Annotated in this window: 56 protein-coding genes and 1 riboswitch (1 of these 57 running past the window's edge); of the genes, 25 read left to right on the forward strand and 31 right to left on the reverse strand. The window is 67.3% G+C overall.

Annotation, left to right across the window (positions count from 1 at the left end; genetic code table 11):
• Positions 1-1,347: ATP-dependent helicase (locus ABDV69_RS05860; RefSeq protein WP_343572465.1), on the reverse strand; the 1,347-nt coding region annotated here is incomplete at its 3' end.
• 82 nt (positions 1,348-1,429) lie between these two features.
• Here ABDV69_RS05860 and ABDV69_RS05865 point away from each other — a divergent pair.
• Positions 1,430-1,687, forward strand: coding sequence for a mycoredoxin (locus ABDV69_RS05865; RefSeq protein WP_343572467.1), 258 nt, complete (start codon positions 1,430-1,432; stop codon positions 1,685-1,687).
• 110 nt (positions 1,688-1,797) lie between these two features.
• Here the strand turns inward: ABDV69_RS05865 and nudC are convergent, their stop codons facing one another.
• Entirely contained in the window at positions 1,798-2,721 is a 924-nt protein-coding gene (nudC, locus tag ABDV69_RS05870; RefSeq protein ID WP_343572468.1) for an NAD(+) diphosphatase, read from the reverse strand.
• Between the two features lie 58 nt (positions 2,722-2,779).
• The gene (locus ABDV69_RS05875) at positions 2,780-3,847 is read right to left on the reverse strand and encodes a potassium channel family protein (protein ID WP_343572469.1); all 1,068 of its coding nucleotides are present in this window, start codon (positions 3,845-3,847) and stop codon (positions 2,780-2,782) included.
• A gap of 39 nt (positions 3,848-3,886) precedes the next feature.
• Here ABDV69_RS05875 and ABDV69_RS05880 point away from each other — a divergent pair, with 39 nt between their 5' ends.
• The gene (locus tag ABDV69_RS05880) at positions 3,887-4,282 is read left to right on the forward strand and encodes a hypothetical protein (RefSeq protein WP_343572470.1); all 396 of its coding nucleotides are present in this window, start codon (positions 3,887-3,889) and stop codon (positions 4,280-4,282) included.
• Here ABDV69_RS05880 and ABDV69_RS05885 read toward each other — a convergent pair.
• Together ABDV69_RS05885 and ABDV69_RS05890 are read right to left on the reverse strand one after the other, a co-directional pair.
• Positions 4,260-7,640 (reverse strand): UvrD-helicase domain-containing protein, encoded by a 3,381-nt coding sequence (locus ABDV69_RS05885; RefSeq protein WP_343572471.1) that lies wholly within the window; start codon positions 7,638-7,640, stop codon positions 4,260-4,262. The two genes, ABDV69_RS05880 and ABDV69_RS05885, sit on opposite strands and share 23 nt — an antisense overlap.
• The gene (locus ABDV69_RS05890; RefSeq protein WP_343572472.1) at positions 7,637-10,753 is read right to left on the reverse strand and encodes an ATP-dependent DNA helicase; all 3,117 of its coding nucleotides are present in this window, start codon (positions 10,751-10,753) and stop codon (positions 7,637-7,639) included. Before ABDV69_RS05890 ends, ABDV69_RS05885 begins: the two co-directional genes overlap by 4 nt.
• Before the next feature lie 64 nt (positions 10,754-10,817).
• Here ABDV69_RS05890 and ABDV69_RS05895 point away from each other — a divergent pair, with 64 nt between their 5' ends.
• Complete coding sequence (locus tag ABDV69_RS05895) at positions 10,818-11,597, forward strand: alpha/beta hydrolase (protein ID WP_343572473.1); 780 nt, start codon at positions 10,818-10,820, stop codon at positions 11,595-11,597.
• A 2-nt stretch (positions 11,598-11,599) separates the two neighbouring features.
• On the forward strand, positions 11,600-11,902 hold the full coding sequence (locus tag ABDV69_RS05900) for an MGMT family protein (protein ID WP_343572474.1): 303 nt from the start codon (positions 11,600-11,602) through the stop codon (positions 11,900-11,902).
• Between the two features lie 14 nt (positions 11,903-11,916).
• Here ABDV69_RS05900 and ABDV69_RS05905 read toward each other — a convergent pair whose 3' ends face one another.
• The 3 genes from ABDV69_RS05905 to ABDV69_RS05915 form a co-directional block, all read right to left on the reverse strand.
• Entirely contained in the window at positions 11,917-12,771 is an 855-nt protein-coding gene (locus ABDV69_RS05905) for a TIGR02569 family protein (protein ID WP_343572476.1), read from the reverse strand.
• A 93-nt stretch (positions 12,772-12,864) separates the two neighbouring features.
• Positions 12,865-14,022, reverse strand: coding sequence for an adenylyltransferase/sulfurtransferase MoeZ (moeZ, locus tag ABDV69_RS05910; protein ID WP_343572477.1), 1,158 nt, complete (start codon positions 14,020-14,022; stop codon positions 12,865-12,867).
• An 11-nt stretch (positions 14,023-14,033) separates the two neighbouring features.
• Positions 14,034-15,068: a DUF3152 domain-containing protein gene (locus ABDV69_RS05915; RefSeq protein ID WP_343572479.1), complete on the reverse strand. Its 1,035-nt coding sequence runs from the start codon at positions 15,066-15,068 to the stop codon at positions 14,034-14,036.
• Positions 15,069-15,252: 184 nt separating this feature from the next.
• Here ABDV69_RS05915 and ABDV69_RS05920 point away from each other — a divergent pair, with 184 nt between their 5' ends.
• Positions 15,253-15,909, forward strand: coding sequence for a TetR/AcrR family transcriptional regulator (locus tag ABDV69_RS05920; protein WP_343572481.1), 657 nt, complete (start codon positions 15,253-15,255; stop codon positions 15,907-15,909).
• Here ABDV69_RS05920 and ABDV69_RS05925 read toward each other — a convergent pair.
• Entirely contained in the window at positions 15,896-16,147 is a 252-nt protein-coding gene (locus ABDV69_RS05925; protein WP_343572482.1) for a DUF3107 domain-containing protein, read from the reverse strand. The two genes, ABDV69_RS05920 and ABDV69_RS05925, sit on opposite strands and share 14 nt — an antisense overlap.
• A gap of 191 nt (positions 16,148-16,338) precedes the next feature.
• Between ABDV69_RS05925 and ABDV69_RS05930 the strand changes: the two genes are divergently transcribed.
• Positions 16,339-16,980: an MmpS family transport accessory protein gene (locus ABDV69_RS05930; protein ID WP_343572484.1), complete on the forward strand. Its 642-nt coding sequence runs from the start codon at positions 16,339-16,341 to the stop codon at positions 16,978-16,980.
• A 12-nt stretch (positions 16,981-16,992) separates the two neighbouring features.
• Here the strand turns inward: ABDV69_RS05930 and ABDV69_RS05935 are convergent, their stop codons facing one another.
• Complete coding sequence (locus tag ABDV69_RS05935; protein ID WP_343572486.1) at positions 16,993-17,688, reverse strand: ferritin-like fold-containing protein; 696 nt, start codon at positions 17,686-17,688, stop codon at positions 16,993-16,995.
• Between the two features lie 312 nt (positions 17,689-18,000).
• Between ABDV69_RS05935 and ABDV69_RS05940 the strand changes: the two genes are divergently transcribed.
• Together ABDV69_RS05940 and ABDV69_RS05945 are read left to right on the forward strand one after the other, a co-directional pair.
• Positions 18,001-19,533, forward strand: coding sequence for a DEAD/DEAH box helicase (locus ABDV69_RS05940; protein ID WP_343572489.1), 1,533 nt, complete (start codon positions 18,001-18,003; stop codon positions 19,531-19,533).
• Positions 19,534-19,552: 19 nt separating this feature from the next.
• Entirely contained in the window at positions 19,553-20,767 is a 1,215-nt protein-coding gene (locus ABDV69_RS05945) for a hypothetical protein (protein ID WP_343572492.1), read from the forward strand.
• Position 20,768: 1 nt separating this feature from the next.
• On the opposite strand, the gene ABDV69_RS05950 is transcribed toward ABDV69_RS05945, so the two are convergent.
• Positions 20,769-21,569 carry an AAA family ATPase gene (locus ABDV69_RS05950; protein WP_343572495.1) on the reverse strand — a complete coding sequence of 267 codons (801 nt, stop codon included), beginning with the start codon at positions 21,567-21,569 and terminating at the stop codon, positions 20,769-20,771.
• A 126-nt stretch (positions 21,570-21,695) separates the two neighbouring features.
• Here ABDV69_RS05950 and ABDV69_RS05955 point away from each other — a divergent pair, with 126 nt between their 5' ends.
• Genes ABDV69_RS05955 through ABDV69_RS05965 form a run of 3 tightly spaced genes read left to right on the forward strand, consistent with a single transcriptional unit; the run spans position 21,696 to position 23,858 of the window.
• Positions 21,696-22,295 carry an acid phosphatase gene (locus tag ABDV69_RS05955; protein WP_343572496.1) on the forward strand — a complete coding sequence of 200 codons (600 nt, stop codon included), beginning with the start codon at positions 21,696-21,698 and terminating at the stop codon, positions 22,293-22,295.
• Entirely contained in the window at positions 22,285-23,382 is a 1,098-nt protein-coding gene (locus ABDV69_RS05960) for an isochorismate synthase (RefSeq protein WP_343572497.1), read from the forward strand. The genes ABDV69_RS05955 and ABDV69_RS05960 overlap by 11 nt, the downstream gene beginning before the upstream one ends.
• Entirely contained in the window at positions 23,379-23,858 is a 480-nt protein-coding gene (locus tag ABDV69_RS05965; RefSeq protein WP_343572498.1) for a GNAT family N-acetyltransferase, read from the forward strand. Before ABDV69_RS05960 ends, ABDV69_RS05965 begins: the two co-directional genes overlap by 4 nt.
• A gap of 53 nt (positions 23,859-23,911) precedes the next feature.
• Here ABDV69_RS05965 and ABDV69_RS05970 read toward each other — a convergent pair whose 3' ends face one another.
• Positions 23,912-24,304 (reverse strand): hypothetical protein, encoded by a 393-nt coding sequence (locus ABDV69_RS05970; RefSeq protein WP_343572500.1) that lies wholly within the window; start codon positions 24,302-24,304, stop codon positions 23,912-23,914.
• Positions 24,305-24,363: 59 nt separating this feature from the next.
• Between ABDV69_RS05970 and ABDV69_RS05975 the strand changes: the two genes are divergently transcribed.
• Together ABDV69_RS05975 and whiB1 are read left to right on the forward strand one after the other, a co-directional pair.
• A complete protein-coding gene (locus tag ABDV69_RS05975) occupies positions 24,364-25,329 on the forward strand; it encodes a diacylglycerol kinase family protein (protein ID WP_343572501.1) in 966 nt (321 codons plus the stop codon).
• A 259-nt stretch (positions 25,330-25,588) separates the two neighbouring features.
• Positions 25,589-25,843: a transcriptional regulator WhiB1 gene (gene whiB1, locus ABDV69_RS05980; protein ID WP_343572503.1), complete on the forward strand. Its 255-nt coding sequence runs from the start codon at positions 25,589-25,591 to the stop codon at positions 25,841-25,843.
• Positions 25,844-25,904: 61 nt separating this feature from the next.
• Here whiB1 and ABDV69_RS05985 read toward each other — a convergent pair whose 3' ends face one another.
• Both ABDV69_RS05985 and ABDV69_RS05990 read right to left on the reverse strand, forming a co-directional pair.
• A complete protein-coding gene (locus tag ABDV69_RS05985; RefSeq protein WP_343572506.1) occupies positions 25,905-27,419 on the reverse strand; it encodes a histidine kinase N-terminal domain-containing protein in 1,515 nt (504 codons plus the stop codon).
• Between the two features lie 29 nt (positions 27,420-27,448).
• Positions 27,449-27,664, reverse strand: a complete 216-nt coding sequence (locus ABDV69_RS05990; protein ID WP_006245864.1) for a biotin/lipoyl-binding carrier protein — start codon at positions 27,662-27,664, stop codon at positions 27,449-27,451.
• A gap of 402 nt (positions 27,665-28,066) precedes the next feature.
• On the opposite strand from ABDV69_RS05990, the gene ABDV69_RS05995 reads away from it, so the two are divergent.
• Positions 28,067-28,645: a hypothetical protein gene (locus ABDV69_RS05995; RefSeq protein WP_343572509.1), complete on the forward strand. Its 579-nt coding sequence runs from the start codon at positions 28,067-28,069 to the stop codon at positions 28,643-28,645.
• A 220-nt stretch (positions 28,646-28,865) separates the two neighbouring features.
• Here ABDV69_RS05995 and rsrA read toward each other — a convergent pair whose 3' ends face one another.
• On the reverse strand, positions 28,866-29,141 hold the full coding sequence (gene rsrA, locus ABDV69_RS06000; protein WP_343572511.1) for a mycothiol system anti-sigma-R factor: 276 nt from the start codon (positions 29,139-29,141) through the stop codon (positions 28,866-28,868).
• Entirely contained in the window at positions 29,138-29,926 is a 789-nt protein-coding gene (locus ABDV69_RS06005; protein WP_343572512.1) for a sigma-70 family RNA polymerase sigma factor, read from the reverse strand. The genes rsrA and ABDV69_RS06005 overlap by 4 nt, the downstream gene beginning before the upstream one ends.
• Before the next feature lie 132 nt (positions 29,927-30,058).
• On the opposite strand from ABDV69_RS06005, the gene ABDV69_RS06010 reads away from it, so the two are divergent.
• Positions 30,059-30,907 carry an NAD(P)-dependent oxidoreductase gene (locus ABDV69_RS06010; protein WP_343572513.1) on the forward strand — a complete coding sequence of 283 codons (849 nt, stop codon included), beginning with the start codon at positions 30,059-30,061 and terminating at the stop codon, positions 30,905-30,907.
• Positions 30,908-30,911: 4 nt separating this feature from the next.
• Positions 30,912-31,394, forward strand: coding sequence for an aminoacyl-tRNA deacylase (locus ABDV69_RS06015; protein WP_343572515.1), 483 nt, complete (start codon positions 30,912-30,914; stop codon positions 31,392-31,394).
• Here the strand turns inward: ABDV69_RS06015 and ABDV69_RS06020 are convergent.
• Both ABDV69_RS06020 and ABDV69_RS06025 read right to left on the reverse strand, forming a co-directional pair.
• The gene (locus ABDV69_RS06020) at positions 31,385-32,224 is read right to left on the reverse strand and encodes an enoyl-CoA hydratase/isomerase family protein (RefSeq protein ID WP_343572518.1); all 840 of its coding nucleotides are present in this window, start codon (positions 32,222-32,224) and stop codon (positions 31,385-31,387) included. The genes ABDV69_RS06015 and ABDV69_RS06020 overlap by 10 nt on opposite strands.
• A complete protein-coding gene (locus tag ABDV69_RS06025) occupies positions 32,217-32,810 on the reverse strand; it encodes a TetR/AcrR family transcriptional regulator (RefSeq protein WP_343572521.1) in 594 nt (197 codons plus the stop codon). The genes ABDV69_RS06020 and ABDV69_RS06025 overlap by 8 nt, the downstream gene beginning before the upstream one ends.
• A gap of 84 nt (positions 32,811-32,894) precedes the next feature.
• Here ABDV69_RS06025 and ABDV69_RS06030 point away from each other — a divergent pair, with 84 nt between their 5' ends.
• A complete protein-coding gene (locus ABDV69_RS06030) occupies positions 32,895-34,313 on the forward strand; it encodes an NAD(P)/FAD-dependent oxidoreductase (RefSeq protein ID WP_343572523.1) in 1,419 nt (472 codons plus the stop codon).
• A gap of 39 nt (positions 34,314-34,352) precedes the next feature.
• On the opposite strand, the gene ABDV69_RS06035 is transcribed toward ABDV69_RS06030, so the two are convergent.
• Positions 34,353-35,216: a 3-hydroxyacyl-CoA dehydrogenase family protein gene (locus tag ABDV69_RS06035; protein WP_343572526.1), complete on the reverse strand. Its 864-nt coding sequence runs from the start codon at positions 35,214-35,216 to the stop codon at positions 34,353-34,355.
• 9 nt (positions 35,217-35,225) lie between these two features.
• Positions 35,226-35,990 (reverse strand): SOS response-associated peptidase, encoded by a 765-nt coding sequence (locus ABDV69_RS06040; protein WP_343572528.1) that lies wholly within the window; start codon positions 35,988-35,990, stop codon positions 35,226-35,228.
• A 93-nt stretch (positions 35,991-36,083) separates the two neighbouring features.
• Here ABDV69_RS06040 and aroA point away from each other — a divergent pair, with 93 nt between their 5' ends.
• Positions 36,084-37,352 carry a 3-phosphoshikimate 1-carboxyvinyltransferase gene (aroA, locus tag ABDV69_RS06045; protein ID WP_343572529.1) on the forward strand — a complete coding sequence of 423 codons (1,269 nt, stop codon included), beginning with the start codon at positions 36,084-36,086 and terminating at the stop codon, positions 37,350-37,352.
• Between the two features lies 1 nt (position 37,353).
• A complete protein-coding gene (gene rsgA, locus ABDV69_RS06050; protein ID WP_343572531.1) occupies positions 37,354-38,334 on the forward strand; it encodes a ribosome small subunit-dependent GTPase A in 981 nt (326 codons plus the stop codon).
• 3 nt (positions 38,335-38,337) lie between these two features.
• Here the strand turns inward: rsgA and ABDV69_RS06055 are convergent, their stop codons facing one another.
• A complete protein-coding gene (locus ABDV69_RS06055; protein ID WP_343572533.1) occupies positions 38,338-38,874 on the reverse strand; it encodes an SRPBCC family protein in 537 nt (178 codons plus the stop codon).
• On the opposite strand from ABDV69_RS06055, the gene ABDV69_RS06060 reads away from it, so the two are divergent.
• From ABDV69_RS06060 to ABDV69_RS06080, 5 genes are all read left to right on the forward strand, one after another.
• Positions 38,873-39,898 carry an LLM class flavin-dependent oxidoreductase gene (locus ABDV69_RS06060; protein ID WP_343572534.1) on the forward strand — a complete coding sequence of 342 codons (1,026 nt, stop codon included), beginning with the start codon at positions 38,873-38,875 and terminating at the stop codon, positions 39,896-39,898. The genes ABDV69_RS06055 and ABDV69_RS06060 overlap by 2 nt on opposite strands.
• A gap of 445 nt (positions 39,899-40,343) precedes the next feature.
• Positions 40,344-41,609, forward strand: a complete 1,266-nt coding sequence (gene eno / locus ABDV69_RS06065; RefSeq protein WP_343572537.1) for a phosphopyruvate hydratase — start codon at positions 40,344-40,346, stop codon at positions 41,607-41,609.
• A gap of 160 nt (positions 41,610-41,769) precedes the next feature.
• Positions 41,770-41,851: riboswitch (Fluoride riboswitch) on the forward strand.
• A gap of 344 nt (positions 41,852-42,195) precedes the next feature.
• Positions 42,196-42,516 (forward strand): hypothetical protein, encoded by a 321-nt coding sequence (locus ABDV69_RS06070; RefSeq protein WP_343572538.1) that lies wholly within the window; start codon positions 42,196-42,198, stop codon positions 42,514-42,516.
• A gap of 117 nt (positions 42,517-42,633) precedes the next feature.
• Entirely contained in the window at positions 42,634-42,999 is a 366-nt protein-coding gene (locus ABDV69_RS06075; protein WP_343572540.1) for a histidine phosphatase family protein, read from the forward strand.
• A 101-nt stretch (positions 43,000-43,100) separates the two neighbouring features.
• On the forward strand, positions 43,101-44,792 hold the full coding sequence (locus ABDV69_RS06080) for a Na+/H+ antiporter (protein ID WP_343572542.1): 1,692 nt from the start codon (positions 43,101-43,103) through the stop codon (positions 44,790-44,792).
• Positions 44,793-45,043: 251 nt separating this feature from the next.
• On the opposite strand, the gene ABDV69_RS06085 is transcribed toward ABDV69_RS06080, so the two are convergent.
• The 5 genes from ABDV69_RS06085 to ABDV69_RS06105 form a co-directional block, all read right to left on the reverse strand.
• The gene (locus ABDV69_RS06085; RefSeq protein ID WP_343572544.1) at positions 45,044-46,327 is read right to left on the reverse strand and encodes a fatty acid desaturase; all 1,284 of its coding nucleotides are present in this window, start codon (positions 46,325-46,327) and stop codon (positions 45,044-45,046) included.
• 84 nt (positions 46,328-46,411) lie between these two features.
• Positions 46,412-47,563, reverse strand: coding sequence for a ferredoxin reductase (locus tag ABDV69_RS06090; protein WP_343572547.1), 1,152 nt, complete (start codon positions 47,561-47,563; stop codon positions 46,412-46,414).
• A gap of 96 nt (positions 47,564-47,659) precedes the next feature.
• Positions 47,660-48,175, reverse strand: a complete 516-nt coding sequence (locus ABDV69_RS06095) for a hypothetical protein (RefSeq protein WP_343572627.1) — start codon at positions 48,173-48,175, stop codon at positions 47,660-47,662.
• 16 nt (positions 48,176-48,191) lie between these two features.
• Positions 48,192-49,022, reverse strand: a complete 831-nt coding sequence (gene ppk2 / locus ABDV69_RS06100) for a polyphosphate kinase 2 (RefSeq protein ID WP_343572550.1) — start codon at positions 49,020-49,022, stop codon at positions 48,192-48,194.
• Positions 49,023-49,034: 12 nt separating this feature from the next.
• Positions 49,035-50,435 carry a wax ester/triacylglycerol synthase family O-acyltransferase gene (locus ABDV69_RS06105; RefSeq protein WP_343572553.1) on the reverse strand — a complete coding sequence of 467 codons (1,401 nt, stop codon included), beginning with the start codon at positions 50,433-50,435 and terminating at the stop codon, positions 49,035-49,037.
• Positions 50,436-50,659: 224 nt separating this feature from the next.
• On the opposite strand from ABDV69_RS06105, the gene ABDV69_RS06110 reads away from it, so the two are divergent.
• Positions 50,660-51,127, forward strand: a complete 468-nt coding sequence (locus ABDV69_RS06110; protein ID WP_343572555.1) for an Rv3235 family protein — start codon at positions 50,660-50,662, stop codon at positions 51,125-51,127.
• Here the strand turns inward: ABDV69_RS06110 and secA are convergent.
• From secA to ABDV69_RS06135, 5 genes are all read right to left on the reverse strand, one after another.
• Positions 51,124-53,937 (reverse strand): preprotein translocase subunit SecA, encoded by a 2,814-nt coding sequence (gene secA / locus ABDV69_RS06115; protein WP_343572556.1) that lies wholly within the window; start codon positions 53,935-53,937, stop codon positions 51,124-51,126. The two genes, ABDV69_RS06110 and secA, sit on opposite strands and share 4 nt — an antisense overlap.
• A gap of 107 nt (positions 53,938-54,044) precedes the next feature.
• Positions 54,045-54,734, reverse strand: coding sequence for a ribosome-associated translation inhibitor RaiA (gene raiA, locus ABDV69_RS06120; protein WP_343572557.1), 690 nt, complete (start codon positions 54,732-54,734; stop codon positions 54,045-54,047).
• Between the two features lie 262 nt (positions 54,735-54,996).
• Positions 54,997-55,635 carry a ComF family protein gene (locus ABDV69_RS06125; RefSeq protein WP_343572559.1) on the reverse strand — a complete coding sequence of 213 codons (639 nt, stop codon included), beginning with the start codon at positions 55,633-55,635 and terminating at the stop codon, positions 54,997-54,999.
• A 93-nt stretch (positions 55,636-55,728) separates the two neighbouring features.
• Positions 55,729-56,112, reverse strand: a complete 384-nt coding sequence (locus tag ABDV69_RS06130) for a type II toxin-antitoxin system VapC family toxin (protein WP_343572561.1) — start codon at positions 56,110-56,112, stop codon at positions 55,729-55,731.
• Positions 56,109-56,180: the end of an antitoxin gene (locus ABDV69_RS06135; RefSeq protein WP_343572563.1), read on the reverse strand. Its footprint extends 150 nt past the window's final position; 72 of the gene's 222 nt are visible here — the last part of the coding sequence; its start codon lies beyond the right edge, outside the window; it ends in the stop codon at positions 56,109-56,111. Before ABDV69_RS06135 ends, ABDV69_RS06130 begins: the two co-directional genes overlap by 4 nt.

Raw genomic sequence — 56,180 nt, forward strand, 5'->3', positions numbered from 1 at the left:
GCGCACCACCTCGGGTAGCGGCGATTGCAAGCGCGGCGAAGCCGGGCGCAGCAGGTCGCCGCCGTCGGGCCCCGGCGCCTCGACGTCGCTGTTTGCCGCCCGCTTCAGCGCCAGCAAAGCCTGCCGGATTTCCTGACGGCTGAAAAAGCCCTCACCGCCGCGCACCTGGTACGCGATGCCCGCCTCGGTCAGCGCTTCCTCGTAGACCTCGGACTGAGCGTTGATTCGGTAGAGCACGGCGATCTCCGACGGCGGTGTGCCGGCATCGACGAGCCGCGAGATCGACTTGGCCACCGCGGTGGCCTCGGCGACCTCGTCGGGGTATTCGCGGAACGTCGGCTCCGGCCCGGGGTCACGCTGACCCACCAGGTGCAGCTTGCTGCCGGCCACCCGGCCGCGGGCGGCGGCGATCACCCGGTTGGCCAGCGACACCACCTGTGGGGTGGACCGGTAGTCGCGCTCCAGGCGCACCACGGTGGCGTCCGGGAAGCGCCGGGAAAAGTCCAGCAGGTAGCGCGGCGAAGCCCCGGTGAACGAGTAGATGGTCTGGTTGGCGTCACCGACGACAGTGAGGTCGTCGCGGTCGCCGAGCCACGCCGACAGCACCCGCTGCTGTAATGGGGTGACGTCCTGGTATTCGTCAACGACGAAGCAGCGGTAGCGGTTTCGGAACTCGTCGGCCACCGCGGCGTCATTCTCGATCGCGGCGGCGGTGTGCAGCAGCAGGTCGTCGAAGTCGAGCAACGCGACGCCTTGGGCGTTGTTGCCGCGGGCCTTCAGCGATTCGTAGGCGGTGTAGACCGCGGCGACCTTGGCGGCGTCCAGCGGAACATCGCGGGACGCCGCGGCCACCGCCTCGGGATACTGCTCCGGGGAGATCAGCGACGCCTTGGCCCACTCGATCTCGCCCGCGACGTCGCGGACGTCGTCGGTGCTCAGCTTCAAACCGGCGCTGGTCGCCCCGCGCGCCACCACCGCGAACTTGGTGTCCAGCAGTTGCCAGCCGGTGTCGCCGACCACCCGCGGCCAGAAGTACCGCAGCTGTCGGTGCGCGGCGGCGTGAAACGTCACCGCCTGCACCCCGCCGACGCCGGTCTGCGCGGCAGCACCTAACGCGCGCAGCCGCATCCGCATCTCACCGGCGGCGCGCTGAGTGAACGTCACCGCCAGCACCTGACCCGGGGCGACGTGTCCGGCCGCGACGAGTTGGGCGATGCGATGCGTGATCGTGCGGGTCTTGCCCGTTCCTGCCCCGGCCAGCACGCAGACCGGCCCGCGTGGAGCCAACACGGCCTCGCGCTGCTCGTCGTCGAGATCGGCAGTCAGGGAGTCCGCGATCACCGGCATGTCGTCCATCTTGGCAGTGATCGACGACAAACGTCTGACAGCGCCACGGCACACCTGTGACGCCCTCTATCTTTGTAGGACTATGAGTAACGCCTCTATCACCATGTACAGCACACAGTGGTGTGGCTTCTGCCATCGACTGAAGACAGCGTTGACATCCGCGGGTATCGCTTACGACGAAATCGACATCGAGCAGGATCCGGCGGCGGCCGATTTCGTGGGCTCGGTCAACAGCGGCAATCACGTCGTGCCGACGCTGAAGTTCGCCGACGACTCGACGCTGACCAACCCCAGCGCCGACGACGTCAAGGTGAGGCTGGCTGAACTGGCCGCCGACTAGCGGGCGTCAGCCCACCTGCCCGGCTCCTCCCCAGGCCATTCCGGCCTGCATCGTCACCGCGCCTCAGCCCACCTACCCGGCTCCTCCCCAGGCCATTCCGGCCTGCATCGTCACCGCGCCTCAGCCCACGACTCGACGATCACCCGCGCGATCGACACCGAACCGGGCAACAGCAGCCTGGATTCCGAATCGCTGCTCCAGTCGCCGAGTTCCAGCGCTGCGCGAATCTCGTCGCGGGTGAACCACTCCGCCTCGGCGATCTCGCCGTCGTTGAAGGCGAACGGCTCAGCCGGATCGGCGACCGCGTGGAAGCCGACCATCAGCGACCGGGGAAACGGCCACGGCTGGCTGCCCAGGTAGCGGATGTCGCGGACGGTGAGCCCGATCTCCTCGTTAATCTCGCGGGCGACACAGGTTTCGAAAGACTCCCCCGCCTCGACGAAACCGGCCAGCAGCGAAAACATCCGGTCGGGCCACACCGTTTGGCGGGCCAGCACCGCGCGGTCGGCGCCGTCGTGCACCAAGCAGATGACCGCGGGGTCGATGCGCGGGAATTCCTCATGACCGGTGACCGGGTTGACCCGCGCCCAGCCCGCCCGGACCGGTTTGGTCGGCGAGCCGTCGATAGAGCTGAATCGCGAGCTCGCGTGCCAATTCAGCAGGGCCGCTGCAGCCGAAACCAATTGCGCACCAAAGTCATCGAACAGCTGGGCGGCCCGGCGCAGATCAGCGACCTCAGCTTCCACGACGTGGCCTTCGGGTGATTCCAGCGGGCCGCGCACCGCCCACACGTGTCGGCCGTCGTCGATGCGGCCCAGGAACACCGCGTCCGTCGGCGGCTTGTCGGCCAGATTGATCGCCTTACCGAGCACAACCCTGCCGTCGGCGACCATCACCTGGTTGCGCGAGTCGAGCCGTAGCAGTGCGGCCTCCGGCCATCCGGCAACCGCGGCGTCGGTGTCGGTGCGCACCTGGTCGGCCCGGTCGGCGCCGATGCGCGACAGCAGCGGCACAGCCTTCAATTGAAAATCCACGTTCTCAACCTCCCGGCGACCCGCCGCGCCCGGCTTAGCCGCGCTTGCGATCGCCACCTCAGTTTCTTGTGTTGCGGACGAAGAGCAGCCGGTCGCCGGCCTCGAGGGCGTCGGCCTCCGGCGCGTCGACTCGAAGCAGGTGGCCGTCGCGCACGACGCCGAGCACGATGTCAGGCAGGTGTCGTGGCGAGCCACCGAGCTCGGTCGGTTCGACCTCGCGTTCGGCGATGGCGAATCCATGCGACGGCGTCAGCAGGTCGTCGATCATCTCGACGACGCTGGGCGTGGTGGTGGCCACCCCCAGCAGTCGACCGGCGGTTTCGGAGGAGACGACGACCGAGTCGGCGCCGGATTGCTTGAGCAGATGCTGGTTCTCGGCTTCACGGATCGACGCCACGATCTTGGCGTTGGGCGCGACTTCGCGGGCGGTGAGGGTGACCAGCGTGGCGGTATCGTCACGGCCGGTGGCGACGATGATCGCGGACGCGTGCTGGGCCGAGGCGAGCCGCAGCACGTCGGATCGGGTGGCGTCGCCGTGCACAGTAACCAGGTCGGCGGCCGCGGCGTGGTCGAGAGCCGACTGGTCGGTATCGACCACGACGATTGCGCCAGTCACCGCCCCGTCGTCGATCATGGCAGCCGTCGCAGTTTTGCCCTTGGTGCCGTACCCGATGACGACGGTGTGGTTGCGCACTTTGCTCCTCCAGCGCTGGATCTTCCACGCCTGCCGGGACCGCTCGGTGAGCACCTGAAACGTCGTCCCAACCAAAACGATCAAGAACATCACCCGAAGCGGCATGATGATCACGATGTTGACCAGGCGCGCGGACTCGGTGTAGGGGGTGACATCACCGTATCCCGTGGTCGTCAGAGAGACCGTCGCGTAGTAGGCGCAGTCGAGAAATGACAGCCGTGCGTGCCTGATGTCGGTGTACCCATCGCGGTCGACATAGACGACCATTACCGCGACAAGCAAGCCGAGCAGTGCGATCGCCACTCGGCGCCAGATGGCGAAGATCGGACTGACATTTTGCTCCGGGATGCGCAGCACAGCCGTCAGCGCATAGCCAGGTTTGGTGGTCAGCGTCTCGTCGAGATCGCGTTCCCGACGGCTAACTCTGACCACAGCTCATCGGCTCGTCCGGACGCACGACACAATGTAACCATGAACGCCATCACGCACAGTCCTCAACGGGACGCCAGCCAGACACCCGCCTACCGCCTCGCGGCGCTGTTACTCGGTATCGGCACTCTTCACTTCGTCGCACCGAAGCCGTTCGACGGCATCATCCCCGTTGAACTGCCCGGAAGTGCACGGTTCTACACCTACGCGTCCGGCGTGGCCGAGGTCGTCATCGGCGCGCTGCTGCTGCCGTTGCGCACCCGCCGGTTGGCCGCGCTGGCGGCTGCCGCGTTGTTCCTGGCCGTGTTCCCGGGCAACCTCAACATGGTCCGGCTGTGGTGGGGCAAGCCGTGGCCGATGCGCATCATCGCCCTGGCCCGGCTGCCGCTGCAGATTCCGATGGTCACCACGGCACTCAAGGTCGCCCGTAACTCTTAGCGGCCACGACGCTACGTCCGCCTGAGCGCGCAAGCAGTTCGGCCAGTTCGTCGGGACTCGGCAGCGTATCGGGAACTACGGTGCGCCCGGTCCGCACATAGTGAAAAGCGGTGCGCACCAGGGATTCCTGGCACCCACTGAGCGCGGCCCACGCGATCCGGTACACGCCTAGCTGGATAGCGGCATGCCGGGCGGCGTCGGAGCCGTGCGGCGGCTCACCGGTTTTCCAGTCCACGACGGTCGCACCGCCGTCGGACTCGGCGAAGACCGCGTCGATGCGGCCTCGCACCACCGTGTCGCCGATGTCCATCTCGAACGGGACCTCGACGGCCATCGGTGTGCGCGCGGCCCACGGCGAGGCCAGGAAGGCGTCCTGCAGCACGGCGAGTTCGTCGGCGTCGCGCTGGGCGATCTCGGTGTCGGCCGCGCCGGGCAGGTCGGCGAGGTCGAACAGCCGCTCGGCACCGTAGAAGCGCTCGACCCAGTCGTGAAAGGCGTTGCCCAGCAGCGCATGCGGCTCCGGCCGTGCGGGCAGTCGGCGGGCGAGCCGCCGCACCGCGAGTTCCGGGTCGCGGGCCAGGTCGACCAGACTGCTGACCGACAGTGCGCTGGGCAACGCGTACACACGTGGTTCCGCGACCCGGGTACGCTCCCGGAGCAGCGCGTCGACGTCGGCGGTCCAGCCTTCGACGTCGTGCGACTCGGTGGCTGCGTCCGCCGCCATTGCGGCGGTGACCAGTTCGGCGCCGCGCTGCACGTCGGCGCGCCGGCCGCCCAGCGGGTCGACGGGCCAATTCGCCTCGCTGACGCTGTCGCGTAACGGGTTTCGCTCACCATCGGAGGGTGCCGGCGCCCAGTGCTGGACCACACCGCAGGGCTGGCCGGCGTCGGCCGACTGGCCGATGATGTCTTTGAGTTCGCGGAGGAAATCCGACGGTCCGCGCGGTTTGATACCGGTCGCCGCCCAGTGATGGCCGGACAGCAGCAGCGTGTCCTCCGATCGGGTGATGGCGACGTACAGCAGTCGACGTTCCTCGTCGATGCGACGTTGCTCGAGCTGAGCGCGGTGAGCGGAGATCTTGTCCGACAGCTGCTTTCGATCGGTCACCTCCGAAGTGTCCAGGACCGGTACGCCGTGGACGCCCTTGGTGGAACGGTCACCGCGCAACAGCGGCGGGAGGTCGGCGGCGTCGGTGAGCCAGGTGCGCGCCTGCGCGGTCGACGGGAACAACCCACCTGCGAGATGCGGCACGGCGACCACCTGCCATTCCAAACCCTTTGCGGCGTGGACGGTCAACACCTGCACCCGGTTCTGGGCGACGACGATCTGGGCGGGTGCCAAACCGTTCTCGACGACCGCTGCAGCGTCCAGGTAGGCCAGCAGCCCGACGACCGAGGCGAGGGAGTCGGCGCCGGCGCATCGCTCGGCGTAACCGTTGACCACGTCGGCGAACGCGTCGAGCTGTTCGGTACCGGCCCACCCGGAGCCGGGCGCTGCCGCCCGCACCTCGCAGTCGACGCCGAGCAGTCGGCGGACCTCGGCGACCAGATCGGGCAGCGGGTGACCGAGGTGGCCGCGCAGCATGCTCAGCTCATCGGCGAGCTCCACGATGCGCCGATACCCTTCGGCCGAATAGCTCTGGGGAGGGCCAGGATCGGCAAGTGCGTCAGCCAGGCCCGCGGTATCGGCATGCGGACCGGCCGCCTCGGCGATCTGCTCCAGCAGAGCGCCAGGCTCCGCCGCGCTTGCGATCGCCACCGGCTCATCGTGGCGACCCGCTGCACCCGGCTCCGCCGCGCTTGCGATCGCCACCGAACGCCGCCACAGCGCCGCGACGTCGCGGGCACCGAGCCGCCACCGTGGGCCGGTGAGGACCCGCATCGCAGCCGCGCCGGCGGTAGGGTCGGCGACCAGGCGCAGCATCGCGACCACATCGGCGACCTCCGGCACCGAGAGCAGACCGGCCAGTCCCACCACCTCGACGGGGACTCCACGGGCGCGCAGCGCGGCGGCGATCGGTGCGGCATCGGCGTTGCGACGCAACAGGACTGCGGCGGTCGGCGGCGCGACGCCGTCGGCGGCTGCCTGCTGGTAGCAGTGCTGCAGATGGTTGGCGAGCCAGTCGCGTTCGGCGTGAACGTCGGGCAACAGCGCGCAGCGCACCGTGCCGGGCTCCGCGTCGGGGCGGGCGCGAAGCGCGTGCACCGCCACCGACCGCTGTCGCGCATCGGCCGACACCGCGTTCGCGACATGCAGGATGGTCGGCGGGTTACGCCAGCTGGTACTCAGTTGCAGCACCGGCGCCGGGCCGCCGTCGGACATCGGGAAGTCGGCGCTGAAGCGCGGCAGGTTGGTTGCCGACGCGCCCCGCCAGCCGTAGATGGACTGAATCGGATCCCCGACGGCGGTCAGCGCCAGTTGCTCGTCGACCCCACCGCCGAACAGCGACGACAGCAGCATGCGCTGCGCGTGACCGGTGTCCTGGTACTCATCGAGCAGAACCACCCGGTAGCGGCTGCGCAGCTGCTCGCCTACCTGTGGGACCGCCAACGCAAGCCTTGCGGCGCCGGCCATTTGGCCGCCGAAGTCCATCACCTTGTCGGCCTGCATCCGCCGGTGCAGGGCATCGATCAGGGGCACCAGCTCGGCGCGTTCGGCTTGGGTGGCCAGCATTCGCAGCAGCCATTGGCTGGGTCCCCGTTCGCGCTGGTAGCGGCCCGCGGGCAGGGTGTGCACGAGTCGTTCGAGTTCGACGTGGGTGTCGCAGACCTGGCCGGTGTCGACCAGATGCTCGGCAAGCTGACCCGACAGCTTCAACACCATCGCGGTGACCGCGGCCGGGTTCTTCTCGGTCTGCAGCGCACCTGGGTAAGTGTTGACGACGTCGAAGGCCAACTGCCAGAGCTCGGTCTCGCTGAGCAGCCGGGTGTGGGGTTCGACGGGGTGCGCGTACGCCGGAGTCGACAGCAGACCGTATTCACGCAGCAGCTGGCCGGCGAAGGCATGGTAGGTGCTGACAACGGGCATGCCTGCCGGCTCGCCCAACTCGCCGCCGAACGCCGGCCCGGCGCCGCTGAGCCGGGCCAGCCGCGACCTGACCCGCCGCAGCAGCTGCCCGGCCGCCTTGCGGGTGAAGGTCAGGCCGAGCACCTGGCCCGGGTCGGCGTAGCCGTTGGCCACCAGCCAGACCACCCGTGCTGCCATCGTCTCGGTCTTGCCGGCACCCGCCCCCGCGATGACCACCAGCGGCCCGGGTCGGGCCGCGATCACCGCAGCCTGCTCCTCGTTCGGTTCGAAAAGCCCTAGCACACTGGCTAATTCGGCCGGGTTGTAGCGCGGTGGCGCCATAACGGTCATTTTGGACCCTTCTCGTCGAGCCCGTTGTGTGCCGGGCAGCTCGGCCGCAGCGGGCAGTGTGCGCAGCCGTCGTTGACCCTGGCGATGAACTGCGGGCCGGCAGTTGCCCTGGCCGCGTCGCGGATCCGCTCACGCCACTGGTCGCGCGCTTCGGGAGTCAGCGGATCCTGGTCGCGTTCGGTGGCACCGCTCGATCCCGTCTTGCCGAGATAGACCAGCCGACCGCCGCCGGGGTCGTCGCCGTGATCCACCAGGCCCTCGGCCACCGCGAGCTGGTAGGCCGCCAGCTGCGCGTGCCGCTGCGCGTCGTCCTTGCTGGCCGGCGTCTTGCCGGTCTTGAGGTCCACGATCACCAGCCGACCTGCCGCGTCGCGCTCGATGCGGTCGACCCGGCCGCGCAGCCGGACACTGCCGTCATCCAGGACGCCGTCGATCTCGACTTCGACCCCGACCTCGGTCAGCTCGCCGCGGGTCTGCGCCCGCCAGGCCAGAAACGTCTCGACCATGGTCTGGTGCCGGGCGAGTTCATTGTCTGCGAACCAACGTGATTCGAACGGCAGATGCTGCCACACCCGTTCCAGCGCGGCGAGCAGTTCGGTGTCGCTGCGGCCAGGCTCGGCGATCAGCGCGTGCAGCACCGAGCCGACCGTCGAGCTGAGGTCGCGCGGATCGGTGCCGCCGTGGCGCTCCGTCATCCAGCGCAGCGGGCAGTCGGTCAACGTCTGCAGACTCGACGGTGTCAGCGTGACCACATGATCCGGGTGCTCTTCCCTGCTCCACATCGGTTCGCTGGTGCTTACCGGCGACATGCCGTACCAGCCGGCCGGGTCGGCGCCCGGCACGCCCGCCTCGGCCAGGCGTGCCAATTGCGTTGCTGCGCAGTCGCGCATCGCGTCGTTGACTGTTCCTGCCGGCGCGCACACCACGCCACGCAACCGGCCGACCACCGCATTGGCGGACAGCACCCGCGGCGCGACGACCGGCTGCAGCACGGCCGCCGCATCTGGAGTGCACCACTGCGCGAGTTCGGCGAAAAACGGCGACGGCATGCCAGCCTCGTCGACTCCGCTGGTTTCTCCGTCGACAGCGGTCACCAACAGCCGCGAACGTGCGCGACCCATGGCGGCGACCAGCAGTCGCCGTTCTTCGGCCAGCAGCGGCGCCCGCATCGACGCGTTCTCGGCGACGCCGTCGAGCACGTCGAGCAACCGCTGGGTGCCGAGCACACCGCCACGAGGAATCGTGTTGGGCCACAAGCCATCCTGCAGGCCGGCGATGACGACCAGATCCCACTCGCGACCGAGCGCCGCGTGTGCGCTGAGTACCGCGACCCGCTCGATCACGGCCGATTCAGCGTCGGCAGCCCGCAGTTGCTCGGTCGTCAGGTGATCGATCAGGCCGCGCAGCGACGCACCGGCGGTCCGCGACAGGTATTGGTCGCAGGCGTCGAACAATGCCGTGACCGCGTCGAGGTCGCGGCCGGCCTGCAGACCGGCGGTACCACCACGTTCACCCGCCGTCAGCCACCGCCGTTGCAGACCGGAACGCTGCCATGCCGCCCAGAGTGTGGAGCGCAGATCCTCTCCGCGCCGATGCGAGGCGGCGGCCGCGCCCAGCACCGCACGCACCCGTTGCAACGGCCTGGCCTGAGCCGCGGACAGCCGGGCCGGCACGCTGTCGGCGAGCGCCTCGACCAGCAGGTCTCCGAATGCCTTTGCCGGCCCGCCGATGTCGGCACGCCGCAGCGCGCGTCGCAGTTGACGAAGCGAGACCGGGTCCACCCGACCGATCGGCCCGGTCAGCAGCGCGACCGCCTGCTCGGCGTCCAACCCGTCGGCGGTCGCGGCCAGCACCGTCAGCAGCGACTGCGCGGCCGGCTGCGCGGCCAGCGGCCCGGTGAGCATTGCCGGGGCCACCGGCACGCCGGCCCGCGCCAGCGCGTGCGGTAACCCGGCTGCCCGCGGCACCGACCTGACGACGACCGCCATCTGCGACCACGGCACCCCGTCCACCAAATGCGCGCGCCGCAGATAGTCGGCGATCATCGTCGCCTCCGCGCTGGTGGAGCCGGCCAGCTTGACCAGAACCGACCCGGGAACATCTCCGCTGCCCTCCATTTCGCCGCCACCGGCGAGGCGGCCGGCGATGCCCGAGACGGCCCGCGCCACCGCCGGAGCGCAGCGGTGCGACGTGGTCAGCGTGACCGACGGTGTCCCGTCGCCCAGCAGCGCCGCCGGTTCGGCGCCGCGGAAGCCGAACACCGCCTGGTCCGGATCTCCGGCCAGCAACGTCAGGTCGGCACCCGCGGCCAGCACCCGAACCAGCAGGGCGGCCTGCGGATCGAGTTGCTGGGCGTCGTCGACGAGCAGCACGCCGACCCGGGCCCGCTCGCCGGCCAGCAGCTCGGCGTCGACGGCGAAAGCTTCCAGAGCCGCGCCGACCAGTTCGGCGGCCCCGACGGCCGGCGTGGTCGCCTGCGGGGCTGCGGTTCCCACCGCGGCGCGCAGCAGCATCACCTGCTCGTAGCCGCGCGCAAAGCGGCCCGCGGCAGCCCATTCCGGCCGTCCCGACTGCCGGCCCACCCGCTCGAGTTGCTGCGGGTCGATCCCTCGCTCGGCGCACCGGGTTAGCAGCTCGCGCAGCTCGGCGGCGAAACCGACGGTACCCAGTGCCGCCCGCAGTTCGGTCGGCCACGCATCGGCCCCATCGGCGATCTCGCCGGCCAGCAGCTCCGCGATGACCGCGTCTTGCTCAGCGCTGGTGACGAGCCTGGGTGGCGGACCGCCGGCGCGCTGCGCCGCCAGCCGGAGCACGGCGAACGCGTAGCTGTGCACGCTGCGCACCAACGGTTCCCGGATGACCGCGGGACCGGCACCGGCGTCTCGAGAGCCCAGCAACCGCCGCGTCAACGCGCTGCGCGCCTGCGCGCCGATGCGGCCCGAACCCGTCAGCAGCAGAACCGATTCCGGGCCGATACCCGCGCCGATGCGGGTGGCCGCCACGTCGACCAGCAGCGAGCTCTTACCTGTGCCCGGCCCACCGAGCACGCGCACCGTCCCGCGTAGATCGGGATCGAGCACGGCGTGGGCCTCCGGGCCCCAGTGGTACGACATATCGGGAATGACACCACGGGGGTCCGACAAGTTGGCTCGACCGCCGGACTGGCAGGATCGACGCGTGACCCGCCTGCACGTACACCGCTTCGGACCGCCCGGTCCGGTGCGCCTGCTCGCGCTGCACGGGCTCACCGGACACGGCCGGCGTTGGGAGCAGCTGGCCAGCCGGTACCTTCCCGAGATCGCCGTCGCTGCACCGGATCTGATCGGACACGGCCGCTCGTCGTGGGACGCGCCGTGGACGATCGAGGCCAACGTGGCCGCGCTGGAGGACCTGCTCGACCGGGAGGGCGACGGCCCCGCCGTGATCGTGGCGCATTCGTTCGGCAGCGCGGTCGCCCTGCAGCTGGCGGCCGCCCATCCCGGTCGAGTCTCCGGACTGGTACTGCTCGACCCGGCCGTCGGACTGGACGGTGCATGGATGCTCGAGATCGCCGACGCGATGCTGGCCTCCCCGGACTATGCCGATGTCGCGGCGGCCCGCGCGGCGAAGACCAACGGTTCCTGGGCGGGCGTGGACCCGGCCGTGGTGGACGCCGAACTGGACGAGCACCTCGTGATGCTGCCGGGCGGCCGGTGTACCTGGCGCCTGAGCCTGCCGGCGATGATGGCCTACTGGAGTGAGCTGGCCCGTGACATCGTGTTGCCGGCCAAAGGAATTGGAACCACGCTGGTGCAGGCGGCCTGGACCACGCCGGCGTACGTAACCGGCCGGCTCGTCACCGATCTGGGTGAGCGATTGGGCGAGGGTTTTCGGTACCTGACATTCGAGTGCGACCACATGGTGGCCGAGACCAAACCGGCCGACGTCGCCGCGCTGATCCGCGAACGGATGGCCTGACCATGGCGCCCATCACCGACGATCAAGTCGAACGGGTGCGTGCGCTGGTCGCCGTCATTCCTGCAGGACGGGTGTCGACCTACGGCGATATCGCTTCTGCGGCAGAGCTTTCCAGCCCGCGCATCGTCGGCTGGATCATGCGCACCGATTCCCGCGATCTGCCGTGGCATCGGGTGATCACCGCGTCCGGCCGACCGGCACAGCAGCTCACCACGAATCAGTTAGAACTCCTTCGGGCTGAGGGAGTTTTGGCCAACGACGGCAAGATTCCGCTCGACGAGTTGCGCTACGCCTTTCCCGACTAACAGATCGGCCCCGGTCACAGGATCAGCCGCACCAGCGCGGCCGTACGCGCCAGGCCCGGGAAGGCCTCGGCCGTCGACCGCGGATGCAACGCGTGCACAGCAAGCCGGAACATCAACGCGCGCAACAACATCTGCGGCCATTCCGGCAGCGCATTCCAGCGGTCGATGAGACCCTCGTCGGCCTCGCCCCAGGACAACGCGTCGACCACCACCACGCCCGCCGCCCACGGCGCCGGCCGCCAATACGGCGTGATGTCGGTGATCCCGGGGGCGGCGGCACCGGCGAACAGCACCGTGCCGTACAAGTCGCCGTCGACCAGCTGGTTGGGGCTCTTGGTCGGACGACGCAGTCCGGCAAGCTGATTGATCAGCTCGACCGAGCGCTGCCCGTCCGCGGACGGAGACGCCGTGCGGGCCGCCGCCGGCACCGACTGCAACGGGCGTTCCTCCCACGCGGCCCGGTCGGCGGCGATGAACACGTCGACGTCGGCCCACGGCGCGGTCGGTCCCTGGGTCAGAAAACGCGGGCGCTCGAGTTTGCCGGTGGCCTCGTGCAGTCGCACCGCGGCCGACACCACCTCGTCATGCCGGGGCTCGGGCTGGCCGGCCACGAAGGTGTCCGCCCGCCAACCGGAAACTACATAGCGCCCGTCGGTCGAGCGGACCGGCCGGGCCAGCCGCACGCCGTCGACGAACAACGTTTCACGCACCCGCGCCGACCACGCGGCCCGGGCGTTCTCGGCGACCATCGACAACACCACCTCGCCGCACCGCCAGCCGCCCTCCCAGACGGCGCCCAGCGGCATCGGCGGAACGCCGCTCAAACCGAACGCCGACAGCACATGCTCAGGCGGCGGCTCGACACTCACTCGAACAGCCTAAACTTCGCTCAGCGACGTCCCGGCACTAGACACGAACTCGCAGTTCGGCAAGAACCCGGTTGGCTTCAGCCGCGTGGCGGATCAGTACATCACCATGTCGGGCTGCATCTGCTGCGCCCAGGCCACAATGCCGCCCTGCAGATGCACGGCGTCGGCAAACCCGGCGTTGCGGACGGCCGTCAACGCCTCGGCCGAGCGCACTCCCGTCTTGCAATAGAGCACCGGCCGGCGATCACGGGGTAACCCGGCCAGGCCTTCGCCGGAGTTGATCGACGCACTCGGGATCAACTGCGCCCCGTCGATGTGGTTGATGTCCCACTCGGCCGGCTCCCGCACGTCGATCAGGGCTATGGGGTCGCCCGAATCGAGCAGATCGCGCAGCGCACGAGGGGTGATTGCGGAGTCGGCGGCCGCCGCGGAGACGGTCCCGCAGAACGCCTCGTAGTCGACCAGATCGGTGATTGCCGGCGCTGCCGGGTCCTTGCGGATCGCGATCGTCCGATAGCTCATCGCCAGCGCGTCGTACATCATCAACCGGCCCAGCAGCGGCTCGCCGAGACCGGTGATCAGCTTGATCGCCTCGGTGCCCATCACCGACGCGATCGAGGCGCACAGCACGCCCAGGACGCCGCCGTCGGCGCACGACGGCACCAGGCCCGGCGGCGGCGCGTCCGGGTACAGGTCGCGGTAGTTCAGGCCACGGCCGTCGGGTGCATCCTCCCAGAACACCGACACCTGCCCCTCGAACCGGTAGATCGATCCCCACACGTAGGGTCGGTGCGCCAGCACCGCAGCGTCGTTGACCAGGTAGCGAGTGGCGAAGTTGTCGGTGCCGTCCAGGATCAGGTCGTACTGGGCGAACAGGTCTACCGCGTTGTGCCGATCAAGCCGCACCTCGTGCAGACGCACCTGCACCAGCGGGTTGATCTCGCCGATCGAGTCGCGCGCGGACTGCGCCTTGGACCGGCCGACATCGGCCACGCCGTGGATGATCTGACGTTGCAGATTCGACTCCTCGACGACGTCGTCATCGACGATGCCGATGGTGCCGACACCGGCCGCGGCGAGGTAGAGCAGCGCCGGCGCGCCGAGACCGCCTGCGCCGATCACCAGCACCCGGGCATTCTTGAGCCGCTTCTGGCCGTCCACACCCAGACCGGGGAGGACGAGATGACGGGAGTAGCGGGCCACCTCGTCGCGGGTCAGCTCCGCAGCGGGTTCTACGAGCGGTGGAAGCACGAGACCTCGGGTTAGGCGATCGGGTACGGCCAGGGATTGAACCGGCAGGTCTTGCCGTCGGGCCTGACGTACTCCGGGTCGAACTTCGCGTTGTCGTCGTCGGAGGTGGAGAAGGTCTGCTGCATCATGATCGGGGCCAGGCCACCCTGCTTGTCGCACGCTTCGTGGCGAAGATAGCCGACGGCGTGGCCGACCTCGTGGTTGATCAGGTACTGCCGATACGAGCCGATGTCGCCCTGAAAGGACAGTGCGCCGCGCACCCAGCGGGCCTCGTTGATGAACACCCGCGGCTCGGCGCCTACCCCGTACGAGGGGTTGTAGCAGGAGGTCTCGAGCGGGAACTCGTACCCGCAGCCCTCCCGAACGGTCATCGGCGTGCTCAGCGAGATGCGGATGTCGGGCTTGGTGCGGTCATTCGCGTCGACCCTGATGAACGCGAACTGCGCGTCGTGGATCCAACTCTTCGGGTTGGCCAGCGTCTGGTCGACCATCGCGGCGAACGCGTCGGCACCGCCGAATGCGGTGGGATCCATGCCGTTTTCGACCTCGACGGTGTACTTGAACACCTTGACCGCGCCCTGACCGACCTGCGCCGTGACGCCGGGGACAACCTGCCACGACTTGGCACCCGCTTCGGTGAACGGCCCGCCGTTCGGCAGCATCCCGATGGGCAGGCTGGCGTCGAACTGGGTCAGGCCCCGGGGCGGAGCATCGACGATCACCGTGCCGACGGCGCCGATTTTCGGCGGGCCCTGCAGCGGATGACCGGACGCGGGCGCGGACGCGCCGGTTTCGGTGACGGTCTGGTAGAGCACGACGCCGGTGACAGCGACGAGCGCCGGCAGCGCGTAGGCGCGCCAGCCGTAGGTGGACAGGAAGCGTCCCAGCCAACTCTGCTTGCGCCAGCGGCTGGGTTCGCGATTCGACCGGACCCGACCGGCACCGCCCCACTCCAGCGGATCACGCTTGGCACGCAGCGGCTCGCGCCAGTCGTCGCGAAGAACCGGAGCCCGGTTGCCCCCGCGCCACTCGGGGTCGAAGGTCACTCTCCCAGAATGGCACAACACCTGCTAGCGGGGACTCCCGGCGCGCCAAATGCCGTCCATAACACGTTGTCAGGCCGGCATACAGGGCTGAGGTAGCAGTTGAACATGCCAGCGAGTAGTAGTGTCGTGGCGATCAACCGCGCACTCGCCACACCCGCGCGAAGACGAGCAGATTGAGGACTGGATGAGCGACCTCGCCAACTCCGCCGGACGGAGTGGGGTGAAGCCCACCACCGGTACTCGGCGCGGGAACCGACTACCTCGTGACGAGCGTCGGGGTCAATTGCTCATCGCTGCCAGCGACATCTTCGTCGACCGTGGCTACCACGCCGCCGGCATGGACGAGATCGCCGAACGCGCAGGTGTCAGCAAACCCGTTCTCTACCAACATTTTTCCAGCAAGCTGGAATTGTATCTGGCGGTGCTGCAGCGGCACGTCGAAAACCTGGTCTCCGGTGTGCGCCAGGCGTTGCGGGCCACCACCGACAACCGGCAACGGTTGCGGTCGGCCATCCAGGCCTTCTTTGACTTCATCGAGCACGACAGCCAGGGCTACCGGTTGATCTTCGAGAACGACAACATCACCGAGCCTCAGGTAGCGGTGCAAGTGCGGGTAGCCACCGAGGCGTGCATCGACGCGGTTTTTGATTTGATCAGCGCCGACTCCGGGCTGGACCCGCACCGTGCGCGGATGATCGCGGTAGGCCTGGTCGGGATCAGCGTCGACTGCGCCCGGTATTGGCTGGACTCCGACCGCCCGATCGCCAAGGAAGACGCCGTCGACGGCACCGTACAGTTCGCCTGGGGCGGGCTGTCACACGTGCCGCTCACCCGCTCTTAGCAGCGGCACCGATCCCGATCCCGAAGCCGACGCGACGCGAGTCCGCGGCGCCGATCTCGACGTAGGCGATCTTGGCGGAGTTGACGAGGAAGCGACGGCCCTTTTCGTCGGTCAGGCCCAGCACGGCCGTGTCGTTGGCCAGCGCGGCGGACACCAGCGCCTCGACTTCGCTCGGCGTTTGCGCGCTGGTGAAGACCAACTCACGCGGGCTGTCGGTGATACCGATCTTGACCTCCACGTCGGCCCCTTCCGTTCTTGCAGTAGCTGATGCTTGCGCCTTGCAGGCTAGTGGACGCCGGCGCGGGATGCCGAAAGCCGGTCGGCGCCATGGCTTGGCAGGTGCCCGCCGTTGGCAAATCGTGACCTGACACATGCGCCCTCACACGGCCTACAGTTCGTCACTTCATTAACATCAGCACCATCAGCACCATGAATTACCTGGACCACGGGCTCCGGGACGGCTCAGATGACGGGACCGTCGACGACATCTACGCCGACGGCGACTACCCGTCTGCCGACGAGCGCTGGCGCCCGATCGCGGCCATCGCCGGGATCGTGTTCGTGCTCGCCGCCATCGCCACCGCCGTGATCGTCAACGGCGGCGACAGCGCCTCGACGTCGGCAACCGTGGTGGTGCCGCCGAGTCAGCGCACGACGCCGCGATTGGTGCCGACGCTGCCGCCGGAGACGATGACCACCATGACGCCGACGTCGCGCCCGCCCAGCCCGACCGCCACCAGCACTGCGCCGACGCAGACCCCGCCGCCGGACGCCGTCCCACCGGTCGCGCCGGACGTGGCCGCCCGCACCTTCGTCTACCGGGTGACCGGCACCAAGGGCCTGCTCGATCTGGTCACCGTCGTCTACACCGACGCGTCGGGGGTGCCGCAGACCGATTTCAACGTGGCGCTGCCGTGGTCGCGAACCGTCGTGCTCAATCCCGGGGTGAGCATGCGATCGGTCGTGGCGACGAGCCTGACCGGCCGGCTGAACTGCTCGATCGCCGACGGCGTCGGCCAGAACGTCGCCATCTCGACCAGCAGCACGATGATCGCGACCTGCAGCCGCTAGGCCAGGCGTCGGCTAGGCAAGGTCCAGCTCGCGCGTCCGCTCGTCATGGGTGCGCTGCAGTCGATCGAAGAACCCGCTGAGCTGCGCCAGCCCGCCGGTCCTCGTCACCACCAGATCGACCAGCTCGTCGTGCTCGGCCAGCACGTACTGCGCCTGGGTGATCGCTTCGCCCAGCAGACGGCGAGACCACAACGCCAGCCGGCTGCGCTGCTTGTTGCTCTTGGTCACCGCGGCGCGCACCTCGGCGACGACGAACTGCGAGTGCCCGGTCTGGGACATCGTCGAACGCACCACGTCGGCCACATCGTCGGGCAGCGCGTCGGCGATCTCGAGGTAGAAGTCGGCGGCCAGTGCGTCACCAATGTAGGTCTTCACCAATGCCTCCAGCCACGTGCTCGGGGTGGTCAGCCGGTGATAGCCCTCGATCGCCGAGGCGTACTTCGAGATCGCCGGAAGCACGTCGACGCCACGCTTCTCCAGTGCTTCGCACAGCACTTCGTAGTGCGCCATCTCCGCTGCGGCCATGCTGGCCATCGAGATTCGGCCGCGCAGATCCGGCGCCATCCGGGCCTCGTCGGTGAGCCGGTAGAACGCCGCGAACTCACCGTAGGCCAGTAGCGCGAAGAGTTTGTTGACCCCGGGATGGTCCGCGGGCAGCCGTGGCGGAGGCGGATCGGCCAGCTGGTCGGCCTGCGGAAGCGAAGTCATGCCACCCACTCTAAGTGTGCTGCGCGGCGACCCGCTGCGGGCGGCAACGCCGCCCAGGCGATCACCGCGAGGTGTGCTGCGCGGCGCCGCGGATCGGAGGCGACACGACCCACCAGCTACAATGCGTACAGGTAACGGTTGTAGATCGCCTACCACTTGTGCCTGTGCAATGTGCGTGCACGCAGTTGGCCCGCCTCTCTTTCGAGTGCAGGGCCCGCGGATCGGAAACGTATTCGACAGTCAACTGGTGCGCGCGTGACCGCAACGATTGATCAATCGAATACAAACCCGAAAGGCCTACGTGCTTCGCGTATGACTGCATTCATCACACCTGACCTACCTGAATCCGAGCCCACCTTCGCCGAACTCGGTGTCCGCGACGAAATCGTGCGGGCACTCAAAGAGCAGGGCATCGAGCATCCCTTCGCCATCCAGGAGCTCACCCTTCCGCTCGCGCTCACCGGCGACGACCTGATCGGCCAAGCCCGCACCGGAATGGGTAAGACCTTTGCCTTCGGCGTGCCGCTGCTGCAGCGCATCACCACCCTGGACGGCGACCGGCCGCTCTCGGGCATCCCCCGGGCCCTGATCGTGGTCCCGACCCGCGAACTCTGTCTTCAGGTCTACGACGACCTGTCCACCGCGGCCAAGTACCTGATGGCCGACGACGACCGTCAACTCTCGGTGGTCTCCATCTACGGCGGCCGGCCCTACGAGTCGCAGATCGAGGCGCTGCGCGCCGGTGCCGACGTGGTGGTCGGCACGCCCGGCCGACTGCTCGACCTGGCCCAGCAGGGGCACTTGCAGCTCGGCGGCCTCGCGGTGCTGGTGCTCGACGAGGCCGACGAGATGCTCGACCTTGGCTTCCTGCCTGACATCGAGAGGATCCTGCGCCAGATCCCCGACGAGCGGCAGGCGATGCTGTTCTCGGCGACCATGCCGGACCCGATCATCACCCTGGCCCGCACCTTCATGAACCAGCCCACCCACATCCGGGCTGAAGCACCGCACGCCTCGGCGGTACACGACCTGACCAAACAGTTCGTCTACCGGGCGCACGCCATGGACAAGGTCGAACTGGTCAGCCGGATACTGCAGGCGCGCGGGCGCGGCGCCACGATGATCTTCACCCGCACCAAGCGGACCGCCCAGAAGGTCGCAGACGAACTTGCCGAACGCGGTTTCGCCGTCGGCGCCGTGCACGGTGACCTGGGTCAAATCGCACGCGAGAAGGCGTTGAAGCAGTTCCGCGGCGGTGACATCGACGTGCTGGTCGCCACCGACGTCGCGGCCCGCGGCATCGACGTCGACGACGTCACCCACGTCATCAACTACCAGATTCCGGAGGACGAGCACGCTTACGTCCACCGCATCGGCCGTACCGGCCGTGCCGGCAAGACCGGTGTCGCGGTCACGCTGGTGGACTGGGATGACCTGGCCCGCTGGACACTGATCGACAAGGCCCTCGCTCTGAGCAGCCCGGATCCGGCCGAGACGTACTCCAACTCACCGCACGTCTATGTCGAACTAGACATTCCGACCGACATTCACGGGTCCGTCGGTACAGCGAAGAAGTCGCCGGTGAAGCGCGCTGCACCGCGTGGCCGCACCGGCGACGCGCCGGCGCCCGCGCGCAACAGCAACCGCCAGCGCCGCCGCACCCGCGGTGGCGAGCCCGCCGCGGGCCACGCCGCCGGCAACGGCACCGGCGGCTTAGGCGGATCGGCCACGCCCGCAGGCACTTCCGACGCCCCGTCCGGCGACGGCACCCGTGCACGGCGTCGTCGCCGTCGTCCCCGTAAGTCAGCGGGCGCCGAAGCTCCAGTGGCCCCCGCCGCCAACTGAAACGGCGTCGCCTCGCCTGATGGTCAAGCCGGAACGCCGCACCAAGGGTGATCTGCTGGCCGCGGCCGCGATCGTGACCGTGGTCGCAGCGGCTGCCGCACTGATCTGGTGGACCAGCGACGCCCGGGCCACCATCAGTCGGCCGGCGGCCGTGCCGGCGCCCAATCCGGCGCCCGCGCACTCGGTGCCGGCGTCGCTGCGCGAACTCTGGCGAGCCAACAGCCCGGCCACCGCGCAGCCGGTCGCCGCCGGCGGGTCCGTCGTCACCGGCGACGGACGGGTCGTCGAGGGTCGCGACCCCGCTACCGGCGCCGTGCGGTGGAGCTACTCCCGCGACGCCGACCTGTGCGGCGTCTCCTGGGTGTACCGCTTCGCGGTCGCGGTGTATCGCGACGACCGGGGCTGCGGTCAGGTCAGCACTCTCGACGCATCGACCGGCCAACGCGGACCGGCCCGCAGCAGCTACGGCAACAAACGGGTAGAGCTGTCCTCGGACGGCACGACGGTGTTGTCCGCCGGCGATACCCGGCTCGAGTTGTGGCGCTCGGACATGGTCCGGATGCTGTCGTACGGCGAGGTCGACGCCCGGGTGAAGCCGACGTCGAAGGGGCTGCGCACCGGCTGCCGTCTGACGTCGGCCGCGGCCAGCTCGTCGGCGGTGTCGGTGTTCGAGGCCTGCGGCCGGCAGGCCGATCTGCGGCTGACGCTGCTGCGCCCAGCCAAGGAAGAAGACGAGCCGGATCAGCACAACGTGGCCGAGCCGGGCATCGGCGCGGACTCCGGCGCCAAGGTCCTGACGGTGTCGGAGACGCGGACGGCTGTCTATCTGCCGGCGCCGCAGCCCAGGGTCGATGTCGTCGACGAGACCGGAACCACCATCGCAAGCACGCTGCTACCAGAGCCGCCGCTGACGTCCAATGTGCTGACCCGGTCCAGCAACCTGGTCACTTGGTGGACCGGCCACCGGGTGATGGTGTTCGACGCGGCGAACCTGACCTACCGCTATGCCATCGGACCGGCGGGCTCTTCGGCTCCGGTGGGCCCGGGCACGCTGATGGCCGGCAAGCTGCTGGTCCCCGTCACCGAGGGCATCGCGGTCTGCGATCCGGTCACCGGCGTCGGCGAGGACTTCCTGCCGGTGCGCCGCGAACCGTCAGACGCGGCGGTGATCCCGCTCGCCTCAGGCTCGCAACTACTCGAGCAGCGCGGTCCGACGCTGGTGGCGCTCGGCTGAGTCAGGCGTCCATCGCGAAGGTGGGCAACGCCCTTCCCGTCTTCCAGTGCTTGAGCAGCGCCTGAGCCAACTCCTGGTAGGCGGCGGCGCCCTTGTTCTTGCGCGCGGCCAGCACCGACGAGCCCGACGCGCTGGCTTCGGCGAAGCGCACCGTGCGCGGGATGGGCGGCGCCAGCACCGGCAGGTCGTAGCGGTCGGCGACGTCGAGCAGCACGTCGCGGGTGTGGGTGGTGCGCGGGTCGTACAGCGTCGGCAACGCACCCAGCAGCTTCAGCTTCGGGTTGGTGATCTGCTGAACGTCGTTGACGGTTCGCAGGAACTGCCCGACGCCGCGATGCGCCAACGTTTCACACTGCAGCGGCACGATGACCTCGTCGGCGGCGGTGAGCCCGTTCAGCGTCAGCACGCCCAGCGACGGCGGACAGTCGATCACGACCACGTCGAACGCGTCGCCGAGTTTCTCGAGCGCCCGCTTCAGGGCGTACTCGCGGCCGGCCCGCATCAAGAGCATCGCCTCCGCGCCGGCCAGGTCGATGTTCGCCGGCAGCAGCGTCATCCCCTCCGCCGTCTCCACCAGGGCTGCGCTGGGCTCGACGTCACCGAGCAGCACCTCATGCACCGACACCGCCAACTTGTCCGGATCCTGGCCGAGCGAAAACGTCAGACAGCCCTGCGGATCAAGGTCGATCAGCAGCACCCGCCGGCCTGCGTCCGCGATCGCCGCGCCCAGTGAGGCGACCGTCGTCGTCTTGGCCACCCCGCCTTTCTGGTTGGCTACCGCCAGTACTCGGGTCCCCTTCATCGCAACGACACTCCTCCGCTGTCTCGCTGGCACTCACGTCACCGGCGGTGAACACCTGCAATCGTGGCATTAACACCATGGTGCCCGCGCGCGGGTGGCCATGCTTGTCAGGCACAATTGGTCGGCATGGGCGTCTTCAACCATCGGCTGCTGCTGTTCCGCCACGGCGAAACTGAGTGGTCGCTGTCCGGCCAGCACACTGGCTGCACCGATCTCGACCTCACCGACAACGGGCGAGCCCAAGCGGTCGCCGCGAAACCGGTGCTGACCGACCTGGATCTCAACAATCCCACAGTGATCAGCAGCCCACGCCGACGCGCCGTGGAGACCGCCGAGTTGGCCGGCCTGACCGTAGACGACGAATCCGAGTTGCTCGCCGAGTGGGATTACGGCTCGTACGAGGGCCTGACGAGCGCGGAGATCAACAAAACTCGGCCCGACTGGTCAATCTGGACGCACGGCAGCCCGGACGGCGAGACCGTGGCGCAGGTCAGCAACCGCGCCGACCTTGCCGTGGCGCTGGCGTTGGACCTCATGGCGACGCGCGACGTGGTTTTCATCAGTCACGGCCACATTTCTCGCGCCATCATCACCCGCTGGGTGCAGTTGCCGTTGACCGAAGGCAGCCGCTTTGGCATGACCGCCGCCTCTATCGCGATCTGCAGCTTCGAACATGGCATCCGCCAGCTGAGTGCGCTGGGCATCCCCCGTCCGAATGACAGCTGAACCGCCGTTTGTGCTGTGTGGACCGTCCGGGTTGGTGATCGCCTACGGCGTGCAGGCGGGCTTCCGCGACGTTGCCGGTGCGCAGTCCGCACTTCGCTCAGGTAGGACACCGATGATTGTGGGCGCGTTGGCATTTGATGTCGACGGGCCAGCGGCTTTGATGGCGCCGCGTTCGGTTCAGCGCGCTAAGAAGCTACCTGATTGGCCGACCGGACCGCTACCCCACGTCCACGTGGTTGGCGCGATTCCGGCGCCTGACGAGCACCGAGCCCGGGTTCGACGCGCCTGCGACGAGCTGACCGCTGCCGGTGGCACGCTACAGAAGGTGGTGCTGGCCCGTGCGCTGCAGTTGGCGGCGGACGCTCCACTGGACGCCCGAATCATCCTGCGCCGCTTGGTCGACAACGATCCGGCCGCCTACGGTTACCTCGTCGATCTGTCGGTGGCACGCGGCGGCTATGAGGGCACAACACTGGTCGGCGCCAGTCCCGAATTGCTGGTGGCCCGCGACGGCGATCGGGTGACCTGCCGGCCGTTCGCGGGCTCAGCGCCGCGGGCCGCCGATCCCGACCTCGATGCCGCTGCCGGCGCGGCGCTCGCCGAGTCGGCGAAGGACCGCCACGAGCATCAGCTGGTGATCGACGGCATGGTCGAGGCATTGAGCCCGCTGTGCCGCGAGTTGACGTTTCCGCCGGAGCCCACACTGAGTCGCACCACTGCACTGTGGCATCTCAGCACACCGATCACCGGTCGGCTGCGCGATACCGCAACCACCGCAATCGATTTGACGCTTTCCCTGCATCCCACCCCCGCAGTCGGCGGAGTGCCCACCGCTGCCGCCGCCCGGCTGATCGGCGAACTGGAAGGCGATCGAGGGTTCTACGCCGGCGCGGTGGGCTGGTGCGACGCGAGCGGCGACGGGCGCTGGGTGGTGGCCATTCGCGGCGCACAACTGGCCGCCGATCGCCTGTCCGCGCTCGCTCACGCCGGCGGCGGCATCGTCGCCGAATCAGATCCCGACGGCGAAGTCGCCGAGACAACAACCAAATTCAGGACCATCCTGACCGCGCTGGGTGTTCAGTCATGAAGCGCATCCGTCGTGCCGAACCCGCCGACGCCGACGCCATCACCGCGATGATCCATGGCCTTGCCCACTTCGAGCACGCCTCCGAGCAGTGCACTGTCGTCGAATCTCAAATCCGCTCAGCGCTTTTCGGTCGGCCCGCGACGCTGAAGGCACACGTCGCCGAGGTGGACGGTGAGGTCGCGGCAATGGCGCTGTGGTTCCTGAATTTCTCGACGTGGGATGGCGTCGAGGGCATCTATCTCGAAGACCTGTTCGTGCGGCCGCAATTTCGCCGCCTCGGATTGGCCCGCGGACTGTTGACCGCGCTGGCAAAGGAATGCGTGGACAACAACTACACGCGACTGGCCTGGGCGGTGCTGAACTGGAACGCCGACGCGATCACGCTGTACGACGCCGTCGGCGGCCAACCACAAAGCGAGTGGACCACCTACCGGTTGTCGGGTCCGGAGTTGGCGGAACTGGCCGGAGCCGGCTAGCCGCCGACGATCAACTGGGCAGTGCGATGCGCAAAGGGCAAGAGGAGCGGCGCTTATGACCGATCGCCACGTGCGACCCAGCGCAAAGCGGCGGGGCTGAACAGTAGGGCCGTTGCGGTCAAAGACACTGCAGCCACCGGAATTCCGATCAGCGCCCGATGCGAGCCGACCGTCAAGTAATACGCAACACCCAGCAGCAATAGTTCGGCGAACACCGCCAGCCCGCGGCCCCAGCGACGCCCGACCAGCAGCGCCGAGCCGGCCGCGAGCACCGCGCCACCGGCCAGCGCGAACCACGCCGCGGTACCGAACCCGTTGATCCCACGCTGCTGCGCCCCACCGATCGCCCGAATCAGCAGGACCATCGCGACCACCACGCCTGTCACCCCTTGAGCAGCGACGATCGCTCCCGCGGCACGCACACCGGTCGGAGGACGCTTGATCACCGCCTCAGCGTAGCCACACTGGCCGGCCTCAACGTCGCGCTCCAGTAGGCTCTCGCCTCATGCGCGCCGTATTGATCGTCAACCCGACCGCGACCTCGACGACGACGGCTGGCCGCGATCTGCTGGCCCACGCGCTCAAAAGCCGCCTCCAGTTGACCGTCGAGCACACCCGCCACCGCGGCCACGGCGGCGAAATTGCCCGGGCCGCGGTCCAGGACGGGGTCGACCTGGTCGTCGTGCACGGCGGCGACGGCACGGTGAGCAACGTGGTCAACGGCCTGCTCGGCAAGCCCGGCCAGCTGCCCACCGGACATGTCCCGGCACTGGCGATTGTCCCCGGTGGATCGGCGAACGTGTTGGCGCGTTCGCTCGGTATTCAACCGGGACCGGTCGACGCCACCAATCAGCTGATCTGGCTGCTCGACAAATTCGGCCCGCAAAAGCAGTGGCGCCGTATCGGCGTAATCGACTGCGGCGAGCGCTGGGCGGTGCTCAACGCCGGCATGGGAGTCGACGCCGAGGCAGTCGCCGCGGTCGAGGCCAAGCGGGAGAAGGGCATCAAGGTCACGCCGACGCGCTACATCACGGCGGCGACGCGGGCAGCGCTCGCCTTTTCCCGCAAGAAGCCGCGGCTGACCGTGGAACTGCCCGGCCATGAGCCGGTTTCCGGCGTGCACTTCGTTTTCGTGTCCAACACCAGCCCGTGGACCTTCGCCAACCACCGGCCGATGTGCACCAATCCCGGCACCAGCTTTGAGTCAGGCCTGGGAGTCTTCGGCGTCACCTCGCTGAAGATCATCCCGAGCCTGAGGCTGGTCGCGCGGATGTTCGCCAAGCAGCCCAAGATCGAAGGCGACCAAGTGGTTCGCCACGACAACGTCGACTGGGTGCGGGTGACCTGTGCGGGCCCACCCATGGCGAGCCAATTCGACGGTGACTACCTCGGTGTGCGCGAACAGATGACCTTCCGCTCGGTGCCCGACGCCCTCGATGTGGTCGCGCCGCCGCCGAAAAGAGCTCTCTGACCTGCCACGATGGCAAATTGTGGGCAAAAGCACTGGTCAGGTTCGACGGTAGTGTAGTACAAAAGGTTAAAGGATTTGGTAACAGATCCTTGAAGTGAGATAGCCCACGGACCAACGAGTCGCTCTTGACATCTGTTGAGCCTGTGAAACGATCGAACAATCGCATGCAACGGTACGGAAACAATTCTTGTGCCTGCGTTAACAGCCGAAGACAATCATTCGTGCGCACTGCTGCGCACACAGTGAGGAGCAACGACTAATGGATTGGCGCCACACAGCTGTCTGTCGCGACGAAGACCCGGAGCTGTTCTTCCCTGTCGGGAACAGCGGACCGGCTCTCGCGCAGATCGCCGACGCGAAACTGGTCTGCAACCGCTGCCCGGTCACCACTGAGTGCCTGTCATGGGCACTGAACACCGGGCAGGACTCCGGGGTGTGGGGTGGAATGAGCGAAGACGAGCGGCGTGCGCTGAAACGTCGCAACGCTCGGACCAAGACCCGTACCGGGGTCTGACCCAGGCCACTTTCAACGGTGCGGCCCCGGCAATGTCGGGGCCGCACCGTTGCGTGCGGGCCTACTGCGCGGCTCGCACGCGACGCCCGATCGGGACCCGCAATATCACGTCCGTGCCACCTTCGGGGGCGTCCTGCATGGTCAGCGAGCCGTCGAGTTCAGCTGATACCAGCGTCCGCACGATTTGAAGTCCGAGCCGATCGGACTGCTCGACGCTGAAACCCTCGGGCAGCCCGCGGCCGTTGTCGTGCACGACCACGTCGAGCCAGCGTGCGGAACGCTCCGCGCGGATCGTCACCGACCCACCGCCCGCCGCGGATGCATAGGTGGGCTGGTCGAAGGCGTGCTCGATGGCGTTCTGGACCAACTCGGTGATCACCATGACCAGCGCGGTCGCCCGGTCGGAGTCCAGCACGCCGAGCATGCCCGTTCGATTGATCCGGATCGGGGTGTCGACCGTCGCCACGTCGTTCATGATCGGCAGAATCCGGTCGATCACCTCGTCGAGGTTGACCTCCTCGTCGACCGACATCGACAGCGCATCGTGCACCAGCGCGATCGACGACACTCGTCGGACCGACTCGATCAGCGCTTCGCGGCCCTCGGCATTGGTGGTGCGGCGCGCCTGCAGGCGCAGCAGCGCCGCGACGGTCTGCAGGTTGTTCTTCACCCGGTGGTGAATTTCCCGGATCGTCGCGTCCTTGGACATCAGCGCCCGGTCGCGACGCTTGATCTCGGTGACGTCGCGGACCAACACCGCGGCGCCGGCGGCCGACCCGTTGAGCACCAGCGGCAGCGTCCGCAGCAGTACGGTCGCACCGCCGGCGTCGACCTCGACGCGCATGCTCGCCCCGCCTCTCAGCGAGCTGAGCACGTGTTCGGCGAGTTCGTGTGCCTCGAACGGATCGGAGATCAGCGGACGGGTGATCTCAATCAGATTGTGTCCCTCCAACTCTGACGTCAACCCCATCCGGTGGTAGGCGGACAACGCGTTGGGACTGGCGTAGGACACCGCGCCGCCGACGTCGAGTCGGATGAATCCGTCGCCGACCCGCGGGCTCGACCGCGACATCACCAGATCGCCGACGTTGGGGAAGGTGCCCTGCGACAGCATGTGCACGAGGTCTGCGGCGCAGTCGAGGTAAGCGGTCTCCAGCTGGCTCGACTTCGGGGTGCCGGCGACCGCGGTCTGGTGCGTCAGCACCGCGACGACCGCGTCCCCGTGGCGCACCGGCGCCGCTTCGATGTTCACGCCGGTCTGCTGCCACGAAAATTGTTCACTTGCAGCACCTTCCGAGAGAATAGCACCCGACTCGAACGCCGCGGAGATCGGCGGCATGCGATCGGCGTCGACGACGGTTCCGACCGCATCGCGCAGCAGCACCGTGGGCGCGGTGTTCGGCCGGCACTGCGCGACGCAGACCAGCGAATCGTCCTCGCGGCGAACCCACATCAGATAGTCGGCGAAAGACAGGTCAGCAAGCAGCTGCCATTCGCCGACGACAGCGTGCAGGTGGTCGACAGCACTGCCCGGCAGGACGGTGTGTTCGGCGAGCAGGTCACCGAGAGTGGACATCGGCGGTCTCCGGCTTGAAGCTCAGCGGGCTAGCTGATCACGGCGATGAGATCGCCGGCCTGGATGACATCTCCGACCGACACACTCACCTTGCTGACCGTGCCGGCGACCTCGGCCAACACCGGGATCTCCATCTTCATCGATTCCAGCAGTACCAGGGTGTCGCCCTCGCCGATCTGGTCGCCTTCGTGGACCACGACCTCGAGCACGCTGGCCACAATCTCTGCCCGCACGTCCTCGGCCATCATCACCCCGTTCGTCAGCCGGCCCCGTTAGTTAGCTAGCCCATTTCGACTCTTGCGTTACTTCATCGAACCACAGTCGATTTCCTCAGTTTCACTCCGAGCACCCGACGGCGGCGGCGAGGCGGCGTCGCGGTCGATTTGTGCAGCGCGAAGGTCACGATTGATGTCGCGGAGATATCGATAAGCAAACTCCAAGATCACTAAGAGAACCTATAGAGCCGCTTCCGTGACAGTGTCGTGTTCGGTTTGTGACATTTGGCAAGCAGAGTGTCCAAAGTGAGCGGAGTGCCTGAAGCTCTTGGAGTTAAACAGTCGAATTTGAGGAGTATTCCGTTGTCCGACAACATATTTGCCCGCATGACAACTCGCGGGCCCCGACGTCGAATGGCCACTGGTTTTGGGATGGCCGTGGCGGCATACGCCTTGGTCGGGCTCGGCGCTGGAGCGGCCGCAGCCGCTCCTCAGCAACCCTTCGCCGCCGATGACCCGATCCCCGGTATGCCGGGCGCCGGCAGCGCGGTGAACATCGCCAATTCGCTGTTCGGCTCACTGAGCGGGTTGATGAACAACGTCATACCCGGTGCCGGCGACCTGCTGATGCCTGCCACCGGCGCACTCGGTGGCGGCGGGGGCCTACCTGGGCAGACCTTGCCAGGCGGCCTGCCCGGTGGCCTCGGCGGACTCGGCGGCGGCCTTCCGGGTGGAATGCCTGGCGGCCTGCCCGGTGGCCTCGGCGGACTGGGCGGCGGCCTTCCGGGTGGAATCCCCGGCGGCCTGCCCGGCCAGCAGCTTGCAGGTCAGGCACCCGGGTTGGGCGGCTTGGCGGGCCAGACCACCGGCGGACTGCCTGGCAGCCCCGCGCCGCTAGGACCCGGTGTCGGTCCAGCAGTACCGAGTCAGGCCCCGCTTGCCGGCCAGCAAGGACCGGTCTCTTCGGCCGGCGCCAACGGCAGCACGCTGGCACACGTCCCGGTCGTCTAGCAGTTGGCCCATACCGGCGGCGGCATGACAGACTGATCGTCAAGAAGAACTGCGAGGAGGATCAGTCATGGCCAAGCGAGGCCGGAAAAAGCGCGACCGCAAGCACAGCAAGGCCAACCACGGCAAGCGGCCCAACGCTTGACCAACCGCTCGAAGCAAACAAAGACGCGGACCGTCCGACAGGCGGCCCGCGTCTTTGTTTTTGGATTGGCCGAGGGGCTCAATGTCCGTGAATGATGGTGGTCCGGCTGATTTCCACCCGCAGCCGCTCACGCAGGCCCTCCGGAGCGTGCTCGCCCTGGCACTTGGTGGAGATCAGCAACTTGATCCGCTCCTCCAGCCCGTAGAACTGGAAACAGGCCGGGCAGTCCTCGAGATGCTGCCTGAGCTTGGCTTGTGTCTCGGCGCTGCACTCGCCGTCGAGCAACGTCCACACCTCGGCAAGTACCTCTGCGCACTCGGCCTTGGTCGGCGGCTCAGCCGAGAACTCGCTCATGACGACACCTCCTCGGGCGCCTGGTCCCCGCGGATGAAACCCCGGTCCTTGGCGACGTCGGTCAGCAGTTCGCGCAGTTGACGCCGCCCGCGGTGCAGTCGTGACATCACTGTCCCGATCGGAGTGTCCATGATTTCCGCGATTTCCTTGTACGGGAAGCCTTCGACGTCGGCGTAGTAGACCGCCATCCGAAACTCCTCGGGCAGCGCCTGGAGGGCCTCTTTGATCTCGGTGTCGGGCAGCGCCTCGAGCGCCTCGACCTCCGCGGACCGCAGGCCGGTGGATGTGTGCTCCGCCGACGCCGCCAACTGCCAGTCGGTGATTTCGTCGGTGGGATATTGCGCGGGCTGACGCTGTTTCTTGCGATAGCTGTTGATGTAGGTGTTGGTCAGGATGCGGTAGAGCCACGCCTTGAGGTTGGTGCCCTCTCTGAACGACCGAAAGCCCGCATAGGCCTTGACCATGGTCTCCTGCAGCAAGTCTTCGGCGTCGGCCGGGTTGCGGGTCATCCTCAGCGCACCGCCGTACAGCTGGTCCAGCAGCGGGATCGCGTCGCGCTCAAACCGTGCGGTCAGCTCCGCGTCGGTCTGGTCGGATCGGGCGCTCGCACCGACCGAGTCGGCGGCCTCCACCGCTGTCTCCGACTCGGTCGCGCTATCGGTATCGGCCATTGTGAGTAACGCAGTCCCTTCTGTCGCGATACCGCTGAACAGGTCCATCAACACCGGACCCGTCTGGTAACCGGTCAACTGCTGTTCGCCCACGAGGCTTGTCGCCGTTGACACGCGATATCCCCTTCCCCAATCTAAAGGCTGCGTCTGACACTGTCTGCTTTGCCCGGCTCAACAGCCGCGATCTCCCCGGTATTTCCGGGCCGCCGGCTCGGCGCCGTTGTGAGCAGCGTTAGTGTGACGCTCATGTCGTTGAAAGCAAAGACCATGTTCATCTCGGGCGCCAGCCGCGGAATCGGCCTGGCGATCGCGAAACGGGCCGCCCAGGACGGCGCCAACATCGCGCTGATCGCCAAAACGGCCGAGCCGCACCCCAAGTTGCCGGGCACGGTCTACACCGCCGCCAACGAAATCGAGGAGGCCGGCGGCCAGGCGCTGCCGATCGTCGGCGACGTCCGCGACCCGGAGTCGGTCGAGTCCGCGGTGGCCAAGGCCGTCGAGCAGTTCGGCGGCATCGACATCGTGGTCAACAACGCGTCGGCGATCAACCTCGGCTCCGTCAGCGAGGTGCCGATGAAGCGATTCGACCTGATGAACGGCATCCAGGTGCGCGGCACCTACGCGGTGTCGCAGGCGTGTATCCCGCACATGAAGGGCCGGGAGAACCCGCACATCCTGACCCTGTCTCCCCCGGTACTGCTCGGCAAAGAGTGGCTGAAGCCGACCGCCTACATGATGGCGAAGTTTGGCATGACATTGTGCGCGTTGGGCATTGCCGAGGAGTTGCGCTCCGACGGCATCGGCTCGAACACGCTGTGGCCCCGCACGCTGGTAGCCACCGCCGCGGTCCAGAATTTGCTCGGCGGCGACGAGGCAATGGGCCGGGCGCGCAAGCCGGAGATCTATTCCGACGCCGCTTACGTCATCCTGAACAAGTCGTCGAAGGAATACACCGGCAACACCCTGCTCTGCGAGGACGTGCTGCTGGAGTCCGGCGTCGAAGACCTGTCGGTCTACAACTGCGTGCCGGACGGCACGCTCGGCGTCGACTTCTGGGTGGACGGCGTGAACCCGCCGGGGTATAGCGGTCCCTAGCGTCGTGGCGGCGACTCCTGCGCTGGCGGCGCTCGCCGAGGCGGGCGTCGCGCATGAGGTGGTGAAATTCGACCACGATGCACGCGAGCGCTCGTTCGGCGGCGAGGCCGTCCGCGCGCTGACCACCGACGGCGCCGTCGACCCCGCGCAGATCTTCAAAACGCTGATCATCGCTGTTGGTGACCGCTTGGCCGTCGCCATCGTGCCTGCGTTGGAACGGCTGTCGTTGAAGGCGGCCGCCTCGGCACTGGGTGCGGGAAAGGCTGCCATGGCCGACAGGCGCGCCGCCGAGCGGGCGACCGGCTATGTGTTGGGCGCGGTCTCCCCACTGGGGCAGCGCACCCGGTTGCCGACGGTCCTCGACACCGGTGCCATGGCGTTCGAGCGGATGTACGTCAGCGCGGGCCGGCGCGGCTGGGACGTCGCGCTGGCGCCCGCCGATCTGGTGCGGCTCACCGCCGCGGTGACCGCGGAGATTCAGGCCTGAGGTTTGGCCAGCATGCCGTGCACACTGTCGGCGAAGGCGGCCGTGGTGAAGCAGATGGGCTCGGCGAATTCCTCCATGGTCAGGGCTTGGTGCCAGCCGGCGTCGGCTGTGGCACGCAGCAGCGGCTTGGTCATGGCGACAGCGTGCGACGGCATCGCCGCGATCCGCGAGCACCACTCATCGGCGGCATCGAGCAGGCTGTCGTGGTCGACGACCTGCTGCACCAGCCCGAGGCGTTGCGCTTCACGGGCGCCGATGTGCTCCCCGCGCAAGTAATAGGCAAGTGCGCCTTGGTATCCCAGCCGACGAGTCAGTGCCCAACTGGTGCCCACCTCGGGAAGCAGGCCAAGGCGACCGAAGGCTGGGACGATGACTGCGCGCTCACTGGCGATCGCGAGATCACAGGTCAGCGCCCAGGCCAGTCCGACTCCGGCAGCCGGTCCGTTGATGGCGGCGACGAAGATCGTGTCAGATCCGGCGATCAGCCGGGCGATACCGCCGAATTCACGCCGGATCCAGCGCCACACATCGGCGACGCCCTCGGGTCGGCTCACGTTTTCGGTGACCGTCCGCATCATCTTCAGGTCGCCACCGGCGCTGAAGCCGGGGTCGCGCCCGGTCAATACCACGCTGCGAATGTCGCGATCGACCGCGAGAGCCTCGAGCTCATAACGCAGTTGCCGCACCAACGGCGCCGACAAGACGTTGAGCCGGTCGGGTTCGTCGAGGGTCACAATCGCACGGTCGCCGCGGTGCTCGACGTGCACCCGCCGCGGCGCATCGCGGTCATCTCCCTCGGCGACCAAGCGGTAGTACAGCGATTCAGTCATGCTCCTCCTCGATAGCGTTGGCCCGCAGTGCCTTCCACGCGGCGTCGGCAAACGTGTTGACCACGCCGCGCGGCATCCGGTGTTCGGTGCCGGCGATCCAGTACCGGCTGAATTCCTGCGCCGGGCCGAACCACAACGCGGCGGTGACCCCGGCTTGCATCGGTCGCAGAGCTCCGTAGGTCTGATGCGGCCGCCACCAGTCCTCGATGTCGGCGAAGAACACCCGGTTGGTCTCCTGCAGCCGGCTGCTGTCCAGCCGGTCCCCCAGCAGCAAGGCCGCTTCGTTGCGATTGTCTGCTACCCACCGCAGGTGGTGAGCAACGCCGCCGCGGATTCCGCCTTCGGCGGTGCCGTGGCGGCGCAACATCGCCACGAATCCGGCCTGATACTCGCCCATCACCTGGGCGTAGACCGCCGCAGCAAGGGCCGGTTTGTCCCGAAAGTGGTGGTAGAGCGCGCCGACGCTGACCTTGGCGTCTCGGCGGATCTCATCGAGCGTCGCCGCGAGCGCGCCATCGGCGGCGAACCGACCCCGGGCCGATTGCATCAGTCGGTCTCGCGCGTCGGCGGCTGCTCGAGTCGGCACGAGGATCACTCTAGCCATACCGAGCTTTCCTCGCTATTGCCGCTGCTGCGCAGTGCGGTCGCCCGGGGGCTTATGGTTTCAGCCATGAGCACAGCGGTCGTAGTCGGGTCCGGGCCCAATGGGCTGGCCGCCGCCGTGACGCTGGCGGCCGAGGGCGTCGAGGTCACCGTTCTCGAAGCCGCTGAAGAGGTCGGCGGCGGCGCTCGCAGCAGCGAGGCCATCCTGCCCGGTCTGCTGCACGACCACTGCTCGGCGATCCACCCGATGGCCATCGGCTCGCAGTTCGTGAGCAGGTTCGAGCTCGACCGCTACGGCCTGACCTGGCGCTGGCCGGAGATCGACTGCGTCCATCCGCTCGACGATGGCAGTGCTGGCGTGCTGCACCGCTCGGTGGAGCAGACCGCTGCCGGTCTCGGTCGCGACGGCGCACGGTGGCGGCGTGCGTTCGGCTACGCGGCCAGTCGATTCGACGCGCTTAGTGAGGACATCATGGGGCCGTTGCTGCGGGTTCCCCACCACCCGCTGATGCTGGCCCGATTCGGGGCTCCGACCGTGCTTCCGGCGTCGACGTTCGCCCGGCTGTTTCGCACGCAGGAGGGCCGAGCTCTGTTCGGAGGTGTTGCGGCGCATGCGTTTCGGCCGCTGCACTACCCGATGACATCGGCGATCGGGATGGGCATCATCACCGCCGGCCATCGGCACGGCTGGCCGGTCGCCGAAGGTGGGTCGCAGTCGATCACCAACGCGATGGTGGCGCTGCTGGGCGAACTGGGCGGCAAGATCGCAACCGGCGTCCGGGTCGAGACGGGGTCGCAACTGCCGCCCGCGGACATCACGATGTTCGACCTCGCCCCCGAGGCCGTCGCCGCTATCCTCGGTGATCGCCTGCCGCACCGAATCTCGAGCTCCTACCGCCGATTCCGGCACGGCCCGGGCGCCTTCAAGGTCGACTTCGCCGTGCAGGACGGCGTGCCCTGGACCAATCCGGCCGCGCGTCGGGCAGGCACGGTGCATGTAGTCGGCAACTATCGCGACCTCGCCGCCGCCGAACGTGATGTCCACGCCGGGCGGATGCCCGAGCGGCCGTTCGTGCTAGTCGGGCAGCAGTACCTGGCCGACCCGCAGCGATCGGTTGGCGGGGTGCACCCAGTGTGGACGTATGCCCATGTGCCCCATGGGTTTTCCGGTAATGCGACAGCGGCGATCACCGCTCAGATCGAGCGGTTCGCCCCCGGGTTCCGCGAGCGGATCGTCGGCCAAGCCGTCCGGAACACCCGCCAATTCGCCGCCGACAATCCGAACTTCGTCGGCGGCGACATCATGACCGGCGCCAAGGACATCCGCCAGTTGACCTTTGGACCGCGAATCACATTGTCGCCGTATGCAATCGGCGTGCCCGGCATGTACATCTGCTCGGCGGCCACTCCACCGGGCCCGGGCGCGCACGGCATGTGCGGGGCCAACGCCGCGCAGGCCGCGCTCAGCTATCTAGCTCGGCGTTAGGATCGCATCCTTGGGACGGGCGGCACCATCCTGCGCTTATCAGTAGCGGTAAAAGCCTTCGCCGGTCTTGATGCCGAGCTTGCCGGCGTCGACATACGAACGCAGCAAATCCCTTGGGCTCGTTGGCAGTTGCGGGAACACGTCGACGTAATGGTTCTCGATGTCAAGGGCGACGTCGAGACCAACAAGGTCCATCAACTGGAACGGTCCGGCCGGCGCGCCCAGGTTGAGCCGGTACATCCCGTCCACGTCTTCCGGGCCGGCCACCCCCTCGGCGACCACCGCCAGCGACTCGCGTTTGATTGCGGCCCATACCCGATTGAAGATGAAGCCGGTGCACTCCTTGCGCGCCTCGAACGGGTAGACACCGAATTCGGGCAGCACGGCCAGCAGGGTGTCCAGTAGGCCGCGGTCGGTCTGACCGTTCGACATCAGGTCGAGGCCGGTGACCTCCGGCGGCATGTAGAAGTGCGTGTTGCACAGGCGCGTCTTGTCGCTGATTCTTTCGACCATCAGCCGCGACGGATACGACGACGAGTTGGTCGCGAAGATGGTGTCGGCTGGGGCGGCCCTGTCGATCTCACCCCACAGCGGAATCTTGATCTCGAGTTTCTCCGGGGCCGACTCCACCGCCAGCCACGCGCCGTTCAGAGCCTCGGCAAGAGCCGTCGTAGTGGTTACCACGCCCGACTCGCCGAAGCCGCGGCTTTCGATAACCCTTGGAAGACTATCGGCCACATACTGTTTCGCCTCGGCCAGTTGCTCGTCGCGACGGGCGTAGATTCGCACGGTTCCGCCTCGGCTGGCGAACATCAGCGCGATCCGCCGCCCCAGCGTCCCGGCTCCGATCACCGCGACCGGACGGCTCTGGATGTCATCGAAGGTGTAGCTGTAGGCACTCACACCGGAATGCTAGAGCAGCGTGGCCTGCTCGGGCTGCGGCTCGGCCGACTCGAGTAACTCGGGCCCGTTGTTGCGGATGCTGTTGACCAATGTGGAGATCTCGCGCACCTCGATCCCCTCGATGCTCGGCGGCGCGGCAAGGAAGTCGACATCGGCCGGGGCGTCGGGATCCAGCCACCGATCCCACTCCTCCTCGGGCGCGATCAACGGCATCCGGTCGTGGATTTCGGCGAGTTCGCCCACGGCCTCGGTGGTGATGATGGTGCAACTCACCAGCGGCGTCGCGTCCTTGGCCGACTTCCAAACCGACCACAGTCCGGCCATGAACAACATCTCGCCGTCGCCGCGGTGCAGAAAGAACGGCGTCTTGCGGGCCTTCTTACCGGATGCGCCGTCGGCGTTGGCCCGCCATTCGTAGTAGCCGTCCATCGGGACCAGGCAGCGCTTGGTTTTAGCGCTCGAACGAAACGCCGGCGAGGTGGTGACGTTCTCGGCGCGGGCGTTGATCAGCAGCGGACCCTTGGACGCCGGCGCGCCGTCCGAGTCGGCCTTCGCCCACGGCGGGATCAGCCCCCAGCGCATCGACCGGACCCGCCTGGTCGGCTCGTCACCGGGCTCGTCGTGCCTGCGGACCACCGTCGTGACCATGCTGGTGGGCGCCACGTTGTAGTTCGGCCCGGCCGGAGATTGTCGCGCCGCCGTACTCTCCAGGATCGCCTCGATCTTCTCGGCCAGCACCGCGGGGTCCGTCGTCACCGCGAATCGTCCGCACATGTCTTCCATGGTGCCCGCTCGGTTCGTCGGTCGGCGACCCGCTGCGACCGGCTTCGCCGCGCTTGCGATCTCCGATAAGCCAGAATGGAGCACGTGAACACCTGGTCCGCCCCCTACGCCTCGCAGCCGGTACACGCGACGGTGACGGTACCCGGCTCGAAATCGCAGACCAACCGGGCGCTGGTGCTCGCGGCGTTGGGCGACGGCGCCTCGACAATCAGCGGCGCGCTGCGCAGCCGCGACACCGACCTGATGATCGGCGCGTTGAAGGCCCTGGGCCTGCGGGTCGACGGACCGGCCGACGAACTCGCGGTCAGCGGCAGCATCTCCCCACCGCCCGGTGCCCGGATCGACTGCGGGCTGGCCGGAACGGTGTTGCGATTCGTGCCGCCACTGGCGGCACTCGGCCGGTCGGCGGTGACGTTCGACGGCGACGAGCAGGCCCGGGCCCGGCCGATCGCCCCCCTGCTGAATGCGCTGCGCGGTCTGGGCGTCGACATCGACGGAGACGGGCTGCCGTTCCGGGTTCGAGGCGCCGGAAAGGTCGCGGGCGGGGCGGTCGACATCGACGCCTCGGCATCGTCGCAGTTCGTGTCCGGCCTGCTGCTCGCCGGTGCGTCGTTCACCGACGGCCTGACCGTGCGGCACGTCGGCGCGTCGCTGCCGTCGGCGCCGCACATCGCGATGACGGTGGCGATGCTGCGCCAGGCCGGCGTGGCGGTCGAGGACGCGGCGCCCAACCGCTGGCATCTGCGACCCGGCCCTGTCGCGGCCCGGCACTGGCCCATCGAGCCGGACCTGTCCAACGCCGTCCCGTTCATCGCCGCTGCGGTGGTCAGCGCGGGCACCGTCCGCATTACCGGCTGGCCGGCGGACAGCATCCAGCCCGCCGATGCCATCCTGAGCTTCCTAGGGCAGCTGAACTGCGTTGTGAAGCACAGCGATTCGCATCTGGAAGTGCGAGGCCCCGAGTCCTACAACGGTTTTGACGTCGACCTAGGTGACGTCGGCGAGCTCACCCCGTCGGTCGCGGTGCTCGCGGCACTGGCCACCCCGGGCTCGGTCTCCCGCCTGTCCGGCATCGCCCACCTGCGGGGCCACGAGACCGACCGGCTGGCCGCGCTGAGCACCGAGATCAACCGCCTCGGCGGCGACTGCCACGAGACCGCCGACGGGCTGGAGATCACCGCGACACCACTGCGGGCCGGCACCTGGCAGTCCTACGCCGATCACCGGATGGCGACGGCCGGCGCGATCGTCGGCCTGCGGGTCGACGGCGTTGCAGTGCGCGACATCGAGACCACCGCCAAGACGCTGCCGAACTTCCCAGCGATGTGGGCCGACATGCTCGGGGGCGCGTAGTTTGCGCCCGGACGACTACGACGAATCCGATGTGAAGATCCGCTCCGGGAAAGGCTCCCGGCCGCGGACCAAAACCCGCCCCGAGCACGCCGACGCGCAGCGGGCGATGGTGGTCAGCGTGGACCGCGGCCGCTGGGGTTGTGTGCTCGGCGGCGACGCCGAGCACCGGGTCACCGCGATGCGGGCCCGGGAACTGGGTCGCACCCCGATCGTCGTCGGCGACGACGTCGACATTGTCGGTGACCTGTCCGGCCGGACCGACACGTTGGCCCGCATCGTCCGGCGCGGCCCGCGGCGAACTCTGTTGCGCCGCACCGCCGACGACACCGACCCGACCGAGCGGGTGGTCGTCGCCAACGCCGACCAACTCTTGGTCGTGGTCGCACTGGCCGACCCACCGCCGCGGATCGGACTGGTCGACCGGACGCTGATCGCGGCCTTCGTCGGCGGGCTCACCCCGATCCTGTGCCTGACCAAGAACGATCTCGCGCCCGCCGAGCAGTTCGCCGAGCAGTTCGCCGACCTCGACCTCACGGTGATCGCCGCGGGTCGCGACGACCCGTTAGCGGCGGTAGCGCATCTGCTGACCGGCAAGATCACGGCGTTGCTCGGCCACTCCGGAGTGGGTAAGTCCACACTGGTGAATCGGCTTGTGCCCCAAGCACATCGAGCGGTCGGCGAGGTCACGGCCATCGGCCGGGGCCGGCACACGTCGACACAGTCGGTGGCGCTTCCGCTCGATCACGGTGGATGGGTGATCGACACCCCCGGGATCCGCTCGTTCGGCCTGGCCCACATCAAGCCCGACGACGTGGTGCTGGCGTTCTCCGACCTGGCCGAGGCTATCGAAGACTGTCCGCGCGGCTGCGGCCATCTGGGTCCACCGGCCGATCCCGAATGCGCGCTGGACACCCTCACCGGGCCGGCAAGCGAGCGCGTGACCGCCGCCCGGCGACTGCTGGCCGCGCTGCGCGAGGGCTGAACCTCAACCCTCGGCCTGCGACTTGATCCACTCCAGGTTGGCCCGCATGTCGGTTTCCCACTCGGCCAGCCGGTTGGCGACGATCCTGGCCTCCTTGTCCGGCATCGCCTCGATGGCCGGGGTCAGGCCCGACGAGCCCGGGCCCATTCGGCCCCACTGCCGGATGAGCACGCCGTCGCTGGTCGGTTCGACTTCGAACGCCCACGTCGCGAATGCGCCGTCGGGCCCGACCACGTCGTAGACCCAGCGGCGCTGAGCTCCATCCTCCTCGACCTCGGTCACCTGGCACACCGTCGACCACTCCCCCAACGCTTCATGCTTGTTGTGTCCGCGGAAACGTGCGCCGACCTCGACACCGGTGGCGCCGTCGAGCCATTCGACACCTTGGAGTTCCGACGAACGACGGGTTGGCAGATCGATGTCGGTCACCAGCGCCCAGGCCGTGGGAACGTCACACCGAACGCGCTGCGTCACTTCGGCTGTGGGTAGATCGCGGTAGCGCATGCTGGCTAGCATGCCATCCATGAAGGTCGGCGCCATGATCGAACCTCGGTTGCCAGGCTCCGTCGACTTCGCGCTGGCCGCCGAGCAGATCGGCGTCGCGTCGCTGTGGATTCCCGAGGTGTGGGGTTACGACGCGCTGACCGGTCTGGCCTACCTGGCCGCCAAGACGTCGTCGATACAACTCGGAACCTTTGTCGTGCAACTGGGTTCGCGCAGTCCGGCGCTGCTGGCGACCTCGGCGCTGAGCCTGCAGGAGCTGTCTGCGGGTCGATTCATCCTGGGCGTCGGCACATCCGGACCGCGAGTGATGGAGGGCTGGCACGGCGTCCGCTTTCGCAAGCCGGTGCAGGCGACACGGGAAACCATCGAGATTATCCGCACCATCAGCCGCGGCGAGCGCCTCGAGCATCCCGGCGAGATCTACCCGCTGCCGCTGCCGGACAGCCGCGGCGCAGCGCTCAAACCGATGGTGCGGCCCGAGCACGTCCCGGTCTACGTGGCGGCGATGGGTCCGCGGAACTTGGAGTTGACCGGCGAGACCGCCGATGGCTGGCTGGGCAACGCGTTCATCCCCGAAGCGGCGGAGGTGTTCCTGGGTCCGTTGCGCGTCGGCGCGCAGCGCGCCGGGCGAAGCCTCGACGAACTCGACCTGGTGGCACCCGTCGCGCTGGAGTTCCACGACGACCAGGCGGCCGGCAACGCGGCCGCCCGCCGGCACGCCGACGGCTACGCGTTCACCATCGGCGCCATGGGCGCCGGCGCGGGGACCACCCACAACTTCTATAGTCAAGCGTTCGCAAGGCTTGGTTACGTCGACGAAGTCGCGACGGTCGCCGAGTTGTGGCAGGCCGGCCACCGCGACGAGGCCCGCAGTAAGGTGCCGCTGGATCTCGGCAAACTGACGAATCTGCTTGGCACCGAGGAGATTATCGCCGAGCGGGTGCACCGCTACCGGGTGGCCGGCATCACCACGCTGCTGGCGAAACCCGAGGGTGACTACCAGCAGCAGCTCGAAGCGCTGCGGCGGCTGTTAGCCATCGCCGTTGCCGTCGAGGCGTGATTTAGAAGCCAGGGCTGTGAATCTGCGCGGTTGGCGACCACAGCTTCTGTTTCGCAACAGAATCAAGCCCATACATCGGAAGCGATTGAGCTGGGACTCACCGGGGTCTGGGCCCTCCCGGCGTGGGTTCAGCACGTCTGAACGCTCGATACCCAGCAGCTGCAGCCGCAGTGGTAGCGAGCCTCATCGCCAGCCGCGAAAATGACTGCGGCCGAATAGAACATCACATCGGGATCTTCAATTCGCCAAGCGGCAGGCCGAGGTCAGCCCGAGGTTTGAAATCGTTCCGTTCAGTGCGCGCGGCCTGGTAAGCTGCTTCCAAAGGCGGTGGGGCTCGCCGCAACCGCAGTCCGAATTGGACAGCCAACAGTCCCTGCGTAACTGATCGAGGCATGGCGGGTCGCACTTGTGCGACCAGCGCCGGCCATGGACGCAGGAGTGTTGGGTGGCCATCAAATTTTCGTCTCTCGAGGCAATCGAAATCCTCGACTCACGAGGACGTCCCACGCTGTCGGTGCAGGCAACATTGTCAGATGGACGCCAGGTCAGCTCCGGCGTTCCCGCGGGCGTGTCGACTGGCAGCCGCGAAGCCGTAGAACTGCGCGACCACGACGGTCGCTACGGCGGCCTGGGCGTGCTCCAGGCAGTGGCGGGTGTCAACGGCCCGATCGCTGAGGAACTGGTCAGTCGGCCATTCAGCAGCCTGTGCGACGTCGATCAGACCTTGCGCCAACTCGACGGCACACCCGACAAGTCGCGGCTGGGCGCTAACGCGCTCGTTGGTGTCTCGATGGTCGCCGCGCAGGCGTTTGCGTTGGAGGCCGCACAACCGTTGTGGCAGTATCTGCTTCCGGACGGGGTGACTCCGCGTCTACCCGTTCCGCACTTCAACGTCATCAACGGCGGGGCCCACGCGGTCAACAACCTGGATTTTCAGGAGTTCATGATCGCCCCGCTGGGGGCGCCGTCGTTTCAGGAGGCGGTCCGCGCGGGGGCCGAGATCTACCGACGGCTGCGCTGCATATTGACCGACCGCAACCTGGGAACCGGGTTGGGCGACGAGGGCGGTTTTGCGCCGCAGGTCGACGGCGCCGACGAGGCTTTGACACTGCTCAGCACAGCGATCGAGGATGCCGGCTACACCACCGGCCGCGACGGCGTCGCCATCGCACTCGATCCAGCAGCCAGCGAATTTCACCGCGACGGCCGTTACCAATTGGGCTGGAACTCGTTCTCCAGTGCCGACCTGATCGCACGCTACACCGACATCGTCGACAGGTTCCCGGTCTGGAGCATCGAAGACGGTATGGGCGAGCGCGATACCGCTGGGTGGCAGGCCCTGACCACTTCTCTGGGCGGCCGGGTCCAACTGGTCGGCGACGACAACTTCGTGACCAATCCCGAACTCATCTCCGCCGGGGTACGGGCCGGTGTGGCCAATGCCGCTTTGATCAAAGTCAATCAAATCGGCACAGTTACCGAAACTCTCGACGCGTTGAAGGTCTGCCGAGACGCCGGTTACGCGGCCATGGTTTCGCATCGCTCGGGAGAGACGGACGATACGTTCATCGCCGATCTGGCGGTGGCCGCGGGCTGCGGTCAAATTAAGGCCGGCGCCCCGGCGCGCGGGGAACGGGTGGCCAAATACAACCGCCTGCTCAAAATCGCCTTCAGCACAGCCACACTCGCCTTCGGGCTGCCACCGCAGTGATGGAACGGCTGTGAGATTTGCCCGATCGCGACGAACAGGAAGCTGACGTTGAGCCGGAGTTGGCAGCTACCCGCACTCGATCGTTGAGCTGAATCGAGCCCGTCGCGAAGTCCAATAGTCACGCAAAAAGTCGAACGCCGCCGGCGACGTCGTCTAGAATGGCCGAATGGGCGATGGATCTCCGCCAGGGGGCATAGCTCGCGACCCGAACCGCCGGCAAGGCTGATGGCTCCTGCCCGCTTTGTCGTGCAGGGGGGCGTCTTGAAGCAATGAACCGCTACCGCAGCCGTTCCGTCGGCGGCGCCGCCTCAGGTCGCGTCTACACTCGGCACACATTCTTCTTCGTTTCTGGGACAAGGACGTATGTGACTGCTGTCTGGCATTCCATGATTTCCGTTGCACCTTGCCCAACTGCGCCGGTTTTTTCGACCTGTGCCCAACCACTTGGTCTGCGAGATCTACTGTGTCGCCGACCAACTCGGCAGGATGACCACCTCGGCCATGGCCTCCTGCCGTACATGGTCAAAAAGCAGCGTCCTGATATCTCGGATCGGGGCGCTGCGTGCTTGAAAGGGAATTCAACAGCATGACAACTCGCGATAGCCACGAGCAGCAGAACGACCCGCAGAACGCGCAGAGTCCCAGTCGGCCCTCACGTAAGGACTCGGCGGACGATGTGCAACTCAGTGACGAAGGTCGAGAAGAAGTCCGTCAGATACTCAAGGCGTATGAAGACAAACCCACAGTCGAGCTGCCCGGCACCCATGGCGCTATCACGGGCACAGCCATCAACGAGTGGCTTGACGACGAAGGGAACCCCAAATTCGGCGACACCGACGGACACCCTTCGGCCGAGGACGAGGACCACGGCGACGACCCAGAGCAGACTCTTTCGAGCGGCGGATGACATGGCACTGACATCGGTCAAGACCCGAACGATCGGACGCTCGGACGCGACGGCGGAACCTGCTGTACTGCAACCGATCCGAAGCACCGTCGGCCACGAGCGTGCGACGCTGCAGCAATGAGAACGGCCACCAGTCGCGTCTTTCTGGCCAGGCATGGTCGAACCGCGATGAACGCCGAGGGACGGCTGCGGGGGCTCAGTGACCCTCCGTTGGATAAAGTCGGCGTCACCGAGGCGGCTCAGTTGGCCGAGGCGCTCGCATCAGTGGATCCCACCGTGGTCATCTGTAGTCCGTTCCAGCGTGCTGTCGCCACAGCGCGCGCCATCGGCGCTGCCTGCGGCGCACCCGTGCGCGTTCATGTCGAACGGTGCCCAGCTGATGTCGGCCGTTCCCCCGGCCCTGCAAGTCCTAAGGAGATGTCAGGCTCGAGAGCCTGTTCGCGGCTAAATACTGGGTTGATGCGCTCGTGGCGTTCTACCTGACTGCGTCTTCACCCGATCTTCGATTGCTCGACTATCCCGTGACCAAATAACCTCGTCCACACAAGGATTCAGGTTGGCGGCCCACTGATGGTAAAGATTGCATGGGCGATCTCGCCGAAAATCGTGGCCGCCATTTCCGCGTTCGACAAGCCACTGACTGCACTGGCTCACCGTCCACGGCTGACCGGTGCGAGGGAGGTACGGACTTGATTCCGGCGACATACACAGTCCTCTTGCTCTGCGGTCCGGCGACGGCCATCGCCGCGGTCTGGGGGGCGGAGCGAATTGGCGTGCCCTTCCCGGTTCTGCTGGTAGGTGTCGGGGTGTTCCTCAGTTGGTTTCCCTGGACTCCGTCACCGGAAATATCGCCGGAAATCGTCTTCTTTCTGTTCCTGCCACCACTGGTCTACTACGCCGCGTTATTCGTGGCTCCGGACGACTTGCGTAAGCATGCCCGTCTCGTGAGCCTGTTGGCGGTGGGACTGGTGTTGGCCACTGCGGCGGTCGTCGCCGGAGTGTTGACGAGTCTCACGGGCCTTTCGTTGTCGGTAGCGCTTGTGATCGGCGCGATTGTGGCGCCAACCGACACCGTCTCAGCCACATCCATTTTCCGACGTTTGCACGCACCGGAGGAGCTCTCGACAATCCTCGAAGGCGAGGGTCTGACCAACGACGGCATAGCGCTCGTGCTCTACACCGGCGCAATAGCTACCGCAGCGGCCGGTGCCGCGCATCCAGGCGAACTCGCAATGACGTTCCTTTTGGGTCCAGTGGGCGGAGTGGCGCTCGGCCTCGCCATCGCCTGGCTGATGGTCAGGGTGCGCCTGCGGATGGACCATCCGGCACTGGAAATCACGATTTCGTTGGCGACCCCCTACTTCACCTACGCCGCCGCAGATGCGGCCGGCATGTCGGGGGTGTTGGCCACCGCTGTCGCCGGACTCTACGTGGGCTCCCATCTGAGCGACATTTACTCGCCAGACGCCCGACTGCAAGCCATGGCTTTCCTGGACGTATTGGTGTTCCTGCTCAATGCGGTGCTGTTCATCCTGGTGGGTATCCAGCTGCACCGCCAAGTGCACTGGGCAGTGGTCAGCGCGAATCTGCATCTTCTCTTGGTGGCGGGCGCGGTGGTTGCCGTAGTGGTCGTCACGCGGCTGGTGTTCACGCTGGCCGGCCCGGCCTTGGCGAAATTGCGTGGGCGTTCGGTGAGCGCGGACATCTGGCGGGAACGTGTCGTCGTTGGATGGGCGGGTATGCGAGGTGGCGTATCGCTTGCCGCAGCACTGGCCGTTCCGCTGAGCCGCGATGACGGTTCACCCTTCCCCGACCGTGAGCTCACAGTCCTGATCGCGGGAGTGGTAATCCTCACCACCCTGGTCATGCAGGGCGTCAGCCTGCCTTGGCTGCTGCGCCGACTCGGGCTGCGGCCCGAGGACTTTCGCAACGACGCGAATGAAGCCCGGCTGCACGCGGCCCGCGCCGCCCTGGATTGGCTCGACGACCGCCTGAATAACGACAAAGACATGGACGGCTATGCCCAATCCGCCCGTAACCTGTATGAGGCGAGAGTACGCCGCCTGGAGAGGGTCTGCGCGAACCATGATGGGACAAGCGAAGATCCAGACAACGTCGATGAACAGAAGCGCTACGCGGCGTTGCGGCTGCAGCTTCTGCGCATCGAGCGCTCAGAAATACTGAATCTGCGGCGCAACGGCCGTATCAACGCAACCGTCTTGCGTTCCCTCGAACGAGGCTACGACCTCGAGGCATCCCGGTTCAGCGTCCGCTGAGCACCATGCCACGGGTGTACCGGGCCATGGCTCGCACAGTTCTCACCGTGTGGCGCAGGATTTCTCGTGGCGCACCGCAAAGGTCGATGGAGCCGATGACCGAAGGTTTCAAGCTGCGATGACGTCCACCGCGCCCGGTCTACGAGGCCGGCTCCTCCTCATCGCGCATCGCGCTCTGCATCGTCGCCGCCCGGTCCACGAGGCCGGCTCCTCCTCATCGCGCATCGCGCTCTGCATCGTCGCCGCCCGGTCTAGGCGGCGAGTTCGTCGCGTCCAGGTGCCTGCCCGGCGGCCCGCTTGCTACGCCGCCAGCCCCGTACGGTGGCGATCGCGGTCTTAAGGCCGCGGCGGCGTCCGGTCGAGGGATCGATGCCCGTGAAACCCGGCCCCAGTTCGGCGAACATCGACTCGCTACGGGTCTCCGGGGCGTTGTCGGCGGTGTCGCGGAGGTATTTGTCCGGCAGCGACAACTTAGCGATCGTCCGCCACGTCTTGCCGTACTGAACCAGGAAAGGCCCTGTGGTGTAAGGCAAGTCGTACTTGTCGCACACCTGGCGCACCCGCACCGCGATCTCTTCGTACCGGTTGCTGGGCAGATCCGGAAAAAGGTGGTGTTCGATCTGGTGGGACAGGTTACCGCTCATGAAGCGCAACGCCGGGCCAGCGTTGAAGTTGGCGCTGCCCAGCATCTGGCGCAGATACCAGTGGCCCTTCGACTCGCCCACCATGTCGGTCTTGGTGAATTTCTCGGCGCCATCGGGGAAGTGCCCGCAGAAGATCACCGCGTTGGCCCACACGTTGCGGATGATATTGGCCACCACGTTGGCCTTCAACGTCGACCTGAACGACGTGCCGGGCGACAGCGCCGTCAGCGCCGGGAAAGCGACATAGTCCTTCAAGACCTGGCGACCGGCCTTGTTCAAGAACTCGTCGACCCGCTCGCGGGCGTCGTCGTTGTCCATCCGGTTCATGACGATCTTGCCGACCTCGACGTGCTGCATGCCGACGCCCCATTCGAAGCCGATCGCGAGCATGGCGTTGTAGAACACGTTGAGCAGGTTGAACCGTTTCCACGGATGGTCGCGAGTCACGCGCAGCAGGCCGTAGCCGACGTCGTCGTCCATCCCGAGGATGTTGGTGTACTTGTGGTGCAGGAAATTGTGGGTGTACCGCCAGTGCTTCGACGACCCCATCATGTCCCACTCCCAGGACGAGGAGTGGATCTCGGGGTCGTTCATCCAGTCCCACTGGCCGTGCATGACGTTGTGGCCGATCTCCATGTTCTCGACGATCTTGGCCACACCGAGGGTAGCGGTGCCCGCCCACCATGCCGACCGGCGCTTGCCGAACGCCAGCATCAGCCGGCCGGCGAACTCCAGGGCGCGCTGCGCGGCAATGGTGCGGTGGATGTAGCGAGCGTCACGCTCGCCGCGGGAGTCTTCAATGTCGCAACGGATGGCATCGAGTTCGACGCCAAGGTTTTCGATATCGGCGTCCGTCAGATGCGCGAAGGCCTCGAGGTCGGTGATCGCCATCGTGTTGTTTGCCTTCCTGCGGATTGCAATTCCTGACCTACTCAATGCTAACCTACGAAAGCGTAGGTTACCAGCCGGTAGCTTCTAAACTTCCAGGGTACAGTCGCCGGACGCCGCGGAAACGCAGGTCTGCACGCGGGTCCCCGGCTCGTGTTCCGCGCCGGTCCGCAAATCCCGCACGTGACCCTCGGTCAGGGTTACCACGCAGGATTGGCAGATACCCATCCGGCAGCCGAACGGCATCCGAACACCCGACTGCTCTCCGGCGTCCATCAGCGAGGTCGCCGCGTCGGCTGCGGTGGTTTTGCCGCTCTTGGCGAACGTGACCGTGCCGCCCGTCCCGGCCGGCGCCGCCTTCGACACCGCGAACCGCTCAAGGTACAGACGAGTCTTGACCCCGGCCGCCGAAAAGGCCTGCTCGGCAGAGTCGAGCATGGCCTCGGGCCCGCACGCCCAGGTCTGCCGCGTACGCCAGTCCGGCACTTCGGCGTCGAGCCGGGACAAATCCAGCCGCCCCTCGCTGCGCGTCGCGCGCAGCTGCAACCGGTACCCCGGGTGCTCGGCGGCCAACTGCTCGAGTTCGGCGCCGAACATCACATCCTCGGCGGTGGGTGCCGAATGCACGTGGACCACGTCGGTGATCTGGTCGCGACGGACCAGCGTGCGCAGCATCGACATCACCGGCGTGATGCCCGAGCCAGCGGTGAGAAACAACACGGCCGGCGGCGCGGGGTTGGGCAGCACGAAATTGCCCTGCGGCGCCGCCAATCTCACGATCGTCCCAGGCTGCACCCCGTCGACCAGATGGCTGGACAGGAAGCCTTCGGGCATCGCCTTCACTGTGATCGTCACCGTGCGCGCACCGCGATGCGGCTTGGACGTCACCGGGCTGGACGTCAACGAGTACGAGCGCCAGCGCCAGCGGCCATCGACCAGCAGCCCGATGCCCATGTACTGGCCCGGCTCGTAGTCGAAGCTGAAGCCCCAACCCGGCTTGATGGTCAGGGTCGCGGAGTCGCTCGTCTCGCGATGCACGTCGAGGATGCGGCCCCGCAGCTCACGCGCCGACCACAGCGGGTTGGCGAGGCGGGTGTAGTCGTCCGGCAGCAGCGGCGTCGTGATGCGATGGGCGATTTTGCGCAGCGCATGCCAGCCGGGATGGGTTTCCACGCCGGCAAGCGTAATGGGCCGGGTCTCGATGATGTCGGCGGCGGCGCGTGACACTTTTCTGTCCATTGGCGCTCTCCCGTCTATTGCGAATGGTCCAGGCTCTCGCTGACCTAACCTACGGTACCGTAACCTACGGTTCCGTAGCTATGGCGCTGCTGTGACTTAGAGCAGCTCGAGCAGGAACGGCAGCTCCTGCGTCCCGTACCACGCCAGATCGTGATCCTGGGCATCCCCGACGGTCAGCTCGGCGTCCTCGTCGCCCAGATCGGCCGCGTCGATCACCTCGATCGCCGCTTTGACCTGAGCTTCCGCGGCGGCGTTGTCGACGAACGCGGCAACTACGTCCTCGGCGGTCACGGGAGTGCCGATCCGCACCACCGCGTCGTCGAGATCCGGGCGCAATGTGACATCGCCCACATCGGCCACCAGCACCGCGCGTCGCGGCGGCAACGCGCCCGCTCGCTCATCGTCTTCTGCCGCGCCGGCCAGCAGCCGCAGCGACGCCAGCGCCGCCTCGCGCAGCGCGACTTCGCCGAGCTCGTCCTCGTCGCCTTCGGCATAGGCCTCGCGCAGCTTGGGAGTGACCGCGAAGGCGGTGCCGCTGACGGGTCGCAGCGAACCGTCCGAAACAAGTTGCTGCAGCATGGCCAGCGTCACCGGGATGTAGATCCGCATCAGTCGGCGTTCGTCCTTGTCATTCGGTGTCGCCGATCAGCGTTGCGACATGATCGTCGACGTAGGTCGACAGCTCTCGCGGTGGCCGCTGGTAGTCGCCGGTCCTGATCGGGTGGGAGGGCAGTTTGACCTTCGGTAGCTTCACCGGGCGATACTCGATGGTGGACAACAGATGCGCGATCATGTTCAGCCGCGCATGCTTCTTGATATCCGATTCCACCAAATACCATGGGCTGCTTGGTTTGTCGGTGTAAGCCAGCATCTCGTCCCGGGCGCGCGAATAGTCTTCCCATTTGTAGAGCGATTCCAGGTCCATCGGGCTGAGTTTCCATTGTCGCACCGGATCACTGCGCCGCGCCGCGAATCGGCGCAACTGCTCGTCTGCGGAGACCGAAAACCAATACTTACGCAACATCATTCCGTCGTCGATGAGCATCTGCTCGAAGATCGGCGTCTGCTGCAGGAACAGCGTATGCTCCTGCGGCGTACAGAATCCCATCACTTTCTCGACACCGGCCCGGTTGTACCAGGACCGGTCGAACAGCACGATCTCACCCTTGGTGGGCAGTTGCGCGACGTAACGCTGGTAGTACCACTGTCCGCGCTCGCGATCGGTCGGCGCCGGCAGTGCGGCGATTCGAGCAGAGCGCGGGTTGAGATATTCGGTGACCCGCTTGATGGCACCACCCTTGCCCGCCCCGTCACGACCCTCGAATATCACGACGACGCGCATGCCTTCCGCGCGCACCCATTCCTGGAGCTTCACCAATTCAGTTTGCAGCCGGAACAATTCGGCCTCGTAGACTTCGTCCGAGATCTTGGGCTGCTTCTTTTGCGGCTGGCTCACCACCGAATGGTAGGTCTACTGCGCGGCTTCCAGCAGTTCATCGAGCGATTCGGCCAGCAATGCCGGCAATACGTCGACGTCGCTCATCGCGTCCCGATCGGCGTTGATGCCGAAATACAGCATGCCGTTGTACGACGTCACACCGATAGCCAGTACCTGGTTGTTCAGCAGCGGCGGGACCGCATAGGTCTCGAGCAGCTTGGCACCTGCGACATACATCTGCGACTGGGCGCCTGGCGCATTGGTGATCAACAGGTTGAACAGGCGCGGCGACAATCCGGTCGCGACCCGAATCCCCATGGCGTGCAGGGTCGGTGGCGCGAAGCCGGACAGCGTCGCGATAGTACGGGCGTCGACCAGGCTGGCCGCGGTCGAGTTGGTCTCGGTGGCGTGCGCGATCTGCGACAGCCGCACCACGGCGTTGCCCTCGCCGACCGGCAAGTCGACCAGAAACGGCGAGACCTGGCTGATGGCCTGGCCGTGGCTCGACGAGTCGAAGGCCTCGTAGACCGGCAGCGGTGCCATCGCCCGCACGGTCGCGGTCGGCGCTGGCTGCTCGCCGCGGGACAGCAGCCAGTTGCGCAGCGCGCCGGTCACCACCGCCAGCACCACGTCGTTGACGTCGCAGTTATACCGGGTCCGGATGGACCGGTAGTCGTCGAGTCGCCCACCCGCCACCGTGTAGCGCCGGTTACGCGACACCCTGGTGTTCAGCGGGCTGCGGGGGGCGTTACCGCGGGCCAGCGTCCGCGCGACGCCGAACAGCCGGCGACCGGCATCGACCAGCTGGCCGGAGTTGGTGAGCAGGTCGACGACCCCGCTGTGCACGGCCTTCAGCTGAACCTGCGGACGAGTGGCCCAGTCGCCGACCGCTCGGAGCAGCAGCCGCACATTGCCGGGCTCGCGGTCGGGCACCCAGATGTCCTCGACGAACGGCGGTGGGCGACGATTCCGGTCGGTGATGACGTGGCTGATCTCGACCGCGCCCAGCCCGTTGATCAGCGCCTGGTGCGACTTGGTGTAGAGGGCCAGCCGATTCTTGGCTAAACCCTCCACCAGGTACATCTCCCAGAGCGGGCGCGAGCGGTCCAGCGGCCGGGCGGCCAGCCGACCGATCAGATCGTGCAGTTGCTCGTCGCTGCCCGGCGACGGCAGCGCCGAGCGCCGGACGTGGTAGGTGATGTCGAAGTCGTGGTCGTCGATCCAGACCGGCCTGGCCAGCCGCATCGTCACTTCGCGGACCTTCTGCCGGTACCGCGGCACCTTCGGCAGCCGCCGCTCGACGGTGGCCAGCACGGTCTCGTAACTCAAGCCGGCGCGCGGCTGGCGCAGGATCGACAGTGAGCCGACGTACAGCGGAGTCGCGGAGTTCTCCAGCTGATAAAACGAGGCATCCGATGCGGACAACCGGGTCACGTCGACTCTCCCCTTTACTTCCCTTGAAATTTGGTCGCCGACCAATATGCCGCAAACGCTAACGGCCGGTCGAGGCGTGGCGCAGCGCGGATACGCGGATGCGGCGTCTGTGCGATGATCCTCACACTTGTCTGCCACTCTCCTGCAGGCCAGCGATGTACGGCCCTTCGAACCCGCGGGAGAATGCAGTGTTGACCAGTTCTAGCCCATCAGAATCAGGCTCCTTGGATCGCCAGCCGTGCGCGGTCGCCCCCATCGTCGACTGCGAACCGCCGACCCGGGATGTCCGGCAGTGCCGGCCCTCGTCGACCACCTTGAGAAAGCGCAATACCTATGTGCCACAACATCTTTTGCCAGAATCTGCGATATCCGTGCCGATGCGGCAGGCCGCGGGCTTCGCAGCCGCCGCCCTGCGCCGGGTGCTGGAGGTCATCGATCGCCGGCGCCCGATCGCCCAGCTGAACGATTTGCTGGCCGCCGGACTGGTCAATTCGGTGCTGTCGGCCAACCGGCGCGTCGGCACCCCGGAGGGGGTGGCGGTACTACGCCGGGTGCGCCTGCAGCCGGTGAGCGGCCTGGCCGCGGCCGAGGTGTTCGGCAGCTACAGCCGCGGGCAGCGCATGCACGCCATAGCCTGCCGCATCGAGCGGTGCGCCGGACGCTGGCAGGTGGTCGCGCTGCACATCGGCTAGCGCCGCTTGGGCTTGGCGTGCCTGCCTTGGCGCCGGGCGGCCTCGCGCCGCTCGCGTCGGGTGCCGCCGCCCACGCCCGCCGTCGACTTGTCCCCGTTGCCGTGCACCTGCGCCGAGCCGTCCTCGGCCGGTCCGGAGTAGGTCAGCGCAGGCGCCTCGTCGTCAATTCCCCTGGCGCGCAGAGCGGGCGCCGGCTCACGGGTCACACCGGACTGCTGCTGCGCACCGGCCGCGGCCGCGGTGGCGAACTCGGCCAGGCCTTCCGGCTCGTCCACGGGCCCGACCTGCTGCGGGGGCACGGCCTCGACCGCGACGTTGAACAAGAATCCGATGGACTCTTCCTTGAGACCCTCGAGCATCCCGATGAACATGTCGAAGCCCTCGCGCTGGTACTCGACCAGCGGATCGCGCTGCGCCATCGCACGCAGGCCGATACCTTCCTTGAGGTAGTCCATCTCGTAGAGGTGCTCCCGCCATTTGCGGTCGATGACGTTGAGCAGCACGTTGCGTTCCAGTTGGCGCATGGCACCCTCGCCGGCCAACTCTTCGAGCTCGGCCTCGCGCTTGGCGTAAGCCCGCTCGGCGTCCTCGACGAGCGCATTCAGCAGCTCCTCACGGGTCAGCTCGCCGGGCTCCCCGACCGCGTCGGAGTCGATCAGGGTGTGGTGATCGAGGCCCACCGGATACAGCGTCTTGAGGGCTTCGGCGAGCTTGTCAAGGTCCCAGTCCTCGGCGTAGCCCTCACTGGTGGCGCCGTCGACGTAAGCGGTGATCACGTCGACGAGCATGTCGCGTATCTGCTGCTGCAGGTTCTCGCCTTCCAGGATGCGACGGCGCTCGGCGTAGATGACCTTGCGCTGCTGGTTCATCACCTCGTCGTACTTGAGGACGTTCTTTCTGACCTCGAAGTTCTGCTGCTCGACCTGGGTCTGCGCGCTCTTGATCGCACGGGTCACCATCTTGGCCTCGATCGGCACGTCGTCGGGCAGGTTCAGCCGGGTCAGCAACGACTCCAGCGCGGCGCCGTTGAAGCGACGCATCAACTCGTCGCCCAGCGACAGGTAGAACCGGGATTCGCCCGGGTCACCCTGGCGACCGGATCGGCCACGCAGCTGGTTGTCGATCCGGCGCGACTCGTGCCGCTCGGTGCCCAGCACGTACAGCCCACCGGCTTCGGTGACCTCTTTGGCCTCGGCGGCCGCATCGCCCTTGACTATCGGCAGCTCTTGGTGCCACGCCGCCTCGTACTCGTCGGCGGTCTCGACCGGGTCCAGACCCCGGGCCCGCAGCCGCAGGTCGGTGAGGAAGTCGACGTTGCCGCCCAGCACGATGTCGGTGCCACGGCCGGCCATGTTGGTGGCGACCGTAATGGCGCCACGGCGGCCGGCCTCGGCGATGATTCCGGCTTCCTGCTCGTGGTACTTCGCGTTGAGGACGTTGTGCGGGATGCGTCGCTTCTGGAACTGACGCGACAGGTACTCCGAGCGCTCCACGCTGGTGGTACCGATCAGCACCGGCTGGCCTTTTTCGTAGCGCTCGCTGACGTCGTCGACGACCGCGATGTACTTGGCTTCCTCGGTCTTGTAGATCAGGTCGGTCTGGTCGACGCGGATCATTTCCTTGTTGGTCGGGATCGGCACGACGCCCAGCTTGTAGATCTCGTGCAACTCGGCCGCCTCGGTCTCGGCGGTACCCGTCATGCCGGAGAGCTTGTCGTAGAGCCGGAAGTAGTTCTGCAACGTGATGGTGGCCAGCGTCTGGTTCTCGGCCTTGATCTCGACACGCTCCTTGGCCTCGATGGCCTGGTGCATGCCCTCGTTGTAGCGGCGCCCGACCAGCGTGCGGCCGGTGAACTCGTCGACGATGATCACCTCGCCGTCGCGCACGATGTAGTCCTTGTCGCGGGCGAACAGCTCCTTGGCCTTCAGCGCGTTGTTGAGATAGCTGACCAGCGGGGAGTTGGCGGCCTCGTAGAGGTTGTCGATGCCGAGCTGGTCTTCGACAAACTCGACGCCGAGCTCGTGCACGCCGATGGTGCGCTTGCGGATGTCGACCTCGTAGTGGGTGTCTTTCTCCATCAGCGGCGCTATGCGGGCGAACTCGGTGTACCAACTCGAGGCGCCGTCGGCCGGCCCGGAGATGATCAGCGGCGTGCGGGCCTCGTCGATCAGGATCGAGTCGACCTCGTCGACCACGGCGAAGCTGTGGCCGCGCTGGACGCAGTCGTCCAGGCTGTGGGCCATGTTGTCGCGCAGGTAGTCGAAGCCGAACTCGTTGTTGGTGCCGTAGGTGATGTCGGCGTTGTAGGCGATGCGGCGCTCATCGGGCGTCATGTGGGCGAGGATCACGCCGACGTCGAGGCCCAGGAAGCGGTGCACGCGGCCCATCCACTCGCTGTCACGTTTGGCCAGGTAGTCGTTGACCGTGACAATGTGGACGCCGTTGCCGCCGATGCCGTTGAGGTAGGCCGGCATCACCGAAGTCAGGGTCTTGCCTTCACCGGTCTTCATCTCGGCGACGTTGCCGAAGTGCAGCGCCGCCGCACCCATCAGCTGGACGTCGAACGGACGCTGGTCGAGCACTCGCCACGCGGCCTCGCGGGCCACCGCGAACGCTTCGGGAAGCAGGTCGTCGAGGCTTTCCGGGTTTTTCGGGTCGGTATGCCTCCGCCGGAATTCCGCGGTCTTGGCTCGCAGCTCGTCGTCGGTGAGCTTCTCGATGTCGTCGGACAAGGTGTTGACGTATTCGGCCACCCGCTTGAGGCGCTTGACCATCCGACCTTCACCAACGCGGAGCAATCTAGTCAGCACGGCACCATCCTAGGCGACACGCTGTTGGCGACGCCGAACGTCGACGTGCTGCGCCGATTCGCCCGAGATTTCCCGACAAGTCGACGTTCGGCTGGGCGGGACCGGGATCAGGCCAGGCGAATAAGTCCGTAGTCGTAGGCGTGTCGGCGGTACACCACGGTGGGCCGTTCGGTCTCGCTGTCATAGAACAGGAAGAAATCGTGGCCGACGAGTTCCATCTCATACAGCGCATCGTCGACCGACATCGGCTTGGCCTCGTGCTCCTTGATGCGCACGACCCGGCCGGGTAGGTGATGGCCGTTGGCACCCTCGGGGTCGCCGAAGTGCGGGGCCTCGATGTCGTCTAAGGCCGGCTCGGGTTGCGGGACGATTGCGGTGGCGGCGGCCAGCGACACCGGGGTCTTGTCGCCGTAGTGGACCTTGCGGCGATCCTTCACGCGGCGCAGTCGGCCCTCCAATTTGGCGACCGCGGCCTCGAGGGCGGCATAGAAGCTGTCGGCGCAGGCTTCGCCCCGGACTACCGGCCCACGACCGCGAGCGGTGATCTCGACGTGCTGACAGGACTTGCGCTGGCGACGGTTGCGTTCGTGGTCGAGTTCGACGTCGAACAAATACAGGGTGCGGTCGAACCGCTCCAGACGGGCGAGCTTTTGCGAGACATAGACGCGGAAGTGGTCGGGGATTTCGACGTTGCGCCCCTTGACGACGACCTCGGCATTCGCAGTCGGTTCGTGCTCGTCGACGTCGACCGGGGGTTCAGCCAACAGCTGCCCGGAATCCACGGTTTGCCTTGACATACTTGACAACTCGCCTTCTGTCGTGTTGCACGCTACTGTGCGCGCCCGGATATGGATGTACGCGCCGACGGGGTTGTCAGAACTGGATTGGCCGCCCGCCGATGCAAGGTATCGAAAACTCACCCCTTACCGTCGACGGTCGCCCTCGAGCTGCAATTTGCGCTGCGTTCAGGCGTTGTTGGTGCTTGCGATCGACGGTAGACCGTGGACGGGCAGCAGTGCCAGTATTTCGCCCGACCTGTTGCGAGTTCTTCACAAACGCTCACGCCGCTGCGAGCGCCAGCACAGCCGACACCCGCGCCCCGGCCGCCTGCAGCACGCGGACAGATTCACGCGCGGTGGCCCCGGTCGTGACGATGTCGTCGACTAGTAGCAACTCGCCGCTGGCCGGCAGGCGGCTGCGGGTCAGCAACACCCGTCCGGCGATGTTGCGTTCGCGTGCGGCACTGTTCAGCCCGGCCGAGTCGCGGGCCCACGGCTTCATCCGCAGCGCGCGGACGACGGTGATGCCTGGATGACCGGCCGTCGCCAGCGTGGCGATCCGAGTGACCGGGTCTCCCCCACGCTGCCTGGCCGACCAGCCGCGGGTCGGCGCCGGGACGATCGTCAGCGGAACATCGAGCAGCCCCCAGGTCAGCAGCCGATGCACGCCTAAAGCCAGCGCAGCCGCCAAGGGCGCGATCAGATCGGAACGCCCGCGGTCCTTCATCGCGATGATCGCCTGGCGGCGGGCACCGGCGTACCGGCCGAGCGCGAACACCGGGACTTGCGGATCGATCCGCGGGTTGACGACGCGCGGCGCGTCTGGGTCGAGCGCGAGTTCGGCGGCGCAGGCAGCGCACCAGCGGGTCGACGGCGCGCCGCAGCCGCCGCACTCCAGCGGAAGGACGAGGTCGAGCATGGGTGCCAGTGTGGCGGGCGGGGCTGACAACCGCCGCGGTGGCAGCGGCCAGTGGAACCGGGATCTTGTCGCCCGCTAGCGTACGAATGCGCATTAGCAACGGACAACGGTGACGGCGCATCGAAGTCGGCTCGCCCCGCTGAGCCGCGTGTCGGCGGTCACCAGCGGGCAGTCGAGCGCCTCGGCGAGCGCGACGTAACTGGCGTCGTAAGCCGAGACGCTGTCCCGAAGGTCCCAGATGCGGTCAAGAAGGGTGTGCACCGCATAGCGCGTCATCGCAAGGTGGCGCCACGTGTCCAGCGCAAGCCAACCGCGTGCAGCACCCAACTGGTGTGCCCGAACGCGCCGGCGTAGTGCGCTGGCGATCTCCGAGTCGATAAGGTGCGGTGCATGCAGACGCTCGGCCGCAACTAACCGCCGAACCTGGCCGTCATTGAGCAGAGCCGCAAGCGCCGCCGATGCGTCGATGACGATCATCGCCCGGCGCGGTCGGCGTCCAGGTCATCGATCAGCGCTGTCACATCGACCTGCAGGTCCGGTAGCGC

It is taken from the genome of Mycobacterium sp. (assembly GCF_039583785.1).
Taxonomy (GTDB): domain Bacteria; phylum Actinomycetota; class Actinomycetes; order Mycobacteriales; family Mycobacteriaceae; genus Mycobacterium.

Coding starts and splice junctions, on each gene's coding strand:
- rsrA (WP_343572511.1), bottom strand. CDS start 29,141: ATGAGCGAGTTCTCGGCTGAGCCGCCGACCAAGGCCGAGTGCGCAGAG.
- ABDV69_RS06010 (WP_343572513.1), top strand. CDS start 30,059: ATGTCGTTGAAAGCAAAGACCATGTTCATCTCGGGCGCCAGCCGCGGA.
- ABDV69_RS06020 (WP_343572518.1), bottom strand. CDS start 32,224: ATGACTGAATCGCTGTACTACCGCTTGGTCGCCGAGGGAGATGACCGC.
- ABDV69_RS06090 (WP_343572547.1), bottom strand. CDS start 47,563: ATGGACAGAAAAGTGTCACGCGCCGCCGCCGACATCATCGAGACCCGG.
- ABDV69_RS05890 (WP_343572472.1), bottom strand. CDS start 10,753: ATGTCGTACCACTGGGGCCCGGAGGCCCACGCCGTGCTCGATCCCGAT.
- ABDV69_RS06085 (WP_343572544.1), bottom strand. CDS start 46,327: ATGGCGATCACCGACCTCGAGGCCTTCGCGCATCTGACGGACGCCGAT.
- ABDV69_RS06080 (WP_343572542.1), top strand. CDS start 43,101: ATGGGCGATCTCGCCGAAAATCGTGGCCGCCATTTCCGCGTTCGACAA.
- raiA (WP_343572557.1), bottom strand. CDS start 54,734: ATGTCAAGGCAAACCGTGGATTCCGGGCAGCTGTTGGCTGAACCCCCG.
- ABDV69_RS06060 (WP_343572534.1), top strand. CDS start 38,873: ATGATCGAACCTCGGTTGCCAGGCTCCGTCGACTTCGCGCTGGCCGCC.
- ABDV69_RS06125 (WP_343572559.1), bottom strand. CDS start 55,635: ATGCTCGACCTCGTCCTTCCGCTGGAGTGCGGCGGCTGCGGCGCGCCG.
- ABDV69_RS05995 (WP_343572509.1), top strand. CDS start 28,067: ATGGCCGTGGCGGCATACGCCTTGGTCGGGCTCGGCGCTGGAGCGGCC.
- ABDV69_RS05975 (WP_343572501.1), top strand. CDS start 24,364: ATGCGCGCCGTATTGATCGTCAACCCGACCGCGACCTCGACGACGACG.
- ABDV69_RS06055 (WP_343572533.1), bottom strand. CDS start 38,874: ATGGCGCCGACCTTCATGGATGGCATGCTAGCCAGCATGCGCTACCGC.
- ABDV69_RS05950 (WP_343572495.1), bottom strand. CDS start 21,569: ATGAAGGGGACCCGAGTACTGGCGGTAGCCAACCAGAAAGGCGGGGTG.
- ABDV69_RS05900 (WP_343572474.1), top strand. CDS start 11,600: ATGGCGCCCATCACCGACGATCAAGTCGAACGGGTGCGTGCGCTGGTC.
- ABDV69_RS05885 (WP_343572471.1), bottom strand. CDS start 7,640: ATGACCGTTATGGCGCCACCGCGCTACAACCCGGCCGAATTAGCCAGT.
- ABDV69_RS06075 (WP_343572540.1), top strand. CDS start 42,634: ATGAGAACGGCCACCAGTCGCGTCTTTCTGGCCAGGCATGGTCGAACC.
- ABDV69_RS05945 (WP_343572492.1), top strand. CDS start 19,553: ATGGTCAAGCCGGAACGCCGCACCAAGGGTGATCTGCTGGCCGCGGCC.
- ABDV69_RS05940 (WP_343572489.1), top strand. CDS start 18,001: ATGACTGCATTCATCACACCTGACCTACCTGAATCCGAGCCCACCTTC.
- ABDV69_RS06070 (WP_343572538.1), top strand. CDS start 42,196: ATGACAACTCGCGATAGCCACGAGCAGCAGAACGACCCGCAGAACGCG.
- ABDV69_RS05985 (WP_343572506.1), bottom strand. CDS start 27,419: ATGTCCACTCTCGGTGACCTGCTCGCCGAACACACCGTCCTGCCGGGC.
- ABDV69_RS05880 (WP_343572470.1), top strand. CDS start 3,887: ATGAACGCCATCACGCACAGTCCTCAACGGGACGCCAGCCAGACACCC.
- ABDV69_RS05865 (WP_343572467.1), top strand. CDS start 1,430: ATGAGTAACGCCTCTATCACCATGTACAGCACACAGTGGTGTGGCTTC.
- ABDV69_RS05990 (WP_006245864.1), bottom strand. CDS start 27,664: ATGGCCGAGGACGTGCGGGCAGAGATTGTGGCCAGCGTGCTCGAGGTC.
- ABDV69_RS06030 (WP_343572523.1), top strand. CDS start 32,895: ATGAGCACAGCGGTCGTAGTCGGGTCCGGGCCCAATGGGCTGGCCGCC.
- whiB1 (WP_343572503.1), top strand. CDS start 25,589: ATGGATTGGCGCCACACAGCTGTCTGTCGCGACGAAGACCCGGAGCTG.
- ABDV69_RS05960 (WP_343572497.1), top strand. CDS start 22,285: ATGACAGCTGAACCGCCGTTTGTGCTGTGTGGACCGTCCGGGTTGGTG.
- ABDV69_RS05920 (WP_343572481.1), top strand. CDS start 15,253: ATGAGCGACCTCGCCAACTCCGCCGGACGGAGTGGGGTGAAGCCCACC.
- ABDV69_RS05935 (WP_343572486.1), bottom strand. CDS start 17,688: ATGACTTCGCTTCCGCAGGCCGACCAGCTGGCCGATCCGCCTCCGCCA.
- ABDV69_RS06040 (WP_343572528.1), bottom strand. CDS start 35,990: ATGTGCGGACGATTCGCGGTGACGACGGACCCCGCGGTGCTGGCCGAG.
- ABDV69_RS05955 (WP_343572496.1), top strand. CDS start 21,696: ATGGGCGTCTTCAACCATCGGCTGCTGCTGTTCCGCCACGGCGAAACT.
- ABDV69_RS06130 (WP_343572561.1), bottom strand. CDS start 56,112: ATGATCGTCATCGACGCATCGGCGGCGCTTGCGGCTCTGCTCAATGAC.
- ABDV69_RS05965 (WP_343572498.1), top strand. CDS start 23,379: ATGAAGCGCATCCGTCGTGCCGAACCCGCCGACGCCGACGCCATCACC.
- ABDV69_RS05930 (WP_343572484.1), top strand. CDS start 16,339: ATGAATTACCTGGACCACGGGCTCCGGGACGGCTCAGATGACGGGACC.